The following is a 57671-nucleotide window of genomic DNA, read 5'->3' as shown; positions in this document are numbered from 1 at the left end:
TACATCATCTTGTTATTGATGGAATGTCTTGGAGAATTTTATTCGAAGATTTCTATAATGGCTATAGTGCATTACAAAATGGACAAGAAATTAAACTACCTCCAAAAACAACTTCATTTAAGGAATGGGCTAAAAAGCAAGTTGAATATGCACAAAGTCCAAAAATTCTAGCCGAGTTAGAATACTGGAATAATATTGTCCCACAAGAGCCTTTAGGAAAAATGCCAAAGTATAATGTGGTTAAGAATTTGTTGTTTAAAGATATGCAATCAAAAACTTTTACTTTCAATAAAGAAATAACAAATAAACTACTAAAGGATACTAATAGGGCATATAACACAGAAATAAACGACATCTTATTGTCAATATTAGGAATTGTCACTAAAAAGTGGAGCGGAAATGATAAAGTAGCGGTAATGTTAGAAGGTCATGGAAGAGAAAATATAATTGAAAATGTGGATATAAACAGAACAATTGGATGGTTTACAAGCTGCTACCCAGTAGTTTTGGATACTAGTGACAGTGATATAGGTTTAAATATAAAAAGAAATAAAGAGATTTTAAGAAAAATTCCTAATAAAGGTATAGGCTATGGAATACTAAGATATCTAACACAAAATGATGCTGTAGATATTGAAAAACTTGATATAAAAACTGAAATAAGTTTTAACTATTTAGGTCAATTTAATGAAGATAAAAATAATTCAATATTTAAACTTACTAACTTAAGAGGAGGCCGTGATGAAAGTACTGAATTTGAAGCTATTAGTAGTATTCAAATAAATTCACTTATACAAGATGATCAATTAACTATAAGTATAGATTTTAATAAATTAGAATATTCCGAAGAAGTAGTTGATAAGTTTATTAGAATATTTAAAGAAAATTTAGTAAAGGTAGTAGATCATTGTTCTCAAAAAGAAGAGGTAGAATATACACCAACAGATTATGGAATAAATGACTATACATTAGAAGAAGTTGATGAGTTAAAATCCTTTGTTAAATCAAATATAGACAATAAAGCAATTGTAAGTAAGATTAATAAATTATCTCCAATGCAAGAAGGTATGCTATACACCTATTTAAAGAACGAGTCTAGCAATGCATATGTACTACAATTAGAATTTAATATACATGGAGAATTAGATTTGGAGATTTTAAAAACTTCATATGAGCATTTATTACACAGGCATGATATTCTAAGAAGCATAATATACAGCAATTCCAGACATTCGGCGCAAGTTGTTTTGGACAATAGAGATAATGAAATTTATTATGAAGATCTTACTCATGAAATTAATACTGAAGAAGCTTGCAAGAAGTATGTAAAAGCGTTGCTTGAAAAAGGATTTGCTTTGGACAAAGATATATTGTTTAAACTTAATGTCGCTAAATTAGGTGAAAAATATTATAGGTTAATAATATCTATCCACCATATAATAGTTGATGGCTGGTCAAATGCAATGTTAATAAATGATTTGTTTGACACTTATGAAAGGTTAGAAAATGGTGAAAAATTAAATTATGAAATTAGCACTAGCTATAGCGAATATATTAAATGGTTATATAAGCAAGATAAACAAGATGGCATTAAGTATTGGGCAAAATATCTTAATGACTATAACCAAATTGCTTCGTTACCAAAAAAAGATAATGCAGTAAATAAAGAATATAACCATAGAGAACTTATAGAACAACTAGATATTAATACAACAAGAAAATTACAAGAAATATCTAATAAGTATGGAGTAACTCTAAATACAATTTGCCAAACAGCTTGGGGGCTATTGTTACAGAAATATACTAATAGCGACGATGTTGTATTTGGTATGGTTATGTCTGGAAGACCTCCTGAGATTAAGGGAATAGAAGAATCAATAGGTATATTTTTAAATACTATCCCTATCAGAATAAATGCTAAAGACAATGAAATAATTTCTGATTTGTTAAAGCAAGTACAAAATGAAGTTAATATGAGTAATAAATATCAATATATAGCTTTATCAGATATTCAAGACCAAAGCGAACTAAGACAAAATCTTATTCAACATATTACAGTATTTGAAAATTATCCTGAAAGTAACAAGTCAAATAAGAAATCTACTATAAAAGTCGAGGAATATCATACAAGAGAACAAACAAGCTATGATTTGGATATTTCATTTATACTAGAAGGAAATTTAAAATATAGAGTTATGTATAATGAAAGTGTATATGAAAATGAAGTTATATCAAATATAACTAAGCAGCTAAAGATTATATTTGAATTTATTTCTGAAAATGTTACTCAATTAATATCTACTATAGAAATATTAGATGAAGATCAAAAGAAAATGATATTAACTGATTTCAACGATACTAAGAGAGAATATGAAAGCAATAAAACAATAAAAGAATTGTTTGAAGAACAGGTAATAAAATCATCAGACAAAATAGCTATTATATCAAGAGGTCAAAAAATAAGTTATAAAGAGCTTAATGAAAAGTCAAATCAAGTTGCACATGCATTAAAAGAAAAGGGAGTAGGGAAAAATAGCATTGTCCCAGTAATATGCGATAAAAGTATGGAAACTATTGTTTCAATGCTAGCTATAATAAAAGCTGGAGGTGCATATTTACCTATTGATGAAGAATATCCAGAACTAAGAATAAGGTACATGATTGAAGATAGCGGAAGCAAAATAATGCTAGCAAAAAGACATCAAATTGATAAGCTTAACTTAGAAAATTTAAATATAAGGATTATGGAGATAGGTTCAAAGGAATTTGACAATAAAGGAAAAGAAAATCTAGAGGATACAAATGGACCTGATGATTTAGCATATATCATTTATACTTCAGGTTCTACTGGAAATCCTAAGGGCGTATGTGTAGGCAATAAAAATATAATTAGATTAGTTAGAAATCAAGATTATATGGAACTAGATTACAATGATAAAATACTTCAAACAGGTTCAATTGCTTTTGATGCCTCAACTTTTGAGATATGGGGATCCCTTATAAATGGATTAACACTATATGTTGCAGAAAAAGATTTAATTTTAAATCAAAAAAGATTGAAAGAATATTTGAAAGAAAATAGTATTTCAATAATGTTTATGACAACAGCATTATTTCATCAATTATGCAATATTGACGTAAGTACTTTTGATAATCTTAAGTATTTGTTAGTAGGTGGAGAAGCTTTAGATACTAACCAATTCAATAAATTTAGAGAACATAATAACTCTACATTATTTATCAACTTGTACGGACCAACAGAAAATACAACATATTCAACATCTTTCTTATTAAACCAACATGACATATGGGTTGAAAATACTACAATCCCAATAGGTAAACCTATATCAAATTCAACAGCATATGTAATGGATAAAAACTTAAGATTATTGCCACCAGGGGTTCCAGGAGAACTATGTGTTGGAGGAGATGGATTAGCAAGGGGATATCTTAATAGAGAAGATCTTACAAGGGAAAAGTTTGTTGAAAATCCATATGTAAAAAGTGAAAAGATTTATAGAACAGGAGACTTAGTAAGATGGTTACCAGATGGTAACATAGAGTTTTTAGGAAGAATTGATTATCAGGTAAAAATACGTGGTTTTAGAATAGAACTAGGAGAAATAGAGAGAGAAATTTTAAAACATGAAAAAGTTAAAGAAGCTGTTGTAATAGATAGGCTAGATAAAAATGAAGACAAGTATCTATGTGGATATATAGTCGGAAGTGTAACTCAGGCTGAAATAAAAGAATTCCTAAAAAATACTTTACCAAGTTATATGATACCAACATATATTATTGAACTTGACAGTATGCCGATTACTGGAAACGGAAAAATAGATAGAAAACTATTGCCTGTTCCTAATCATTCTCAAGTAACCTCTAAATATATTCCACCTAGAGATGAGATAGAAGAAAAACTAGTAGATATTTGGAGTGAAGTATTAGGAGTAGAGAAACCTGGAATAACTGATAACTTCTTCGAATTGGGAGGACATTCATTAAAGGCAACAAATGTATTATTGAAGATATTAAATACATTCAACGTGAAAATAAAGATAGAAGATATATTTGAAAAAGCAACTGTAGAAGAGATGGCAGCGTATGTGAAGAGTTTAATGATTTCTGTAAAAGAGATAGATACATTAGGATTAGATGAGAAAAGTTATTATGATAAAAAGATTGAAGTTGCACCACAGAAAGATTATTATGAATTATCCTCAGCACAAAAGAGGATGTATGCAATAAATCAATTAAATGTAGATAGTACAAATTATAATGTCCCAGGAGCATATTTGTTTAATGGAAAGCTAGATATAAATAAACTTCAAAATGTATTTAATGAAATAATAGCTAGACATGAAAGTCTAAGAACGAAATTTAGCGTTTTAAATGGATTATTTATCCAAGAAATTGAAGAAACTATTAATTTCAAAATCCAACATTTCAAATATGATGATATTGATGAAGAAAATCAAGAGGAAATAGCAGAATTAATACAAAAACATATTATTCCATTTTATTTAGATAAAGCACCTTTAATTAGAGTTGATTTAATAGAATTAAAAAATAATAGTATCTTGTTTATTGATATGCATCACATTATAACAGATGGTGTTTCTATGAAAATTATAATTGAAGAATTTATTAATCTATATGAAGGTAAAAAATTAGAACCAGTAAAATTACAATATAAAGATTTTTCGGAATGGCAAAATAATTTAATTAAAACAGGACAAATGAAGAAACAAAAAGAATTTTGGCTTAAATATTTAAGTGATGATCTTGAAAAACTAGATTTGCCAAAAGATTATATAAATGAAGATAAATATTCTTTCGAAGGAAGAAGTCTTGACATTAAAATTCATAAAGATACATTACTAAAAATAGATGAATATTCAAAGGAAAAGCAACTAAGTAAGTATATATTTATGCTTGCTACTCTAAATATATTACTAAATAAATATACCTTACAGAAAAATATAGTAATTGGAACACCTGTATCTGGAAGAAATAATTTAGATTTGAACAATATAGTTGGAATGTTTGTAAATACATTACCAATTAAATGTACAGTAGAGGATGAAGTATCTTTTGAAAAATTATTAAATGAAGTGAAATTGAATTCGTTGCAAGTATTTGAAAACCAAGATTATCAAATAGAATTTATGTTACAAGAACTTATGAAACAAGGTTTAATGAAGGATAATAATATATTTGATGTGATTTTCTCTTATCAATATGATGATTTTTCATCTATTTGTCTTGATGGTACTAAGTTACAAACACTTGAATTAAAAGCAACTGCCTCTAAAAATGAGTTAACAATAATTGTAGCTGAGAATTGTGATGGACTAACAATAGAATGTGTTTATGATTCCTCTTCATTTAAGGCAGATACAATAGAAGAGTTATTAAATAATTACAAAAATATTATTGAAAGGGTACTTGAAGAACCGAAAGTTTTATTAAAAGATATTAAATTAATTGAAGAAAACATATCAGACAATAATGATAAAAATATAGAAGACTTTTCGTTTAATTTTTAGTTAAAGCTTTGCTCAGATTATAAAAAGGCGAGTAATTCATTTGCTCTCCTTTTTGTAACCTAGCAATATATCAAAACTTTTTGTTATTCAATAAAAAAACTATGGGGGATTTTTATGCGAGAATTAATAAATAAAAAAGAAATGAAATATTGGACTAACCTTTTAAAAGATTATGATGAGATTACTAGCTTTAATATAAAAAAGAATAATCATATAAATAATGAATACCAAACAGAATCTTTTATAATTCCTGAAGATCTATCTGTTAGATTAAATAAAATATCTAATAATTCTGAATTGCCATTATATGTTTTTCTAGTAACGATCTTAGGAATACTTATCAGTAAATATAATACTAACAAAGTATGTATCGTATCTCCAACATATAAAAAGGAAGAAAATAAAAATGCTGTAATCTTTCCTATGGAAATAGATGACAATATAAGTTTTAAGCAACTGGTGGTAAATACAAAAAACATAGTAATTGAATCTTATAAAAGAGAAAATTGTCCTATTGACAATATTATACATAGTTTAGAAAAAGAAAATATAATCGATATAACTGACGTAGGCTGTGCTCTTAGCAATATTCATAAAGTTGATGATTTGAAAGAATTAGGCTTAACATTAATATTCTGTTTTTCAAAAGAAAATAATTTAACAAAATGTAATATTCATTACAATATTAATGATAAGACTTTGGTTAGAAATCTATTCAATCAATTTTTATCATGTTTAAGAAACATATTAATTAACATGGATGTTAAATTAAGAGATGTAGAGATTATTAATGAAGATGAGAAAAATATAATAATAAATAAATTTAATGATACAAAGGTAGATTACCCAAAAGATATGTCAGTAAAAGAGTTGTTTGAAAACACAGTCAAGGAATTTTCTAAGAATATAGCTATAATATCTAATGGAAAGAATTTAACATATGAGGAGTTAAATAATAAATCTAATCAGTTAGCGCATTTACTAGCAGATAATGGAGTAACTAAGGGAAGTTTGATACCAGTATTATGTGATAAGAGTATGGAAACAATTATAGCTATAATTGCTATTATTAAAAATGGTGCTGCCTATGTACCAATTAATGAAGATTATCCTCAATCAAGAGTTCAATATATGATTGAAGATTGTGGTAGCAATCTTATTATAGGAAGAAGAGAAACACTAAACAAATTTGATTTTAAAGAAATAACTCCTATAATATTAGATTTTGAAAGTTATGATTTATTAAATCAACCTACAGAAAATATTTCTACAGGTAATATTAATTCTGATGATTTAATATATATTATCTATACATCAGGTTCTACCGGAAATCCTAAAGGAGTATGTGTAGAAAATAAAAGCGTAGTAAGACTAGTTAAAAATCAAAATTATATAGATTTAAAACTTGATGATAAAATACTTCAAACAGGATCTATTGCATTTGATGCTTCAACTTTTGAAATATGGGGTGCACTTTTAAATGGATTAACAGTGCATATTGAAAGTAAAGAATTAATTTTAAATCCTAAAATGCTTAAGCAATATATACAAAAGAACAATATAACAACTATGTTTATGTCTACAGCATTATTTCATCAAATATGCAATGTTGATGCTAGTACTTTCGATGACATTAAGTCCTTGATGATTGGTGGAGATGCTTTAGATAGTAATCAGGTTAATAAATTAAGAATAAATAATAAGTCTACGATAATCATAAATGGTTATGGGCCAACTGAAAACACTACATTTTCTACTTATTTTTCTATAGACCCTTTAAACATGTGGGATAAAAAAATTCCAATACCAATAGGGAAACCTATATCAAATTCAACAACTTATGTAATGGATAAGAACTTGAGACTTTTACCAGTAGGTGTTCCAGGTGAATTATGTGTAGGGGGAGATGGAGTAGCAAGAGGATATTTAAATAAAGAAGAGCTTACAAAAGAAAAATTTGTACAAAATCCTTATATAAAAGATGAAATTATTTATAGAACTGGAGACCTAGTAAAGTGGCTACCAGATGGAAATATAGAATTTTTAGGAAGAATTGATAATCAAATTAAGATACGTGGTTTCAGGTTAGAACTAGGAGAAATAGAGAGAGAAATTTTAAAACATGAACAAGTTAAAGAAGCTGCTGTCATAGTTAGATTTGATAAAAATAAAGAAAAATATTTATGTGGATATATAGTTGGAAAAGTAAGTCAAGATGAAATAAAAAAGTTTCTAAAAAAGACTTTACCAGAATATATGATTCCTCCATACATATTAACACTTGAAACCTTACCACTTACTAATAATGGAAAGGTTGATAAAAAACTTTTACCTGAACCTAATTTAAATGAAAAAACTAATAAGTACGTTGCACCAAGTAATGATGTAGAGAAAAAAATGGCTCTTGTATGGAGTGAAGTATTAGGAGCAGAAAAGATAGGTATTAAAGATAACTTTTATGATTTTGGAGGAGATTCTATAAAGTCTATACAAATCGTATCAAGGCTTAAAAATTTAGGACTAAAAGTGGATATAAAAGATATTCTTGACCATCAGACTATTGAAAAAATATCTAAGTATGCAAAAACAGAAGAAATACAAATATCTCAAGATGAAGTTGTTGGAATATCTATGCTTACTCCGGTAATGAAAAAATTCTTACAAGAAGATAAAGAAGTAATGAAACACTTTAATCAATCTACACTAATTTACTGCAAAGAAAAACTTGAAATAGATAAGGTAAAATTGCTTTTAAAGGAAATAGTAATTCATCATGATGCACTAAGAATAAATCTAAATTATGGAGAAGAAATAAGTTTATATAATAAAAAAATAGATGAAAACTTATTTAACTTTAAATTTTTTGATTTATCTCATGAAGATAACTTTAAAGAGCAGATAGCCAAAGAAGGACAATTATTAAAAGAATCAATAGATCTAGAACATGGTCCATTAATGAATGTTGGATTATTTTCAACTAACAAAGGGGATTATTTACTTTTTGTAATTCATCATATAGTTGTAGATGGAGTATCTTGGAGAATAATTCTTGAAGATTTTTATAACGGTTATAAATCATTATTACAAGGGAAAGAAATAAAATTTCCTAAAAAGACTACCTCATTTAAAGAGTGGACAGAAAAACAAATTGAGTATGCAAATGGTAACGCTTTGTTAAATGAATTAGATTATTGGAGCAATTTAGCTGATACACACTTGGATGAACTTCCTAAGTTTAATAAAGCAGATAAAATATTAATTAAGGACATGATTTCTAAAAATATTATAATAGATAAAGAAGCTACACAAAAACTAGTTATGGAAACAAATAGGGCTTATAATACTGAGATTAACGATATTTTATTATCTGCCCTTGGAATTACTATTAAAGATTGGTGTGGTGCAAAAAATGCAGCTATAACCTTAGAAGGCCATGGTCGAGAAGACATAATAAATGATGTTGATATAACTAGAACAGTAGGTTGGTTTACTAGTTGTTACCCAGTTATACTTGATATGAGTGATAATGATATTAGTACAATCATTAAACGAAATAAAGAAGTTTTAAGGAAAATACCAAATAAGGGTATTGGTTATGGAATATTAAAATATTTAACTAGTAGTAAAAATAGAAAAAATAGAGATATGACAATAGAAACAGATATTAGCTTTAATTATTTAGGGCAGATAGATTCAAATTCTAATAACGAGTTATTTACTTATTCAAATCTATCTACGGGCAGTGATATTAGTAATAATTTCGAGTTAAAAGATAGCATTCAAATAAACTCGCTAATTCAAGAAGGAAATTTAAAATTTAATATTGACTTCTGTAAATTAGAATATAAAGAAGATGAAATTGAAAAATTTGTTGAAATATTTAATAAAAATATTTATGGAATAATAGAACACTGCTCCACTAGAAAAGAAGCAGAACTTACACCTACAGACTATGGAATAAATGAATATTCTCTAGAAGATGTAGAAGAATTAAAGCAATTTATAAAAAATAATATAGATAAAGATATTAATATAAGCAAGATAAACAAATTAACACCTATGCAGCAAGGAATGCTATTTACGTATATGCAAAATAAAGAAACTACAGCTTATGTTATACAATTAGAACTTAATATTAAAGGAAATCTAAAAATTGAATCCTTAAATAAAGCATATAATATGTTAGCTAAAAAATATGATATCTTAAAGACTATCATTTATAGTAATTCTAAACATCCTTCTCAAGTAGTTTTAGAGAATAGAAATTTCAAAATATATTATGAAGACTTTACTAAAAGCTGTAATAAAGAAAAAGATTATTCAGTATTTAGCACTGAATTAGTAAAGAAAGGTTTCGATTTAAGCAAAGACATATTATTTAAATTAAGCATAATTAAGATGGATGATAACTCTAGTAGACTTATATTCACTATCCATCACATAATAATTGATGGATGGTCAACTAATATTCTTATAGGAGATTTGTTTAAGTTTTATGAAGATATAGAACGAGGAGAAAAACTTAATATAGAAAATAATATTAATTTTCATGAATATATCAAATGGCTGTATAAACAAAGAAAAGAGGATGGACTTGCATACTGGAAAAACTATTTAGATGGATATAATCAAATTGTTGAGTTGCCTAAAACAAAGTCAAAAAGCACTAAATATAAACAAAAAAACTTAATGTGGGATTTTGGTAAAGAGGTTACAAGAAAATTAGAGGGAATATCTAGTCAATGTGGAGTAACTCTAAATTCAATATGCCAGTTAGCATGGGGAATTCTTCTACAAAGATATAATAGAACTGATGATGTTGTTTTTGGTTCTGTAGTTTCAGGTAGACCACCAGAAATAAATGGGATAGAAGAAATGGTAGGTATATTCATAAATGCAGTCCCTGTAAGGATAACTGACAATGGAAAAATAACAGTAAAAGAAATGCTTAAAGAAGTTTATGAAAAAGCAAATCAGAGCAGAAACTTTGAATATTTATCTTTAGCTGAAATTCAAGACCAAAGTGAATTAAAACAAAATTTAATTCAAAATTTAACTGTTTTTGAAAATTTCCCATTTAATGAATTAGATAATTGCAATAATGGTATAAAGATTGATTTTATCCAAGGAAGAGAAGAAACAAATTATGACTTTAATTTATCCTTTGTTTTGGAAGATAGTTTAAAGTTGAAAGTAATGTACAATGAGAATGTTTATACAACTTACTTAATAGAAAAAATTACAAATCAATTAGCTAAAATATTTAAAGAAATTACAAATAACATTGATCAATTAGTTTCAAATGTTGACATAGTAACACCTGAAGACAAAAATATAATTCTTAATGAATTTAATAATACCAAAGTAGATTATCCAAGCAATAAAACAATACAAGAATTATTTCAAGAACAAGTAGAAAGAACTCCTAATAATATTGCTTTAGTATTCGATGATAAGGAATTAAGTTATAAGGAATTAAATGAGAAAAGTAATGCTCTAGCTATAACATTAAGAGAAAAGGGAGTTATTCCTGAAACTATAGTAGGAATAATGATAGATAGATCTATGGAGATGATAATAGGTATAATAGCTATACTTAAAGCTGGTGGGGCATATTTACCAATAGATACTGAACTACCATCCGATAGAATAAATAACATGTTAATAGATAGTAACGCAAATATTTTACTAACTCAAAGTAGCTTGATGAATAAGGTTGATTTTGAAGGTGAGATTATAGATATTACCAAAGAAAGTGCATACTCTAACGATTGTAGGAATATAAAAAATATTACAAAGTCAAATAATTTGGCATATGTAATATATACTTCTGGAACTACAGGGAAACCAAAAGGAACTTTAATAGAACATAGAAGTATTTTAAATACTTTATTATGGAGATGTAGTTATCACAACTTTAATAAAAATGATGCAGTACTGCAAATAATGGCATATTGTTTCGATGGTTCAGTAGGAGATATATTTACTGCACTTATTTCAGGGGCTAAATTAATTTTAATAAGTAAAAATAATCTTTTAAATGTTAAATATTTAAAAGAAATTATGTTAAAAGAAAAGGTCACAAGTCTTCTAATCTCACCAGCATTTTACGGAACACTTTTAGGAACTGGTTTAGAAGGAATAACTGCTTTAAAGAAAGTAACTGTAGCTGGAGAAAGTTTACAAAAAAAAGTGTTAAAAGAGCATTTTAACAGATTCCCTGATATAAAACTTGTTAATGAATATGGACCTACTGAGAATAGTATTTGTGCAACAGTATATAAAATAAATAGTGCCTCAGAAAATGTATCAATAGGAAAACCTATTAATAACACAAGAATATATATATTAGGAAAAAATGGACAAGTTCAACCAATTGGAGCCCCAGGCGAATTATGCATAAGTGGTAGTGGACTAGCTAGAGGATACTTAAATAATGAAAAAATAACAAATGAAAGATTTGTAGATAATCTCTATGAACCTGGTGAAAGAATGTATAGAACAGGAGATTTAGCAAGATGGTTGCCAGATGGAAATATAGAATTTTTAGGTAGAATAGATCATCAAGTTAAAATACGCGGTTTCAGAATAGAGCTAGAAGAGATAGAAAGTAATTTATTAAAAATGGATGGCATTACTCAGTCTGTTGCTACGGTAATAGAGGAAGAAAATAATAAATATATTTGTGCATATTTTGTGTCAAATAAAGATTATAATCCAAAGAAATTAAGAGAATATTTAAAGAATAGAATTCCAAGTTATATGATGCCTACCTATTTTGTACGGATTGATAAAATATCATTAACTGTAAATGGTAAAGTTGATAAAAAGAATTTACCAATGCCTCAAGAAGAAAATGGAATTAGAGCAAAATACCAACCTCCTACAACTAATACAGAAAAAGAAATTGTAGAAGTTTGGGAAAAAGCTCTTGAAATTAACAAAATAGGACTACATGATAATTTCTTTGATATTGGCGGACAATCACTTAAGGCAATAAATATAGTATCGCAACTAAAAAATCTTGATTATGATATTAATATAAATGATCTATTTACAAATCAAACAGTTTTTGAATTAGCATGTACGTTAGAGCAAAGAGATAAAGACAAAGCAATTAATATCAATAATAATATAGAAGTTGAAAAGTTATTAATGGAGACTTTTGGTATAGAAAGTAAATTAGAAACTAAAATTCTTAATAATAAACAACTCTCTATATTATATGTAAATAATTTAGAATCAAATTCTTGCAAAGAAATATTAAAATTATTATCTAGTTCTGTAACGAATGACATTTTTCCAAATTACATTTTAGATGGATCTAAAGAAAATGAATTTCTTATTTCAAAAAATCAGGATTATAAACTTCTTCTATGTAATCTTGTAGATAAATTCAAATCATCTTTTAGTAATGTTGAAACCGAAAAGTGTGAATTAACTGCTATTCAAAGATTGAATATAACTACAACAATATCTACCCCTTCTTTGTGTGCAATAGGCTTTGATAACTATATAGATATTGATGTACTTAAGAAAGCAATAATATATACAATAAGAACCTTTGATAACTTAAGAAGTATTTTATCAAAAGAAGGAGATCATATTTTCTGGAGAAAGATAGTTAATGATGAGTGTATCAATAACTTATTTATCCCATATATAGATTTATCTGAAGAAGATGTAAATAAACAAGATGCAATAGTTAAGGATCTTTTTTATGAATCCTTCACTCAAGAATATGACTATAATAATGTATTATACAGAATTTTAATAATTAAGAAGAACTTAAAGGATTATATAGTTTATATACCTATAAATCATTGCATATTTGATGGAACAAGTAATTTAATTCTTCAAAGTACTATCAAAGAATATTACAATAAATTGATAAATTGTCAAGAGATCAATTTGAAGAAGGTTAAACCATATAGTGAATATTCAAAACAGATTACTAAGGGACCAGTAAACTCAACTGAAGAAGAGATAATTAATACTTATAAATTAGAAAGTTATTGTAGCTATTCTAAAGAAATAGAAGAAAAATTGAGTGAAGTTTCCAAGAGATGCGGATTTGTCAAGGCAAAATTACCTATACCAAAGGATTATCAAGACATTTTTAAAAATAACTCTTGGGAAATTGCTTGCAAAATTATACAAGAATTTTTTATGCATTATATAAATGCAACTAAGATACCACTACAAGTAATAAGTTATGGAAGATTGTATGAAGATAAAAAATTTAACGATGTTTTTGGTGAATGTATAGATCGAATACCTATAATAATTGATAAAGAACAAATTAATACTATCACTTATAAATATTGTGAAAATCTTTTAGAATATGCATCTAAACATAATATAAACTTTTTAACATTACTTAATGATTACAAATTAAGTAATGAGTATAAAAAGATCGGAGAGCTGCTAAACACTTTCTCTGACGATAGAGAAAATTATAATATAATTCTAAACTTTTTAGGTAATATGGATATTGATCATGTAGAAACAAAAAATTATATAAGTGATTTAATGCAAAATTTTAATACTAATAAGATAAACAGGAATACTATTGGCTTTACTATTAATTACTCAAGTGATTATTTATATTTAACATGTTTCACTTTCTTATTTGAAGAAAGTGAAAGAATCCAAGAGTTTTTGCAAAATTCCTTAGACCATATTCTAAAAAATGAATACTAAGGTTGTTTAGAAGAATATTTCGAGAAACAATATTGATACTTTAACTAGCAATATTGTTTCTCTATAAATTAGTGGAGGAAATGAAATGAATTTAAAACTTCTTAAAGATAGAAATCTCGTGTTGCTAATAACAGCAAAATTTATATCCCTTATAGGAAGTCAACTACAAACATTTGCCTTGTCTCTATATGTTTTAGCATTAACCGGATCAGCTACAAATTTTGCTATAGTAACAGCAATTTCAATAATACCACGAATAGTCATTGGACCTTTAGCAGGAGTAATTGCAGATTGGTTTAACAGGAAAAAAATAATAGTTTATACTGATTTGTTATCTGGTATTATAGTAGGAATATATTGGGTAATGTTTAGACTTAATGGTGAAATATCATTAATAGGTATTTACTTTTTAGCAGTCATTTTATCTGTAATTTCATCCATATTCTTACCTGCAATAAGCACAATTCTGCCATCTATTGTGAAAAAAGATGATTTAGTAGATGCAAATGGATTAGATTCTTTGACAACAAATATAGGAAATCTAATAGCTCCTCTTATTGGCGGAATTTTATTCACCACTTTGGGTTTAGAGGGGATATTACTTATTAACTCTATAAGTTTTATTTTTTCTGCAATAGGTGAAATGTTTATAAATATTCCTAAGTTAGACATAAAATCTGAAAAATTAAATACAAGAGTTTTTATTACAGAATTTTTTGAGGGTATTAAATTTGTAAAACAAAAATCATTTGTTTTTAATATAATAATTTTGGCGTTAGTTTTAAATTTTGCATTAAGTCCAATATTTTCTTTAGGTTTAACCTATATAGGAAAACAGGTGCTAAAAATAACTGACTCTCAATATGGAATAATGGAATCAATTTTAATGGCATCTATGATTATTTCACCATTTATAGTTAGTAAATTAAATCGAAATATTAATCCAGGTAAAATTATGTTTTTAAGTATCTTTAGCTCATCATTGTTAACTGTGTTAATTGCATTAATCTCATCAGATGTATACACTAGTTTGTTTAGTAGCAACTTTGTGCCATACATAAGTATAATTGTAGTAGGATTTATAATAGGTATGATAACTTCTATTGCAAACATAAGTGTAACTATTATAATTCAAAAAGAAATACCATTAACAATGATGGGAAGAGTAAGTGCAGTAATAAGTACCGGTTGTGTTTCGGCTGTTCCTATCGGGCAGCTGATATTTGGAATATTATTTGATAATTTTGAAGCATGGGTATGTATTATTTTTGCTTCACTAATATTACTTATAACTATATTAAAATTTAGAATTAGTTTGCTAAAGGGTCCTGAAAAGGAGTTAGAGCTAAACAAATCATAGAACCAATTGGAAACAAAAATATTAGAACTGCCTAAAATAAAATTATTAGATTTATTTTAGACAGTTCTTTTTAATTCTCAAATATTTGCTTGTCCAGTATTAAAGAATAAAAAATGATGCAGCAATAATCAAATAAACAGCAAGAAGTTGTACACCTTCAAGCCAATTAGATTCACCATCACTAGAAACTCTATTAGCTATTAAAACAGCAACTATTAAAGCTATAAGTTCGAATTCGTTAAATACTATACTCATAGGGGTAAATAATAAACTTAAAAATATTAATACAGGTGCTACAAATAAAATAATTTGTAAGCTAGAGCCAATAGCTATTTCTATGGCAACATCCATCTTATTTTTCATAGCCATAATAATAGCAGTACTATGTTCTGCTGCATTACCTATTATAGGAATTAATATTATACCAACAAAGAATTCGCTAAGACCTAAGCTTTCAGTTAATGATTCAATACCACCTACTAAAAATTCACTTTCAATTGCTATAAATACAGTAGAAATTATTAGTACTCCTATAGCTTTACTTAATGACCACTTTGCAGTTCCGTGATTCTCTTCTTCATTAGCACTAGCATAAATATGTTTATGAGTAAAGAAAGAAAATACTAAACTTAAGATATATATTAGTATCATAACTACAGCAACAAATATGCTTAATCCTTCATATCTAGTATTTAAAAGCTCTGGATCTACAGTATGTGTAAATAATGCAGGTATACATAAACCTACTACTGCAAAAAGAAGCATACTAGAAGATACTTCAACTACCTTTTTATTAAAACTTTGACTCTTATGCTTTAACCCACCAAACAGCATACTAGCTCCAAGAACTAATAGTACATTTCCAATAACGGAACCAGCTATAGATGATTTAACAACTTCAAAAAGACCTTCTTTTAAAGCAAAGAATGATATTATAAGTTCTGTTGCATTTCCAAATGTAGCATTTAAAAAACCACCTATTTTAGGACCAGAATAAAAAGAGATCTCCTCTGTTCCTTCCCCCATAAGTCCTGCTAGGGGAACTATAGATAATGCTGCTAAAACAAACATTATAGACGGGGATACATTTAAGAATTTACAAATAAAGCTTATAGGTATAAAAATAAGCATATACCTTAATACTTTCATGAAATTACCTCCTCGTTAAATTATATTTTATAACCTTACTTAAGCTACCTTAAAAGTTATTCAAATAAGATTATAAAATAATATGGTATATTATGCTACAACTTATTAAAATTTAATCTATAAAACTGTGAAATGTTTGATAACATAATGTTTTTCGGGTATTATTAATATAAGCATGAATTTAATAAAGGAAGTATAAAATTATGAAATTGCTAAAGATACAAAAAAAATTTATAGAAAGTAAACCAGTTGAAATAAATATACTAAAAGGGAAATCAAATACAGGAAAAAGTGAAGCTATACTTCATAGAATATTAAACCTATCAAACAACTTTGCTTATGAAAATGATGATAAAATTCTCGTTATTCAAAAGGAAGAAAAGTTAAAAGATAAATTTTTAAATAGATTTGTATTCTTTAAGAAAGAAAATGAGTATACTTATATGTCTCTTTTATCTACTGATAAGGCTCCTGAATTTCTTTCCATAAAAGAAGTAGTAGAGAAATATTCAACTAATAAAAAACTTGCTAAATTAAAAGATAAAGAAGAGATAATAAATTCAATTTTAAAATTAGATATTTTTAAGAAATGTAAGAAACTAAAACTTCAAAACTTACATCTTATATTAAGCGAAATAAAATTTATTAAAAACCATAGAGTTTCTTCTTCTGAAGACTTTATGACCCTTATGGGAGGCCCCTTAAGACTTAGAAAAAATTCCTTAGCAAGAGAAGATATGTTTAAGTTTTTTGCTTTATATAATGATGCATTGTGGGATAAAGATCTTGAAGATGATGAGGACAGGCTTATCAATGCATTAAATAATATAAATGAAAGTGCTGATAAGGGATATGTCCATATATTTGTAGATAATGCAGAAGGGCTTTCTAAATTAGAACTTGACTTATTACTTGCACTTTATAATAAGAAGACATATGGAACCATAACCTTAGCTGTTGATATAGATAAGGGGGAAAATGTCTATTCTTCTTTTGTGAAAAAAGGTAGGGTATATGCTAAAAAGATTTTTGGAGATAAAAAGAAGATATTTAACTTCAAAACAGATGTACAAGCTAATAGTTTTGAAAGCTTATCACTACTAAAAGAAGAAAAAATAGAAGATAAATATTTATTTGTAGATTTAAAACATAGAAGAGACTTCGAATTTACCCTTGAAGATAACGGTCATGAAGTTAGCTTTGTTGGTGAAGCAAAAGAAAAATATGATAAAAGTGATTTGCAAGATGTTCCAGTATTTAATAACATAGCTGCCGGTGAACCTATACTTATTAATCCTACTCAAGAAGATATATTTACACTACCTAAGTTTTGGGTAAAGGGGCAAAATCAAAAATTCATCTTAAAGATTAAAGGTGATTCCATGATAAATGCAAATATCTATGATGAAGATTTAGTTGTTATAGAACAAAATCCATCTCCAGTTAATGGAGACATAGTTGCGGTAAACATAGACGGAAGTGCTACCTTAAAAAGGATTAAACTTGAAAAGGATGAAGTTTTACTAATGCCTGAAAATAATAAATACGATCCTATTAAAGTTACAAAAGATCAAGAATTTTATGTTTTAGGTAAGGCAATAGGTGTTATTAAAAAGAAATAAAGAGGGATTTAGATGAGGAATAAAATATCGATACTTTTTTTAATAGTAGGCATTTTTGCCATAATTTTAAATGTTATAAAAACAAATATGGATGTAAGTTCTATTATTAATATAGGTATTATTATTTCTATTTGTATTCTTCAAATTCTAAATGAAATAATTAAAATAAACAAAAAGCTTATATTAGGAGGATTAACCATTGTTATAATTGTGTCCCTCTTCTTTAAAATAACAGGGGTAGAACTCTTTATTCCTTTAGTAGTATTTCAATTAGCAAGCCCTAAATTTAGTTTACCTATAGTTTGCTTATTTGATATAAGTGTTAATAGTATATTTGTAAAAGAAGATTTTTTTTACTATATGTTTTTTATTATACTAATAAATCTATATCTTTTTGAAATAAAGAACCAATCAGAATCTGAGCTAGAATTAAAGGAATTTAGTAGAGGACAAAGATATGAAAGTCACTTAATGGAACAAAGATTACTAAATCTTGAAAGATATATAGAACAAAACAACATAGTGGCAAGCCTTAAAGAAAGAAACTATATGGCACAAAAGGTTCATGATCACTTAGGACATAGAATAACTAGTTCTCTTATGCAGCTTGAAGTCACAAAAGAAACTCTTGGAAAAGATAACGAACTTAGCAGAAAATATTTAATAAGTTCCATGGAAAACCTAAGAGAAGGCATGGACGAAATACGTAAGGTTCTAAAAAACATTAAGCCTAAGGAAAAAGTGATGGGAATAGAGGATATTAAAGAAAAACTATTAAAGTTTCAGTATAGTACTGGCATAAAAACAACCTTGAATATCACTGGTGATGTAGAGAGAATCAGGTATAATGCTTGGATTATTATAGAAGAAAACATTAAAGAAGCTTTAACTAATACAGCAAAATATTCCGCTGCCTCCAATGTACAAGTATCTATTTTAGTGTTTAATAAATTTGCTAGGATTGAGTTTAAAGATGATGGTAAAGGATGTCCATCAATTAATAAGAGTCTAGGGATAAGAGGAATGGAGCAAAGAATTCAAAGTATTGGTGGAAGAATTCAATTTGATAATAATAATGGTTTTATTATAAATATGATCATAACCTTGGGGGAATAATATGAGTATAAAAGTTGTAATATGTGATGATGATAGTCTAATTAGGGAAAGTTTAAAAATACTTATACCATTAAAGGGTGATATAGAAATAGTAGGGGAAGCATCTAACGGACAGGAATGTATTGATATATGTAAATCTAAAGAAGTTGATGTGGCCTTAGTTGATATTAGAATGCCTGAAGTTAATGGTGTAGAGGCTGTAAAAGAAATAACTAAAAGAACAAATACTAAATGCTTGGTTCTTACAACCTTTGATGAAGAAGATTATATCAATGAAGCTATTAGTTATGGAGCTAAAGGGTATATATTAAAAAACAACTCTCCAGAACAAATAGCAAATTCTATAGTTTCTGTTTATAACAATACAATAGTAATGAATGAAAATATACTAGGAAAGATACAAGGTAAAACTTCAGAGCCTAAGATATCAAAATATGATTTTACAGATAGGGAAATAGATATAATTAAAGCAATAAGTGAGGGCTTAAGTAATAAAGAAATAAGTAAAAAATTATATATATCAGAAGGAACCATAAGAAACTATATTACTGGTATTTTAGATAAAACAGGTCTTGAGCATAGAACAGCTATTGCAGTTAACTATTTAAAAGGGAATTTATAATATGACAAATGTAATATATAAAAGGTGATATTTCTAACTATTGGAATATCATCTTTTTTTATATACTAATATCATAGAAAATATCAGGAGGAATAAAAAAATGAAAATGTTAGAAATAAAAAAGATTTATAAAGACTATGACAATCAAGTAGCTGTTGACGGAATAAACTTAACTATAAATAAAGGACAAATATATGGAATATTAGGACCTAATGGAGCTGGTAAGAGTACACTTATAAAAATGATTTGTGGACTTATTAGAAAGACTTCTGGTGAAGTTATATATGAAGAAAGTACAAACAAAATAAGAAAATGGAAAGAAAATATAGGTATTGTACCTCAAGATTTTGCTCTTTATTGGGATTTAACAGCAGAGGAAAATATAAGTTTTTTCTGTTCTCTATATGGTTTTAGGGGGAAAGAATTAAAAGAAAGAACTAAAAAAACACTAGAATTTGTGGGCCTTCTAGATGTAAAAGATAAAAAAGCCTCAGAGTTTTCTGGTGGTATGAAAAGAAGACTTAATATAGGTTGTGCTATAGCACACTCTCCCAAACTTATAATTATGGATGAACCTACAGTAGGGATAGATCCACAATCAAGAAATCATATATTACAATCAGTTCTTAAGCTTCGAGAAGAAGGTGCAACAGTGATTTACACATCACACTATATGCAAGAAGTTGATGATATTTGTGATAAGATTGCAATTATAGATAAAGGTCATGTTATTGCTGAAGGAACAAGTGATGAACTTAAAAATTTAGTAGGAGAGATGAATATTTTTAATCTAAGTGTTACAAAAAAGGTCAATGGACTAGAAGAAAAACTAAAAGAAATAACAGGGGTAGAAAAGGTTACTTTCTTAGAAAATGAATACAAGATTTCTACATTAAAGAGTAATAATCTAATTTCTAACATTGTAACAACAGTAGCTGAAAGCGGTGGAGATATAAAAAATATAGCAAGTGAAGAACCAAGCCTTGAAGCAGTATTTTTAGCTTTAACTGGAAAAAATCTAAGAGAGTAGGTGAAGAATTATGTTTTTATCTATGCTAAAAAAAGAAGCTATACAATTTTTAAGATCAAGAGGAAACTTATTAATGCTTTTTTTATTTCCTATAATATTGATAACTACATTAAGCGTTGGCTTAAAAGATATGATGGCAAATAACACAATATTTAAAGAAGGCGATGAAACTTCAAAAGTATATTATACAATAGAAGATAATACTCCATATAAAGAAGGTTTTTTGCAATTTAAAAAAGGAGTAGAAGATAGTATTAATGTTAAATTTGAAGAGGTTTCTTATCTAGATAATATTAAAGAAAATATTGATAATCACAATGCACTTTTTCATGTAGAAGTTGGGACTGATGGATTTAATTTATATTCGTCAAGTAAAGGGGAAAAGACAAGAGAAAAAGTACTAAGAAATGTTTTTGAATCATCCTTAAGTGAATATGCTGCATATGGCACAATAGAAAAATTTAATCCAAAAGCTTTTCAAAATCTAGTAAAAAATAAATATGATGAATATGTTGTTAAGGAAAATCCAAATGGTGCTAGAGAAATAAGTTCCACAGAATATTACACTTTTGCGGAGTTAGCTTTAATAATACTATATGTAGCAACAACTGTTGGAGAATCTGTTTATAGTGAAAATAGACTTACTACAATAAATAGAATTAGGTTATCAAAAGCTTATGATAATCTATTAATAGGTTCTAAGGTTGCTATGGGAGTTATAATTTCTATATTACAAACCGCATTAATATATGTATATTCAACTTATGTTCTAGGTGTAAATTGGAGTGGAAACTTATTTAAATTCTTTTCTCTTTATTTAGTATTTGGATTTTTTGTTTCAGTAGTTGGAGCTTTAGTTGGTCTTATTTCAAAAAATGATTCTACAACAACAGGAATATTACAAGGAATTATAATATTTATGTGTTTTCTTGGAGGTTGTTACGTACCATTAACTATTATTATAGCTTCGCCTATTATGCAAAAGTTGGTTTATTTAAGCCCTATATATTGGATAAATACATCAATTAGTAGTTTGCTATGTGGTATGCAATCAGAAGCATATATAATTGCCCTCTGGCTTCCGCTTATATTATCTGCTATATGCTTAATTATTTATTTTGCTTTTATAAATACTAAAGGAGGTCTTGCAAATGATTAGAATAATGAAAAATGCTGCTAAAATTCTTTTAAAGAGAAAAAGTTTTATCTTAACAACTTTTATATTTCCAATAATATTAATATTTGCAATTACCGGTTTAAATAGTAGTATTACAAAATTAAATATAGGAGTAATTAATAAAGATAAAGGTGAGTTTGGAAAAGTTGTTGAAGACAAGTTATCAAGTATGGATTTAATTAAAACTACAGATTTAAATGAAGGAGATTATACTCAAAGTTTAATTTATCATAAATATGAAATGCTTATAACCATAGATGAAAATTTTACTGATAAATTATTAAATGGAGAATTGTCGCAAATTAAATATCAAGCTCTATCTGAAAGCGATACAACTCAAGTTGTTAAGAATATGCTCAAAAGTGAAACATCATCCTTAGCTAGTATATGTAATAACGTTAATGTAAAAGAAAATGGCATGGATAATGTTATTAAAAGCTATAATGAATATAAGCCAGATTATGAAATTACAAATAACAAAGATGCTAAAATTAAAATAAGTGAAGATTCTCTAGGATTAATATTTTATATAATTTTTATTTCCGCGAGCATTGGCTGTGGATTCCTATTAGAGGATGAAAGGCAAGGTACAAAAGAAAGAGTTCTTATGGGAAATATAAAAGAAAAACAATATTTTGCAGGATTAGGAATATTATTTTTGCTATTTACAATGGTACCAGCTCTAGAATATTATATTATATCTAATTTCCTTGACTTGGATTTTGGATTTGAAAATAAAATATTATTATTGCCAATTATTTTCTTGATATCCTTATTAGCAGTATCATTTAGTATTATGCTTTCATCTATAATAAAAAATAAACCTGTTTTCACAATGGTTATTAGCGCCCTAACAATACCTATGTTTATGCTTAGCGGTTCATTTTGGCCATATGATCTTATGAGTAGTACCTTGCAAAAAATAGGAAATGCTTTACCTCCAAGATGGATTTTCTTAGCTATAGAGAATTTACAAAAAGGAAAGGATATAGTAAGTATTTTGCCAATGGTAGGGGGAGTATTGTTATTATCTATCTTACTATTCTTGCTAAGTATCTTTTTCACAAAAAATAAGGTTGTATTAGTTAAAGATAACAATTAATATAAGATTAAGAGAAACTTAACTTAATATCATGCAATCAAAGGAGAAAAGATGAAGATAGTAAAGGCTTTAAAAGGAAATGAACTTTTTAAAAATATGAAGGAAGAAAAAATTGAAGAAATAATTTCTAAAATAACTTATCATGAGAGGGAATATCATAGAGGCGAAGTTATTGCTCATGAAGATGAAAAGTGTAATTCTCTGGGACTTATAATAAGTGGTTGTATTGAAATAATCAGATTATATTCAAGTGGTAAAAGTATAACTATACAAAAACTTGGAGTGGGAGATGTATTTGGAGAAGCTTTAGTTTTTTCTTCTCACGGTAATTATCCAGCTACTATAGAGGCTGTAGAAAAGACAAATATAATCTTTATTAATAAAGAAGAGGTTTTAAAACTTTGCCTAGAGGAAAAGCTTATTTTAGAAAATTTTATGACACTTTTAAGTGATAAGGTGTTTATGCTAAATGGTAAGATAAAGAGTATTTCTTTTAAAAGTCTTAAACAAAGGGTTATAAACTATCTAATTCAAAAAAGTAGAACTCAAAAATCACTAGTAATAAAGCTTAAAGATAGTAAAGAATCTATTGCAGCTTATTTAGGTATGCCAAGACCGTCTCTTTCAAGGGAACTTATAAAACTTAGAGATGAAGAACTTATAACCTTCGATAGAAATACCATAACAATTTTAAATATAGATGATTTAGAAGAAGAATTATTTGAATAAAAAAATAGTTTGTAACAACAGTTACAGACTATTTTTTTATATTCTAATACAATAAACTCATGGAAAATAATAAATGACCAAGGGAGAGATATTATGGAAAATAAGATGTTTTGTTATCAATGTCAAGAAACAGCTGGTTGTTCAGGATGTACTGTTAAAGGTGTATGTGGAAAAACACCTGAACTTGCTAAGCTACAAGATTTATTAGTATATGTTACAAGAGGTTTATCTGAAGTAGCTACAAGAGTTAGAGAAGAAGGAAAGGAAGTTCCTTTTTATGCAAACAGAACTGTAACTTTAAATCTTTTCTCAACTATTACTAATGCAAACTTTGATAATGCAGTTTTTTATACTAAAATAAGAGAAACTTTAAAATTAAAGAAAGAATTATTAGATCTTTTAACTAACAAGGATGAACTAAGTTCAGCTGCTTTATGGACAGCAGAAACTGATGCTGAATTTGATGCTAAGTCTGGTTCAGTTGGAATATTAGAAACTAAAAATGAAGATATAAGAAGTTTAAGAGAACTTATCACATACGGATTAAAAGGTATGTCAGCTTACCTTAAGCATGCTAATGCCTTAGGATATGATGATGAAGAAATAAGCAAGTTCATGGAAATGGCTTTAGCTAAAACAGCTGATGACAGTGTAACATTAAATGAATATATAGCTTTAGCTTTAGAAACTGGTAAGGTTGGAGTAGACGGAATGGCTTTACTTGATAAGGCAAATACAGAAAGCTATGGACATCCAGAAGCTACAAAAGTTAATATCGGAGTTGGAAGTAAGCCAGGAATCTTAGTTTCAGGTCACGACTTAAAAGACTTAGAACAATTATTAATTCAAACTGAAGGAACTGGTATAGACGTATATACTCATTCAGAAATGTTGCCAGCACACTACTATCCAGCATTTAAGAAATATTCTCATTTTGTAGGTAACTACGGAAATGCATGGTGGAAGCAAACTTCAGAATTTGAAAGCTTTAATGGACCAATTTTAATGACTACAAACTGTATAGTTCCTCCAAAGGATACTTATAAACACAGATTATTTACTACAGGTGCAGCAGGTTATGAAGGTTGTACACATATTGTTGAAGATGAAAATGGCAAGAAAGATTTCTCAGAAATAATAGCTTTAGCTAAGAAGTGTGATTCACCAGTAGAAATTGAAAACGGAGAAATCATAGGTGGATTTGCTCATAATCAAGTTCTTGCTTTAGCAGATAAAGTTGTAGAAGCAGTTAAAACTGGAGCTATTAAGAAGTTCTTTGTAATGGCAGGTTGTGATGGTAGATCTAAGAAGAGAGAATACTACACTGAATTTGCAAAGGCAATTCCTGAAGATACAGTTATATTAACAGCTGGTTGTGCTAAATATAAATACAATAAGTTAGACCTTGGTGATATAGGTGGAATTCCAAGAGTGTTAGATGCAGGACAATGTAATGACTCTTACTCACTAGCACTTATAGCTCTAAAGCTAAAAGAAGTATTCGAACTTGAAGATATAAATGATCTACCAATAGCATTCAATATTGCTTGGTATGAACAAAAAGCTGTAATAGTATTATTATCTTTACTTCACTTAGGTGTTAAAAATATTCACTTAGGACCAACATTACCAGCATTCCTTTCTCCAAACGTAGCTAACGTTTTAGTTGAAAACTTTGGTATTGGTGGAATAACAAATGTTGAAGATGATATAAAAATGTTCCTTAACTAATTAATTATATACAAGACATTTACTAAATATACTTAGTAAATGTCTTTTTTTTATAATTTTGAAATAGCAGATAGCACTTCTTAGAGCAATTGAATACTATAATAATATATTTTTTTGTTTTTATAATATAAGATAAAACAAATTCTTTTATTTTTCCATATTATGGTATATAATTTATATGACATAAGTATATTATTGAGTAGTGTACTTGTTACCTTTCAGAAAACAATAAATAGAGGGGGATTAATTAGGTGGAAGAAGAGAAAAGTAAATGTAAGAAAAAAATGAAAGGTATAATTATTTCTCTTTGCATTTTGCTAGTTATATATTTAGGATTTTCTATTTATTTTAGGAATCATTTTTATTTTGGTTCAACAATTAACGGCATTAATGTCTCAGGGAAAACCGTAGAAGATGCTAATGAAAAAATTTCGTCTGAAATTGAATCTTACACTTTAAAATTAGAAGAGAGAAATGACGCTAATGAAGAAATTAAAGCCTCAGATGTAGGGTTAAAATACAATGAGACTGAGGATACTCAAAAGATGAAAGATAAGCAAAATCCTTTTGCTTGGATTCCAGGTATATTTATTACCAAAAATTTTGATTCTAAAGATATTATTTCATACGATGAAGACAAGCTAAAAAAGCATTTAACCACTTTATCTTGTTTTGATAGTAAAAATGTCACTAACCCAAAAAGTCCAGTTTTTAATTATGGCGATGAAGGTTACTCCATAGTTGATGAAGTTTATGGTAATAAAGTCAATAGTGCTTCTTTATCTGACAATGTAAAAAATGCTCTAAAGAATATGGATAAATCATTAAATCTAGATGATAAAGATTGTTATGAAAAACCTAAATATACTAAGGATTCTAAAGAAGTTTTAGCTGCCAAAGATACTTTAGGAAAATATGCGAGTACAAAAGTTACTTATAATTTTGGAGATAGCAGTGAAGTACTAGATGGGAAAACCATACACAATTGGCTTAATGTTAATGATAATATGGAAGTTACTTTTGATAAAAATCAAGTGAATAAATACATTGAATCATTAGCTGATAAGCACGATACAGTAGGAATATCTAGAGATTTCACTACAACAGCTGGAACCAAAATCAAAGTAAGTGGTGGAGACTATGGATGGAGTATAAATAAAGAAGAAGAAATGGCAGATTTAGTGGCAGTTATAAAAAATGGCCAAACCGTAACTAAAGAGCCTAAATATGCACAAACTGCATTAAATCATAATGCTAATGATATAGGAAATACCTATGTTGAAATTAACTTAGCTCAGCAACATTTATGGTTTTATAGAAATGGATCTCTTATTACTGATGGAGATGTAGTAACTGGAAATGTTAGCAATTCAATGGGCACTCCAAGCGGAACCTACAGATTAGAATACAAAGAAAAAGATGCAGTTTTAAGAGGTGACAATTATGCTCAACCTGTTAGTTTCTGGATGCCATTTAATGGAGGAATAGGAATTCATGATGCAACATGGAGAGGTGAATTTGGTGGAAGCATATATTTATCTGGTGGGTCACACGGTTGCGTCAATGCTCCATATAGCTTAGCAAGTACAATCTACGATAACATTGAAGCAGGAACTCCTGTAATTTGTTATGACTAATAACACATTAAATAGACAACTAAAAAGTGGATTTAAAAAACTCTCGAAAATATTTATCGAGAGTTTTTTCATATATAAATTGATATTTTAAAAACAAAATTAACTTCCACATATAAGAACAGCGACATGAAGTTTATGGATAGTTATCCAAACTAAAGTATCCCATCCAAGTCTAATTTGCTCATGTAAAAAAAATAAAAAAAAAGATATTAAATATATCTTAAAAGTGGGACAAATTGCTATAGTTTTAGTATAATAACTTATGGAAGGGAGTAATTGTTAATGAGAAGACAAAGAAGTGAACGCAGTAAATTTGTAAGCAATAAATTTATTAAAGGTATTATAATTTCGTTTAGCACTTTGCTTGTTTTATATCTAGGAATATCAATATATTTTACAAGCCATTTTTATTTTGGCACTGCACTTAATGGTATTAATATTACAGGTAAGACTGCAGAGGAAGCAGATAAATTATTAGCATCTAGGATCGAATCATATTCACTACAGTTAGAGGAAAGAGGCGACACTCAAGAGCAGATAAACGCTTCTGATCTTGGGCTTAAATATACTTCAGATGGGAAGGTTCAAGAATTAAAAGACAATCAAAATGCTTTTTTATGGATATTTGCACCTTTCATTAATAATAATAATGAGATATCTGGAATTATTTCTTATGATGATGCAATGTTAAACAAAAAAATAGACCAATTAGATTGTGTTAAGGGGAAAAACATTGTTGAACCTAAAAATGCTAGCTTAAAGTATACTGAAAGTGGTTACGAAATAGTCGACGAAGTGTATGGAAATAAAATTAATAAAACTGCTTTACACGATGCATTAGTAGACGCTATACAAAATAATAAGACAGAATTAAATTTGGATTCATCTAACGTTTATGAAAATCCAAAATATACTGCTAACTCTAAAGAAGTTTTAGATGCAAAAGATTTAGCAGATAAGTATGTATCATCAAAAATAGACTACACATTTGGTGATAATAAATCTGTAGAATTAAATGGATCTACAATACATAACTGGCTTGAAGTAAACGGAAACTTTGAATTAATCTTTAATGAAAGTAAAGTTAAAAACTACGTATATTCCCTTGGTGATAAATATAATACTACTGGGATCACAAGGGATTTCAAAAATTCATCTGGTGCTACAATAAAAGTTAGTGGCGGAGATTATGGATGGCACATTGATGGTTCAGCAGAAACTCAAGATTTAATTGAAACAATTAAAAACGGACAAACTGTAACTAAAGAACCAAAATATTCTCAAAAAGCTGCTTCTCATAGCTCAAATGATATAGGAAATACATATGTAGAAGTTGATTTAGCTAAACAACATTTGTGGTTTTATAAAAATGGCTCTCTTGTAGTTGAAGGAAATGTTGTTACAGGTAATGCGGCAAGTGCCGATACAATAACTCCACCTGGTGTTTATCTCCTTAAATATAAGGAAAAAGATACACACTTAAAAGGAACAGATTACAATACACCAGTTAGTTATTGGATGCCTTTTAATAACAACATAGGAATTCATGATGCTTGGTGGAGGCCACCAACAGATTTTGTTGCAACTACTTATCTAGGTAATGGATCACATGGTTGTGTAAATGCACCAGTTGAGTTAGCAAAAACAATATTTGAAAATATTGAAGCAGGAACTCCTGTTGTATGTTATTAGCAGATTAATGCGAATATTAAAGCCCTTGATTTTAAATCAAGGGCTTTAATATTTATTTAGTTTATAGTTATATTTAAGTCTTCTTCTAGAAAGTCAGAAGCATCCATAAATACTTTTTTTGTTTGTTCTGCGTATTCTCCAAGTAACTCTTTACTATTACTAAAGTTAATCCATTCTATAGTCATAGGTAGTTCTACATCTGTTGTAAGACAATCCCAAAGAGCATCTAGATTGTTTCCATAGTAATCTGGAAGTTTAAGTTTTGACTTTAATATTTCATGAAGTTCCTTCTTGCTAGTAAATTCTCTTCCGTCTAAAATAATTTCATTCATTATGTTCTCCTTAGTATTAATTTTTCCCACTATAATAACAAGTAAATGTTTGATAATGATCTATAGTTCCATAAATCAATCCATCATTTGAGTAGAGTAGTCTGTCGGCCCCTCTATGTCCTCCATTATAGTTAATATCGCATTCGTGCCAAACTCTGCCTTTAGCATCTGGTAATGATTTTTCTACATTAGTAAATATATCTCCACCTATACTCTTACCAGGAGCATATTGCCATAAATCTCTGCCAGGTCTCCAGCCAAGCCTTTTAGCCTTAGCTTTTGTAATATAATTACTTGGCAAAACCCCATATTCATGGATATAGTCAGCCACCCCTTTAAAGTCATTTATCACATTATACCTTGCTAAGTTTGCTTCATCTATACTATAAGCACTAGCAGTATTTAGTGAAGTTACAGTAAAGATAGTTGTGAATAAAAATGCGAAAATTAAAAAGAAATTTAGTTTTTTTATAAATTTTTTCATATTGAACACTTCCTTTCATTTTTGTGTATATAAAAACTATAACCGGATTTTATAAATTTATCAAGAAATATTAACCATTTATAACTTTTTATTACACGTTTTTAATAAATAAAAACTTAATTATATTAACCCATCCTTCATGTTGCATTATGAAAAAGTTGGATATTATGGTATTGTAATAATGTATATAAAAATAAATTAGAATTAAGGGGAATATTATATGACGTATTATTTTTTACTTTTTATTATATATAGTTTTATTGGTTGGATTTACGAATCGACACTTTGTTCTGTTAGAGATAAAAAACTGATAAATAGAGGTTTTTTAAATGGACCAATATGTCCTATATATGGAACTGGTGCATTGGTTGTTATCATTCTCTTAGGTGATGTTAAAGATATTTTAGCTTTATTTCTATCTAGTATTTTGCTAACTGGAATATTAGAATATCTTACTTCTTACCTTATGGAAAAGTTATTTCACGCTAAGTGGTGGGATTATTCCTATAGATCATTTAATATAAATGGGAGGGTATGCTTAGAAGGGGCTTTGGTATTTGGAACCTTATCAGTTATTACTGTATTTTACATAAACCTATTTACTAATAAGGTACTTTCTGTAGTTAATGATAATATACTTAACCTTATCAGCCTTATTCTATTAATAATATTAGTTGTAGACACCATATTTACTGTAAATAGCTTATTATCCTTAAATAGCAGGCTTAAACAGGTACAAGAAGCCTTTAATAAATATATAGAAGCATCTAAGGTTAAAACTGATAAAATTAAATTTAATATACTTGATAAATTTGAAGAAAGTGAATTTTATTCAGAAAAAATAAAACACATCTTAAGTGTCAAAAGATTTCAAGATAAGAGAATTATGAAGGCTTTCCCGAATTTCAAATCTACAAAATATTACGAAGCTTTTGAAAGAATCAAAGATAATATAATTAAAAGTAGAGATAACCATAAAAGAAAGTAGTGAGAACCATTGAAAAGCACAAAATCATATTTTACTAAAAACATAAATATATTATATTTAGCTATTATTTGTACATTACTTTGGGGAAGTGCATACCCTGCAGTTAAGATAGGCTATAAGTTTTTTTCCATAACTTCTGATAATATATATGGACAAATGCTTTTTGCTGGAGTTAGATTTTTCTTTGCAGGTATATTAACTATATTAGCAGGCATTTTATTAAACAAGAAATTAATTATTCCAAATAGAAAGAATATTTTGGGGATAAGTCTACTTGGCTTAATTCAAACTACTCTTCAGTACATATTTTTTTACATAGGCCTTTCAAATACCACCGGAGTAAAAGGATCTATATTAAACTCGATATCTCCATTTTTAGTTATAATTATTTGTCACTTTATAACTAAGGATGATAAAATAAACTTAAAAAAAGCTCTTGGTAGCTTAATTGGCTTTGTTGGCGTTATAATAATTAGTCTTGGCTCTACAACTGGTAGTAGTAATAATTTTTCGTTATTTGGAGAAGGCTTTATAATCTTAGCAGCAGTATCTTCTTCAGTAGGATCAGTAATTAGCAAGGAAATTGCTAATGATAGTGATGCTATGACCATAACAGGATATCAATTATTAATTGGCGGCTTTGTATTGACACTTATTTCATTTATAGAAGGACAACCTAACGTTGTTATCCTTAAAGAAGGTATAGCTCTACTTATCTACTTATCAGCTTTATCTGCTATAGCATTCACTATATGGACTATATTATTAAAGTATAATAGTGCAGGTAAGATATCAATTTATAACTTTTTAATACCGATCTTCGGATCATTGCTATCTGCTTTATTCTTATATGAATCTGTATTTAATATTAAAAATATTATTTCATTAATTTGTGTCTGCATTGGCATATATATAGTAAATAAAAAATAATCTAATAGTACTATAAAATAGACATCTTATTAATTAGATAGGATGTTTATTTTTATTCAAGGACATAAACTTCTTAAGAATATATTGACAATACATAGATAATTATCTATATTAAATATAGATACACATCTATGTAAGGAGCAAAAAATGAAGAAAATTGATTTAACAGAAGGAAAAGTAATGTCAGTTCTGACTGCACTAGCTTTACCTATAATGGGAAGTTCTTTGGTGCAATTCACATACAACTTAGTTGATATGTTTTGGGTTGGAGGCATTGGAAGCGATGCTGTTGCAAGCGTTGGATCTTCAAGCTTTTATATAGGACTTGGTTATTCCATTAATTCCTTAGTTATTATAGGTGCTGGAATAAAGATAGCACATGCAGTAGGAAGAAAGAACGAAGAAGAAGCAAAAGGCTATATAAATGCAGGATTAGTTATTAATTTAATCATAGGATTATTATATGCCTTAGTACTTATTTTCTTAGGGAAAAACTTTATTGAATTTTTAAATATGAACAATCCCACAGTAGAAAGAGATTCCTATTTATATTTAGCAGTAAACGGACCTATATTATTATTCTCATTTTTCAATATGTTATATGCGAGAATTATGGGAAGCTACGGCAATAATCATTATGCCTTTAATATTAATCTGGTAGGTCTTATAGCAAACATTATACTAGATCCTTTCTTTATATATACTTTGAAGTTTGGAGTGGTTGGAGCTGCCGTAGCAACCCTTGCTGCAAATATTATAATGTTTATAATATACAAAGTTAAATTTAAAGAAACACTAAAATATAATTTTGAATTAAGGTTAGATTATAAGAAGATAGTAGAAATAATTAAACTTGGATTTCCTATGTCTTGTCAAAGAGTTTTATTTACACTCATTAATATAGGACTTGCAAGAATAACAGCTACCTTTGGATCTAATGCTATAGCTGCTCAAAAATTAGGATTAGAAATAGAGTCTGTTACATACATGGTAATAGGTGGTCTCAATGGAGCTATTTCAAGTTTTACTGGTCAAAACTTTGGTGCAAAAAAGTATAACCGAATAATTGCTGGTTACAATACAGCTCTAAAAATAGGAATGACCTATTCTTTTATTATGGCTTTATTATTTATATTTTGGGGAGAAGACTTGGTTAAATTATTTATTAGAGATACCGAAACCATAGCAATAGCAAAAAGATACTTATTTGTTATAGCTTTCTCTGAAATATTTAGTACAATGGAGATGGTGTCTAATGGTATTTTTACCGGACTTGGATTACCTAAAATACCATCTATTATAAGCATTGTTTTTACAGCTTTAAGACTTCCTATGGCACTTATATTTACAAATTTCATAGGACTTGATGGTATTTGGCTTAGCATTACTTTATCAAGCGTATTAAAAGGAAGCGTTTCATATTTAGTCTATAGAATAAAGATAAGGAAGGATTATAAATATGTTAAAGAGAATTAAAAAGATTTTTAGCCCGAGTGAATTACTAAAAGGGAATTATGGTATAGAAAGAGAAACATTAAGAATTGAGGATAATGGAAATTTATCCTTAAAGCCTCATCCAAAAGTTTTTGGAGATAAGGTAAAAAATCCATATATAACTACTGACTTTTCAGAAAGTCAAATTGAAATGATAACACCACCTTTAAATACAATAGAAGAAACCTATAATTATTTAAACTCTCTATATGATATTGTCGCTATGGAAATAGGGGATGAATGTCTTTGGCCTCAATCAATGCCCTCAATAGTTCCAGAGGATAAGGATATACCTATAGCTATTTACGATAATTCACCTGAAGGTATAACTGCTAGAACTTATAGAGAAAAATTAATGAACAAATATGGTGGAAGGAAACAACTTATTTCTGGAATACATTTTAATTTTTCCTTTAATGAAGATATTATAGCAGGATTGTATAATGAAAGCGAAAAAAAAGAAACCTATAAGGACTTTAGAGATAGAATTTATCTAAAAGTAGCAAGAAACTTCTTAAGATATAGATGGCTTATTATATATTTACTAGGTTCAACTTCTACAGTACATGAAAGTTATTTTAACGAATGTAAAAAATGCTTACAAAAGATTTCAGATTGTAGTTTTTCTAGTGATGGAGCTCTTTCTTATAGAAATGGAGAATGTGGTTATAAAAACGAAATTGACTTATTTCCAAGTTATAAATCAGTAGATAGTTATGTTAACAGTTTAAATAAGTTCATTGACGATAAGGTTATTACATCATCAAAGGAACTTTATAGTCAAGTTAGATTAAAGCCTAAGAACAAGAGTGATTTATTAAATTCATTACTTCAAGATGGAATAGATTATTTAGAATATAGAAGTATTGATGTGAACCCTTATGAAAAGGGTGGTATAAGTTTAAATGATTTATATTTTCTTCAAATCTTTAACTTATTTATGTTAATAAAAGACGAAACTAATTATGAAACTTGGCAAGAAGAAGCTCTCGAAAATCAGCATATTATAGCTAAAGAAGGGCGCAATGACGTAACATTGATTAAAGATGGAAAGCCTATTTCTAAAAAAGATTGGGCATTAGAAATTCTAAATGAAGTAATGCATATTAACGATGAACTAAATCTCGGTAAAGCAAAGGTCATTACTGAAATGATAGATAAAATCATGGATGAAAAGCTTACTTACGCATATAAAATTTACAATGATGTAAGAGAAAATGGGTATATTAAAACTCATTTAGATCTTGCAAAAGTTTATAAAGAAGAAGCTTACAATAATAGATTTAAGTTTCAAGGTTATGAAGATTTAGAACTTTCTACTCAAATCTTAATAAAAGAATCTATAAAAAGAGGTATTAAGGTTGATTTCATAGATAGAAGCGATAACTTTATTTCTTTAAAATTTAAGGATAAAATAGAATATGTCAAGCAAGCTACAAAGACATCTAAGGATAATTATGTTACGGTACTTATGATGGAAAACAAAACAGTTACTAAAAAAATTCTTCAAAGAAAAGGTATTAGAGTTCCAGAAGGAGAAGAATTTAATTCCATGGAAGAAGCAGGGGAGAGAATAAAAAAATACGTAAATAAACCTATAGTCATAAAACCCAAATCAACTAACTTTGGTACAGGGATAAGCATTTTTAAAAAAGGCGCAAAAGAGGAAGATATTCTAGAAGCTTTTAAAATTGCATTTAAGTATGACAAAACTGTACTTTTAGAAGAGTTTATAAAAGGAAAAGAATATCGGTTCTTAGTAATAGGAGATAAAGTAGTAGGAATACTTCATAGAGTACCAGCTAATGTACTAGGAGATGGCACTAAATCCATTAGAGAATTAGTCCATATTAAAAATCAAGATCCATTAAGAGGCCATGGTTACGTGACACCTTTAGAAAAAATTCAATTAGATGAAAATGCTCAGTTGTTCTTACGTAATCAAAATAAAGATTTTGATTATATACCTAAAAAAGATGAAGTAGTTTATTTAAGAGAAAATTCTAATATTAGTACTGGTGGAGATAGTATAGATTACACTGATTTAATCCCAGATAAATTTAAGGATATAGCAATTAAATGCGCCAATGCAGTTAATGCAAAAATTTGCGGAGTTGACATTATGTTAGAAGATTTTAGCCATGAAAATTCAAATTACGGAATCATAGAACTTAACTTTAATCCAGCTATTCACATTCATTGTTTCCCATATAGAGGGAAGGAGAGAAGTATAGCTGTCGAAGTGCTTAAGATGCTTGAAATGATATAAATAGTGTAAAGAAAGGTGAAAGAATGGATAATAAATTCGAAGTAACTGCTAAGATATTTAAAACTTTAGGTGATCCTAACAGACTAAAAATAATCGAAATGCTATCTTGTAAAGAGAAGTGTGCTTGTGAAATATTAAACCAATTTAATTTTACACAGCCAACTTTATCTCACCATATGAAAGTATTAATGGAATGCGGTTTAGTTATTAGCAGAAAAGAGGGTACTTGGAACTATTATAAACTTAATTGTGACAACACAAAAAATCTTCTTAATTTTTTAAATGATATAGTAATGAAAAGTTCAAAAGTAAAATAATGTAATACATTTAAGGGAATCAAAAATGATTCTCTTAAATTTTATTTACTTTATTATTTGCTCCCTCTGTTTTCATAGATTTTCATAAACATTTCATTTCTTATATTTTAGCAATTTAATCAAAAATTACTTATATGTTTCAAAATTGATTATAAGTAATTTTTTATATAATATATAATTTTATTTAAGTAATTACATATATATTAATAATTTAAATAAAATTACACTGCATCAATTTATACGCTTTTTTAATTCCAACTTTAATACAAATGTAGAATTGTGAGGGATAAAGAAAAGTTAGAATATAATTTTTGACACAATCGAAATCAGCGTTTTTTACCCATATTTTGTAATAAAATTAGATTTTTTTCATAATATTTATTTTTTCATAATGTTCTAGAGTTTCATTCCTCCCTCCGTTTAAAAAATCCATAACTAAGAATATTCTTACATAATTTACAAACCAAATAAAATGTAATAGTATTAAATTAAATAAAAACACGCACAAACAAGCGGGTGGTAGGATTGAGAAATAAAAAGGCGCAAAGGAATAGAAAGCAAAAACAAATCCTAAATAGCAAGATTGCTTTTGCTACAATTTTATTATTAATAGCTTCATCCTTTCTTTATAAATTTATTAGCTAAAGATATAGATATTAACGAACTTGCAATAAATAGTCCTGGAGAAATGCTTGAAGAAATATGTAAAACTGAAGATTCTTATAAAAAATCAACAGGTACAGATATATGTAATTTTTTTAGATTTCAAAATGAAACATTTAGCAAAAGATCTTTAAATTATATAAACCAATTAGGTTATAAAACAGTTTTTTGAAGTTACACAAGTTATGATAAAGATAATATCAGCAATAAAGATTTGATATAATCGCAAGAATTTATAAGAAAATCTTTAAAAATCAGCTAAAAGTTATTTCGCTAAATATACATTTATTACATTTCGTGTTATTGTTTATAAAAAAATGCTGTGATATAATGATATCAAGGCTTTAAGTGGCATTTATGGAGGTAAAAAAATGAATAAAGCACGAAATAAAACTTTTAAATATAAAAATTACGAATATCCTGAAGAAATACTTTCACTATTTGAAGTTGACTTGAACAACGCTGATCGAAAAAGACTTCATAAAGTTTATTCAAATTTTTATGATTTAGAAGCTGAACGCGGATATGAATATATTATTGAAGATTTATATATACTTTCATATAAACATAAACTATCCACCAGTGAATTAGCTAATATTTATGGTGTCGGAGTTAGAACTATACAAATTTGGCTTAAAGAATTAGGCCTTAATAGAGATTTAAAGACAGCATCTAAAATTAAGGATAAAAACTCAAATCTTAACCTTTCTCCTAACGGAAATGGACAAGCTATCACAGGTTCAGATATATCTGAAACCTTTGGTATTGAGCTAGCTGATACTAGCACTTATCCTGAAACCTTAAAAGATTTTTTAAATTATTTAGAGACCATCAAAGGTAAATCCAGCAACACAATCAAAGGTTACGCTATTGATTTAACTTTGTTTTTTAGATTTTTAAAGGTATATAAAGGTTTAATTAAAGATACCTCTTTAGAGTTTGGTGAAATTCCTACAAACGATATAACCAAAGATTTTATTAGAGGAATAAAACTTACAGATATTTATGCTTACCTTTCTTTTGTAGAAAAACAAAGAGAAAACGGCACTCACGCTAGAGCTAGAAAAGTTGCTGCATTAAAATCCTTCTTTAAATTTTTACAAAACAAAGCAAAAGTAATCGATGAAAATCCAACTTTAGAGTTAGAATCTCCAAAATTAGATAAAAGACAGCCAGTTTATTTAACTTTAGATCAAAGCTTAGAACTTTTAAATTCGTTAGATACTACCGATAAAAACTATTATAGAGATTATTGCATATTGACTTTATTCCTAAACTGCGGAATGAGACTTTCAGAATTATGCTCTATCAACATAGAAAAAATTAAAGGAGATACATTAACTATTATAGGTAAAGGTAATAAAGAAAGAACTGTATACCTAAACGAAGCTTGCCTTAAAGCCTTAGATAATTATTTAAAAGTCAGAGATGTTTCAAAAGTTTCTGAAGAAGATAAAAAATATCTATTTATTTCAGGTAGAAATAAAGCTATAAATAAAAGAACTGTTGAACTTTTAGTAAAAAAACATATTGGAAATGCAGGAATCGTAGACGGCAAATATACCCCTCATAAATTGAGACACACTGCTGCTACCCTTATGTATAAATACGGCAATGTAGATATTAGAAGTTTACAAAACATCTTAGGTCATGAAAGTATTTCAACTACTCAGATTTATACTCACGTAGATGATGATTCCTTAAGGGAAGCTGTAAAATCAAATCCTTTATCAAAACTTTAAAAGAAGAGATTCTACTCTCTTCTTTTTTATCCTAACAAAGGCTCTCCTAGTATCTCTTTTAAATTAGTCTTGATAGCTTCGTCATCTCCATCGTAAATCACTACTACTCTCCCCTTTTTATATATATGAGGTGCTTTTAACCAATTAATTTTAGTACCATTTATAACAGACCCATTCTCTGTTACTGTTTTTAGATCACTAATAATCTTTTCTTTATCTTCTAAGTTATACTCATATATAATTAGGCTACCACCAACTATTTTGTAATCTTCACTCTTTACAGAAAAATAAGGGCTAGTAGTATCTTGCTTTTCTAATGTTATTCCTTTCTTAGCCAATTCTTTTTTTAATTCATCTTTACTATATCCCATAGATTCATCTTTAATTTTACTTACTATATCTTTAGCATCTTCACTTACCTTTTCAGTCCCTTGCTTAATGTTTTTTCCAGCATCCTCTATTGTATTTTTGGCATTACATCCACTAAACAATAGAGAAATTAGCAAAACAACTATTGTAAACAAAGCAAATTTTCTTTCTTTAAACACAAAATCACCTTCTAACACAAAAATATCTCTAATGTATTTTTTGTATTAGAAGGTGATTTTATTCTTATTATCTATATGTCTTTCTTTAATTTCCTAACACCCGGAAAAACTTCTTCAGTCATTTCTTCTAAATTTCCATCTTCAAATAATTCTTCTTCAGTTGAATAATCTATATGGTCAAATGCATCTTCATATTCTTCGCCTAAATCATTTTCTTTAGCAAAATCTTTATATGCATCCTTTAATTTATCATAATCATCATAGAAAGAATCATCTGTTGTATCTACTTCCTCGTCTAAAGCATCCTTTTGAGCTTCTAATTCATTTATGTACTCTTCCTCTAAAACCTTATTTTCTTCCACTGTCTTAGCTATATCTTCAATATTAATCGCTCTAATATCTACTCCATCCATCTCTAAACACTTTCCGCAATTATCACAAATTTTCTTTTTGTATATATCGCAGTAATCATCTTCAGTATATTTAGCCATATTAATACACCACCTATTAAAATAATCAAATTTTATTATAACAAAGTATTGCCCATTAATCAAATTTATATACAGAACATAGGTTTTGAGAACATAGGTTTGATATACAATTAATGTTATGCTATAATATTTTAAAGAGGTGTTAACATGGTAGAAGGTAAAGATAAACAATCTGATATATATAATTTTCTAAAAACTTATACAGAAACTAAAGGATATCCACCATCTGTTAGAGAAATTTGTGAAGCTGTTTCACTAAGATCTACTTCAACAGTTCATGGACATTTAAAAAGACTAGAAAAAAAAGGGTTAATTAAAAGAGATCCTACAAAACCTAGAGCTTTAGAAATAGTGGAATTAAATTCAGCAAAAAGAGAAATGGCAACAATACCTATTGTAGGAAAAGTTACTGCAGGGCAACCTATTTTAGCAACTGAAAATATTGAAGATACTTTTTCAGTTCCCTTAGATTATATTAAACATGATAGAGAGTTGTTTATGCTTAAGGTTACTGGTGAAAGCATGATAAATGCAGGTATTTGTGATGGTGATTTAGCTATAATCGAAAAGGCTGACAACGCAGTCAATGGTGAAATTGTAGTAGCCCTTATAGAAGATGAAGCAACTATAAAGAGATTTTTCAAAGAAAAAGACCATATTAGATTGCAGCCAGAAAACGATACTATGTCTCCTATCATTGTGGATACTTGTAGTATACTAGGAAAACTTGTTGGATTGTTTAGACAATATTAAGTAATAATATTATGTAAAGAGCTATATATTTAAATATAGTTCTTTTTTTATTTCTTTTAAGGAGGATTAAATTATGTTTGTTAATGGTCCTTTTCCTGATTTCAAAAGTGAGATTTCAAGCGAGTACACAATTACCTCAGCAGATCGTAATTCTCCTAAGAAACAGAGAAAATATGCATCAAGAATAATGATTCTCATTCATTATCCTTTTTGCTTCGGAATTGGTTACAGTACTTTTAATTTTCATAGTAATTTTATTAAATCTTTAATTTGGTTTTTAGGATATTTTTTATTGTTTTTTCTAGTAGTAACTATAATTCATCTGCTGCTTCACTGCTTATTTTTTCCTACTAGCACCTGGAATAAAAAATGTTATTTAGGTTTTTATAGAAAATACTTAACACCTTTTTGCTATTGTAAAAAGGAACTTAAAAAATTCAGGCTTATTATAGCAGCTATCTCCCCTTTATTTATACTAACTATATTTCCACTTCTCATAATAATTTATAATCATATAAGTATGTTATTATTATCAATTGCTTATGCTAATGCTCTTTTATCAGCATTTGATCTATATGATATATATATTTTACTTAAAAAGATTCCAGGCTCAGGAAATATTATATTAAAATCGGCTAATAGATATTTTATTGTAAAAAAAAGAATGCCTAATAATATGAATTTATAATAAAAGCCACCTCAAATATATTTTGAGATGGCTTTCTTGTCCTTATTTATTCAATACATTATTTAGTGCTATAAGTATACCTATTTTAGCGTGGTCAAATGTCAATCCACCTTGAAGATATGCTATATAAGGTTCTCTAATAGGTGCATCAGCTGATAATTCAATAGAAGCACCTTGTATAAATGCACCTGCTGCCATTATAACTTCATCTTTATATCCTGGCATAGCCCATGGTTCACATTCTACATAAGAGTCTATTGGCGAACCATGTTGTATTCCCTTACAGAAATCAATTACCTTTTTAGGATCACCAAATTTTATAGATTGAATTATATCACTTCTCTTTTCATCATACTTAGGTAACACTTCAAATCCAGCAAGTTCCATTATTCTAGCACAGAACACTGCTCCTTTAACAGCTTCCATAGCTACATGAGGAGCTAAGAATAATCCTTGATATAAGCTTCTCATAAGGCCAAATGTTGCTCCACACTCCCCTCCTATTCCAGGGATAGTTAGTCTGTAAGCTGCTTGAGTAACTAACTCCTTCTTACCTACTATATATCCTCCTGAAGGAGCTAAGCCACCTCCTATGTTCTTTATAAGAGATCCTGCTATTAAATCTGCACCTACATCAGTAGGTTCAATAACATCTATAAATTCTCCATAACAATTATCAACAAATACATTTACATCTTCTCTTATATCTTTTATATAAGATATTATTTCTCCAATTTCAGATACTAGGAATGAATTTCTCCATCCATAACCTGTACTTCTTTGAATATGTATTACTTTAACAGAGCTATCTTTTAAAGCTTCCTTAATGGCTTCAAAATCAAATTTACCTTCTTTAAGGTCTACTTGTTCATAATTCACTCCATATTCCTTAAGAGAGCCTATTTTCTCCTCTCCGCTTATCCCTATAATATTATGAAGAGTATCATAAGGTTTCCCTGATACTGCAAGTAATTTATCTCCAGGTCTAAGATTTCCAAATAGTGCAGCTCCTATTGCATGAGTTCCGTTAACAAAGTGTGGCCTAACTAATGCAGCTTCTGCGTTAAATATTCTCGCATATACTTTATCTAAAGAATCTCTCCCTATATCATCATAACCATATCCTGAAGAATTAGTAAAATGAGTATCACTTATTCTCTCCTCTTGAAAAGCCTTTAATACTTTGATTTGGTTATACTCCCTTATTTCATCATAGATCTTAAATTGTTCTTCTACATCTTTTATCGCTATATCATATAACTTTAAAGTTTCATCTCCAAAGTTATAGGTATTTTTTAATAAGTCCTTAGTAATTTGTAACATTGTATTCCTCCAAAATTTTATTCCTCTTGTATTATAACAAATAAAAAAGATGAAAGCCAAGCTTTCATCTTTTATTATATATTATTATCAGTATTTGTTTCAGTAAATAATATTGGTTTTGATGGAGTTACTGTGGTTATTGCATGTTTATATATAAGAACTTGCTTACCATCCTGATCTAACACAACTGTAAATGCATCAAATCCAGTTACAAAGCCCTTAAGTTGAAAACCATTAGTTAAATAGATAACTACTTGATTTTTATTTTTTCTAGCACTGTTTAAAAATATATCTTGCAAATTATTTTGTTGTTTAGTCATTAAGGCACCTCCCGTTTTCTTTTAAAATAATTATACAGTTATTTAGAATTTATGTCATCTAAAATTTCAGCTACAATCTCACTATCACTTAAAACATCCTTATCTAAGAAAATTGCCCTCGGATCCCTTCTAAACCAAGTTAATTGCCTTTTAGCATAATTTCTAGAGCCTTGTTTAACCATATCAACTGCCTCTTCAAAGGATATCTTGCCTTCCAAGTGATAAAGCATCTCTTTATAGCCAATTCCCTGCATTGATTGCATAGATGAAGTATACCCTCTTTCCTTAAGACTTATACATTCATCAAGTAGACCTTTATCTATCATAATGTCTACCCTTTTATTAATTCTTTCATATAATGTATCTCTATTCATAGTTAAAACAAAGAAATGTATATCATACGGTGATTTATAGAATTCTTCACCTGAATTATAAGAACTAAAAGGCTTACCAGTAAGTTTATATACCTCTAATGCTCTAATAACCCTTTTTAAGTTATTGTAGTGAATTTCTTTATAACTTATTGGGTCAATATCTTTAAGCTTTTCATGTACAAACTCATTGCCTTTTTCATTAGCTAAATCTTCTAAATACTTCCTATAATCTTCATCTTTATCCGTTTCAGAAAAGTTCATATTACAAGTTAAGGAGTTTATATATAACCCCGTGCCCCCAACTATCATAGGAAGCTTATTATTAGCTATTATTTCTTCTAAAGCATCACTTCCCCTATCCTTGTATTCAGACACCGAAAAACTTTCTGAAGGATCTACGATATCTATCATATGATGAGGTACTCCATCCATCTCTTCTCTTGTTATTTTAGCCGAACCTATGTCCATATATTTATATATTTGCATAGAATCTGCTGAAATTATTTCTCCATTTAGCCTTTTAGCTAATTCAATAGAAAGTTCAGTTTTTCCAACCCCTGTTGGACCTGCCAAAATTAAAAGTTTCTTTTTCATCTAATCACCATTCTCTATACTATTCTTCTAAATTTCTTTTCTAAATCATAATTACTAAACTTAATTATGGTTGGTCTTCCATGAGGACAGTGGAAAGGATCATCTATATATCTAAGTTCTTCAACTAGTTTTATCATTTCTATATCTGATAATGTATCATTTCCTTTAACAGCTGCCTTACATGCCATTGTTGCTATTTTATTATATTTAACTTCTGTAGTCTTTCCAGATCCTAATGACTTAATATTATCTAATATACTTAAGAATAAAGATTTAGGATCAAGTTTACCTAAGAAATAAGGTACTTCCTTTAGCGTTATAGAATTTCCTCCAAATTCCTCTAGGGTAAAACCAGCATTTTTAAATACTTCTGCATTTTCTTCATAATTAGCATAATCATCTATAGTTAGGTCTATTATAGCTGGTATAAGTAAAGGTTGAACCACTAAAGATCCACTCTCTATATTCTTCAAATACTTTTCAAATAGGATTTTTTCGTGAGCAGCATGTTGATCTATCATATAAAGTATTTCTTCATATTCAGCTAAAATATAAGTTTTATTAAACTGTCCAATTATTTTTAATGGAGGAAACTTTGCTTGAACCTCATTAACAGTTACATTACCTTCCTTAATAATTATATTATTTACTTCCTTCTCAATTCCTATTTTTTCATCTGATATTTTCTCATTTATTATAGGTAAAGTATTCTCTTTAACCATATTATTTTCTTCTTCTACTATAGTTATTGGCTTAAGATCAATTGGAACTTCTAAATGTATTTTCTCGCGAGTTTCAAAAGAATTAAAAGATACCTTCTCTTCATGATTAGGCTTAATATCTAATTTAATCTCTTCAAATTGTGGAGTATAGGAAATCCTATCTTTTTCCTCTTCTTCAGGCATCTTAAAAGTATCAAATACATCCTTCTTTAAAGTTTCATGTACTGTATCAAATACCTTTTTAAATATCACTCTATCATCAGTAAATTTTATTTCTGCCTTTGTAGGATGTATATTTACATCTACAAACTCAGGATACACTTCTATAAATAAAGTAAAAAAAGGGAACTTGTTTACTGTACTAAAAGATTTAAAAGCATTTTCCACAGCAGCTACTATAGTTTTATGTTTTATATATCTTCCATTAACAAAAATACTTTGATTATTTCTTGATCCTCTTGCTATTTCTTCTTTACCTATATATCCATATATAGTTATAGTATCATCACTACTTTCAAAATATAAAAGATTATCAGTTATAGACTTTCCGTATACAGTTCTTATAACATCTTTTAAATTTCCACTTCCATATGTATGAAGTACTTTTTTACTGTTATTATAAAGTTTAAAACTTATAGAAGGATTAGCTAAGGAAGTTCTATTTACTATATCAGTTATTAATGCTCCTTCTCTTGAAGAGCTTTTTAAAAATTTCTTTCTAGCTGGCACATTATAAAATAAATCCCTAACTTCTAAAGTAGTTCCTTTGTTAATACCGCATTCCTGAAACACTTGAATTTCTCCACCTTCTATAACAAGCTCACGGCCAAAGTCTTCATCTTCTATTCTAGACTTTATATTAACCTTACCAACAGCAGCTATAGATGGAAGGGCCTCTCCTCTAAAACCTAAAGTATTAATTGAATATATATCTTCTGACTTTTTTATCTTACTTGTTGCATGAGGTAAAAATGCCTTTTTTATATCCTCTGGATGAATTCCATCTCCATCATCTATTATCCTAATTAAAGCAGCTCCACCATCTTCAATTTCTATAGTTATATTTTTTGATCTTGCATCAATACTATTCTCAATAAGTTCCTTAACAACTGAAGAAGGCCTTTCAACTACTTCTCCAGCTGCAATCTTATTAGAGGTATTTTCATCAAGTAAATTAATTCTTTTCATGATTTAAACCTCCTTATTGTAATTTCTTAGCTTCTCCTATAAGTTTAAATAAAGTATTCATTGCATCCATAGGAGTCATATTTAAAACATCACACTGCGCAAGTTCTTTAATTAGTGCTTCCTTTTCTAAGGATTCAAAATCCATCTGCATAACTTGGCTTTTTTCAGATTTTACATGTTTCTCTGTTTTAGTAACACAAACTTCTTTTTCTATAGGTTCACTAGGCACTATATTAACCTTTGATTTACCTTCTAGAGATTCTAGTATCTCTTTAGCTCTATTAATTACCTCTTCTGGAAGCCCTGCAAGCTTAGCAACCTCTATACCATAAGATTGGTCAGCTCCCCCTTCTACTATCTTTCTTAAGAAAATTACATTATCCTCTATTTCCTTAACAGCTACAGAATAGTTTTTAACTCCTGGTAAAGAACCTTCAAGTTTTGTAAGTTCATGATAATGTGTTGCAAATAACGTCTTACATTTTAAATTACTCATTTTTGTTATATGCTCTATAACAGCCCAAGCTATACTAAGACCATCGTAAGTAGAAGTACCACGACCTACTTCATCTAATAAAACTAAGCTTTTGCTAGTAGCATTTTTTAATATATTAGATACTTCCCACATTTCAACCATAAATGTAGATTTACCACCAGCTAAATCATCAGAAGCACCTATTCTTGTAAATATCTTATCACAAACTGAAATATTAGCTTTCTTAGCTGGTACAAAAGACCCCATTTGTGCCATTAAAGTGATTAAGGCAACTTGTCTCATATATGTAGATTTACCTGCCATATTAGGCCCTGTAATTAATAATAGTTCATTATCTTCATTATTTAACAGAGAATTATTAGAAACGAATTCTCCTCTTCCTATTACCTTTTCTACAACAGGATGTCTTCCTTCTATAATTTCTATAATTCCATCTTCATTAATAGATGGTTTAACATAATCATTCTCTAAAGCTATTAAAGCTAATGTAGATAAAGAATCTAGGCTTCCAATAATTCTAGCACTTTTCTTAAGACGTCCTATTTCCTTTTCCACAGTATTCCTTATAGAAATAAATAGCTCATATTCTAAATTAACAAGCTTTTCTTCTGCTCCTAAGATTTTATCTTCCATTTCCTTAAGTTCAGAAGTTATATATCTTTCAGCATTAGCTAAAGTTTGCTTTCTAATATATCTACCTTCAGGTATAGATGAATAATTTGCCCTAGATATTTCTATATAGTAGCCAAATACTTTATTGTATCCAACCTTTAAAGACTTAATACCAGTAAATTCTCTCTCACTGTTTTCAAGAGAAGCTATCCACTCTTTTCCGTGTAACTTTGCCTTTCTAAGTTCATCTACCTCAGAATTAAAACCATCATTTATTATATTTCCCTCTTTAAGGTTAATAGATGGATCATTTAATATACCTCTATTTAATAAATCTTTTATATCAGTAAGTTCGTCTAAATCATTAAAATATTCTCTTAATATAGGAGATTCTGAACTACTTAATGATTTTTTTAGATTTGGTATTTTTTCTAGAGATGACTTTAAAGACACCATATCTTTACCATTAACATTTCCACTTGATATTTTTCCTACGATTCTCTCTATATCATAAATTTCCTTAAGTGCTGTTCTTAAATCTTCATTAAGGGATATATTATTAAATAGCTCCTCTACGCCTCCAAGCCTTTTTTCTATTTCCTTCTTTATTATTAAAGGCTCATCTATCCATCTCCTTAGAGCTCTTCCCCCCATAGAAGTGGCTGTTTTATCCATTACCCATAAAAGAGATCCCTTCTTACCTTTTTCTCTGATACTTTCAGTAAGTTCAAGATTCCTACGAGAATTACCATCTATGGTCATAAAATTTAATATTTCATATTTCTCTAAAAAGTTTATGTTTGTTAAACTCATTTTTTGAGTTTCAAATATGTATTTTAATAAAACCTTACAAGCTAATTTAGAAGCTTCATCTAAACCATCAACTTCCACTTCAGAAAATTGATTAGCTAATTCCTTATCACTTACTATAAACTCATTAAAAGGTTTTTCTGTTATTAATGCATTAGTTGATGCATGGATTTCATCAATTAATTCCTTAGAAGTTCCTTCTGCCATAAGCACTTCTTTAGGGCTAATTTTAGATAATTCATCTAATAATGTACTTTTCAAATTAGTAAAGGATGTAGTTTTAAATTCACCTGTACTTATATCAGTAGAAGCTATTCCAATTTTATTACCATCTTCATATATTGCTACTAGATAAGTATTTAAATTTTCTAAAGCTGCATTATTATCTACATATGTACCAGGTGTAATTACCTTTATTATATCTCTCTTAACTATTCCTTTCGCTAAAGCTGGATCTTCTACTTGCTCAGCTATTGCTATTTTATACCCTTTAGCTACAAGCCTAGATATATATGTAGCAGCTGCATGGTATGGTATTCCACACATAGGGGCTCTTTCTTCAAGACCACAATCTCTTCCTGTAAGAACTAATTCTAATTCTCTTGAAGCAGTTTTTGCATCATCGAAGAACATCTCATAAAAGTCCCCTAATCTATAAAATAAAATACAATCTTCATATTTATTTTTTATCTCAAAATATTGTCTCATCATGGGAGTTAATGCCATGTATAATCACCTCAAATATTAATTTATCTAATCTCTTTGTTAATTTAACTATCTTCATTGAAATTATACTATAAGCTTCAATTAATATCAAAGAAAGGAGAATTCTATAGCTTTAATGAAAAACATTTTTAACACAAATTGTAATAAAATTAACTATTTCTAATATTATAGTAAATAAAAGCAAAATATATAAATGAGAGGAGACTATATTTATGCCTTACATTGATTCAAAAGTTACGATACCTCTTTCCGAAAATGAAAAAGAGTATCTAAAAAAAGAACTAGGGAAAATAGTAAACGACATACCAGGAAAATCAGAAAAATTTTTAATGCTTGGTTTTCAAGATAATTACTCTCTATATTTCAAGGGACAAAAAATGGATTATGGAGCTTTCGTAGAAGTGAAACTTTTTGGCAGAGTTTCTGAAGACTCTTTAAAAAGGGTTACAAAAGAAATTTGTGATTTATATAATGATAAGCTTAATATCCCTCCTAGGTCAATTTATGTAAAGTTTGAAGAGGTAGATACTTGGGGTTGGAATGGAAGTAACTTGTAGAAAGGGGAAAAGACATAAAGCCGGGGGGGCAATATGTCTTTACGATTAATACCTTTTACAAATGCAATTATTTATTCCAACTTCATTATTATAAAGTGAAGCAAGCTAGATTTAAGATATATAAAAATAAAAAGGAGCTTGGCTAGTGATCTTCTCACTACCAAACTCCTTTGTTTGATATTATTGTATAACTTAAATCTATATTTGTAAATAGCTTTTTAATAATTTTTAGAAAATAAAGATAAAATTTCTTCTTCCTGCAAACTATTAAAGTTATCTCCTAAATCTACCTCTTCTCCTACTACCTTATTGATTAACTTTTTCTTTTCTTCTTGTAAATCTAATATTTTTTCTTCTATTGTCCCCTCAGAAATCATCTTAATAACTTCCACGATCTTTTTTTGCCCTATCCTATGAGCTCTATCAGTAGCTTGATCTTCTACCGCTGGATTCCACCAAGGGTCAAAATGAATTACCACATCTGCACTTGTTAAATTAAGCCCTGTTCCTCCTGCTTTTAGAGAAATTAAAAATACAGAAGTATCTTTGTCATTATTAAAATCTTCTACTAGTTTACCTCTCACCTTTGAAGGAGTAGAACCATCCAAATAACTAAAACTTATATTATTTAATTTAAATGAAGCTGCAATATTTTTTAAAACTGAAGTAAATTGTGAAAAAACAAGTATTTTATGCCCTTCACCTATGCTTTGAGATACAGTTTCTAATAGAGCATCTATCTTACCACTTCCCCCTTTATAATTATCCATAACAACAGAAGGGTCTAAACATATCTGCCTTAGCTTTGTAATATAAGATAAAATTTCAATTTTACTATTCTTAAACTCATCATCCTTTACCTTTTGCTCAATTAACTCTTCAGCATACTTTGAAAAAGTTCCATATACTACTTTCTGTTCTTCATCCATAGGAACTATAAGCCTTTTTTCTATTTTATCAGGGAGTTCCTTTATAACATCCTTTTTATATCTTCTAAGTATAAATGGATTAATTAATTTTGTTAGCTCTTTTATTATAACTTCATCCTCTTCAAGCCTTCTATGATATCTTGTAGTGAATTTCTTTTCATCATACAGATATCCTGGCATAATAAAATCAAAAATAGACCAAAGCTCCATAAGAGAATTTTCAAGAGGAGTCCCCGTAAGAGCAAATCTAGTTTTAGCTTTTATAGCCTTACATGTCTTAGCTGCTTGTGAATGAGAATTTTTTATATTTTGTGCTTCATCCAAAATACAATAATCAAATTCTATATCTTCATATAAATCTAAATCTCTTTTTACTATATTATAAGTTGTAATTAATACATCATATCTATTTCTATCATTAATTAAATCTTCTCTATCACTTCTACTACCACCAAGTATAGCTACCTTAATATGAGGTGCAAACTTTTTAAATTCACTATACCAGTTATAAATTAGAGATGTAGGTGCAATTATTAAAGACTTACTATTTGGATTTGAGCATATAAATGTTATAGTCTGTAGTGTTTTACCAAGACCCATTTCATCACCTAAAATTCCTCCAAATCCAAGATAATCTAAAGTTCTTAACCAAGTATACCCATCCTTTTGGTAATTCCTAAGATTTGCCTTAATATTATCTGGCAAAGGAAAATCTTTAGCCTTTAGGTTTTTAAGAGAATTCTTTAAAGATTTTAGACCTCTCCTACCTTTAATATATTTTATATCCTCTTCTTCTAAATAATCTTCTAAGTACATTCCCTTACTCTTATGAATGGTAATAGTATTATCATCTATATTTGACTCATTCTCTAAAGAATCTAAAAGTCGTAGGAACTTTTTCATTTCAATTTCTTCAAGATCTAAAAATTCACCTGATTTTAACCTATAATATTTTTTATTATCCCTAAAGGCTCTGAGAATAAGTGCACTTTCCTCAGGAGGAATATCAGAAAGTTTAAATTTGAATTCAAAATAATCATACTTACCTTTTTTTACTTCTCCACTGAAACTACCTTGATTTAAAGACTTTATTCCTGTAAATCTATCTGAATAATATACATCTCCTATATCCTGAAGTTCAAGTATATCTTCTTTAAAGAAATTAAATATATATTCTTCATCTTTAAAGAAAACAAATCTATTATTAACCTCTTCAAAACCTAATTCTCTAAGTTTTTCAATAACTTTCCCTTCTTTAATACTGTCTCTATATATTACTTTTTCAGTAAAGGTATCAAAATAATTAAATTCATATTCATTATAGGATACCTTAAGATCTAAATAAATTTCATCATCTTTATCAAAATAAAACTTAAAACTTACTGGAGCAATAACCACCTTATTGCTTATAGAACTAGAAAGTTCAATATCCTTTGTGACCTTTTGCATAGAAGGAATAAGTTCTCTAAGAACCCTATCTTCCTCAGCCTTTGTAAAGAAAATAGCATTTCCATGATTAAATGCTTCTATATAAGGTGTTAATTTTTCTACCTGCTCATCAGGAGGAATATATATTATTGCATCATATAAATATACATCATCACTATCAGTCAATGGCTCAGGAACACCACGTGGAGCTTCTAATTTAAGCATATTTCCAATTTCCTTAAGGTTTAAAGGCACAGGAATATTGTCTTCAATAATTTCTGTTTCAAGTTGTCTTGAATAAAAGCCAGATCCCAAATAAACTCTATGATTTTTAATTATACTCATAAATTGCTTAACTAAAGCCTTAGGTATAGTAATTTGCTTACCTACCACTAGCTTCTGCTCTACCTTTTTGAAAGAAGTTCCTGATAAATCAATATCTTTAAGGAGTTCTATAAATTTTATAAGTTTCTTATCTTTAATACTTAACTTTTGTTTATTTATGTCAAAAACAAATTCCTTACCATAATTTATTTGTATTCTATTATATAGTGCAACTAAAAAACCATCTATATCTTTTAGTGAATAGAGTTTATTGGACTTCATTCCTTGTAATCCAATTTTAAATTCAGCTGCTATCTTTCCCGTCCAAGATATTTTATTTATAATAACTTCAAATTTCAATTCTTGCCTTCTTTTATTTTCCCCAAGTAAAAAGTCAAGTATAGAACTTTCAGTGGCCTTTACTATCTCTTCTTCTTTGTTATAATAAAGACCCAACCTTTCCTTAAGTTCAGGGTCCTCATCTAAATTACGTAATAACTTATAAAAGGTTGCCACTAAGTGCTTACATACATAATTATTCTTTTTATATCCGTTTTTTTCAAATGCACTACAAGTACAATTAGTATATGCAACTTCCTTATTCTTTTTATCTATATTTAATTTACATAAGTATTCACTAAAAAGGTCTTCAGATATAACTGAAGCTTCAATATCTAAAGAATCACTATCTCCACCTAAATTAATCTCTGATATCAAATCATTTTTAAATACTCTTTCGCCATCTTTTTCATTTTTTCCATATGTACTTTTTTTAAAACCTTCAATTAAGGCTTGCTTTATCATTAATTCTTCACCTGCTCTATAAAAGTTATATATATTATATCATCAAAATTAAATTTTATCATTTTATGAAAAATCAATTTTTCAATATGTTATTAGAATAGGGACAAAATATGCTAAATTTCATATATTAATTATAAATTTAAGAAAGGTTAAGGATTTGGCCTTAACCATAAATAAGTTAAGATTATAACCTTAACTCTTTAACAGTTAAGGTTATAATCTTAACTACGAGGTGAACAGAGATGTATAAAGCTATAATTTGTGATATAAAATCTTCAAGAACCATAAAAAATAGAGAGGAAGTTCAAATTTCCTTAATAAAAGCCATAAGAAAATGTAATAAGGATTTCAAGTTATACATCATATGCCCCTTTACAATCACAGCTGGAGATGAATGGGAAGGTTTAGTATCTATAGATGCTCCAATATATAAAATTTTATATTGTTTTAAAGATAATTTACCTAAAAATATTACTTTTTATGTTGGTATTGGTAAAGGTAATTTGTCTATAAAAAATCTAAACTTACCTGTAAATCACCTTGATGGAGAAGTTTTTATACAAGCTCGTAAGTCATTGATATATGCTAAAGATAATAATATAACCATTGACTCAAAGGATTTTAGCTATAACTACACCACCTAAAATAGCAATAACAAAACTAAAAAAGGTTCCAATAATGTAATATTCAACAAAACTATCATTATCGAATTTCTTATATCTAGCTATAGATTTAACTGTAAGCACAATAGCAATGACACTTGGGTGAGACATTACTATACCTAAAATAATGAAAAGTCTTTCTAATATGCCTATTAAAAATCCACCTTTTTTAGCTTCCTCGCTGCACAATTTTTTACTTGATAGAATGAGAAGCATATCATTTTTTATATTATCAGAATCACTTTTTATACTATCTAATAATGATTTAGAAAAATACGCTGCTCCAAAGGTTGAAAAAAATAAAATCAGCACTATTACTAATATTTTATCGTGAATATTAGTAGTTGAAGGCAAGGACACAATAAAATCGTACAATGAATCTGGTGCAATACCTAAAGTTAGTTTAAAAATAATAAAAATAGCAATAAGATGTAAAAGTTGATCAGTTAAAAATATAATAAAATTTATTTTATTTTTACTAATATTAAAGTTACAAGAACCAAGTTTCAAATCTTTAAATACCAGATTAGCTAGTGATGAAATCTTTAAGGGGAAACCTCTTATAATTGGTTTTAATAAATCTATCATTACATGTATAAATGTAATAAGAGCTATTAAACTTATAGGAAAATAGAAATAAGTTTCTGTAAAATAGCTAACAAAAACAATTAATATTAAAAGTATGAGACCATGAATTATCCCGTGGATCAAGTTATAGAAAATAGATCTCTTTATTCTAGTGATTCCAACGTAATTACATGAATCTCTTCCCTTTGCCATAGTATCTGTTTGAAGTACAAAATCCCCTATAAGATGTGAAATTAAGGTTATTAAAAGAGCAGTAATCATATTAAATACTCCTTATTAGTTACTTATAATATATTGTTTTAATAATTCCTTAATAAGTTCCTTATTGTTCTTTAAAGTAAAGTATTCAGCAGAATTAAGCTTTTGAGATATATCAGCCTTGGATTTAGCAACATTATTTTCTAGCATCTTGTTATATGATCCGAACTTTTCATACATAGTTGCTACTTTAAGTTGCTTTGTTGTTATTTTACTAAACAAAATTTCTGTATTTTCTATAAGAACATTAATTACCTCATTTAATGTTTTTATATTTAATATATTATCATCTAAGCTAGTAAGCGCTACTTCATCAAAATTGTCAAATTCATTGTATAAATAAAAAGGCTTCCCCTTAAAGTAAACTTTATTTAACTTAGACTTAATTGCATGATCTCGGCTCTTAACAGCATTAATGGCTTCTCTTGCAAAAATAAAAGCTTCTCCATCCATTAATGAACTGTTTTTATATACATCCGTGCTTATACATCCAATTCCTATACCAGAGTAAACACTAATATTAAGTTCAAGGAGAAAAGTCTTTATTTTACTTATAATATTATAGCTTTCCTCTGGCCTTTTTAAAACAATCTGCCACTCATCACCTAAAGTAAAAGAGATGTCCGAAGCTAATATTTCAATATATTCCTTACTTAAACAATCAAAATACTCCTTCAACTTATCCTGTAAAAGCTTACGTTCTTTGATTTTTCTAGATCCAACTATATCCATGTTAATTACACTATAAATCACTTTAATTTCCTCACTTCAAGTATATTAAAATTAATTTTCATTCCTTACATATCTATTATTATACAACAAATTGGAAAAATTATACATACAAAAAAAACAGATGTGCTTATGTTTTCTATTAAGAAACATAAGCACATCTGCATAGATAGAAATTAGCATATATTAAATTATAGCTATTTAATTTCTATTCTGTTTGAATTGTTTATAACATTTTCTACTTTAGGCATATTTACATGTAATACACCATTCTCAAAAGTAGCTGATATATTATCTTTATCAACATTATTAATGTAAAAGCTTCTAACAAATTGACCATAATGTCTTTCTTTTCTAATATAGTTATCTTTACTTTCTTCAAGGATCTCATCCCGCTTACCAGATACAACTAAATTGTTATCTTTGTATTCAAGGTTAATGTCCTCTTTTTTTACTCCAGGAAGTTCAGCCTCCATAATATATTCATTTGCTGTTTCTTTAATATCTGCTTTGAAATTTCCCCCCATGTTTACTGGAGAGAAGAAATCATCATTAAAAAAGCTTGAAAAGAAATCATCAAACGAATTTCCAGTTGATTTAACTCCGTTACTTCTAAAAGGTACTAATCCAAACATATTAAAAAACCTCCTTAAAATTTAAATTTATTTTTTATTACATTTATATTATAATTCCAAGGTCAAAGAAAGTCAAAGTTTATAATCAAGAGATTTCTAAAATGTAATTGAGAAAACAAAAGAAAATTCAAAATATTTATTAAATAGCAAAAAAAACAGCCTAAAAGGCTGTTTTTTTGTTAAATTACTTCCCCAATTAATGAGAAAGGTTGTGCTCTGTTTATCTTTACATTTACAAGCTTTCCAACTAAGCTTATATCTCCTTGGAAATTTACAAGTTTTCCGTTTCTTGTTCTTCCCATAAGTTTGGTTTCATCATTTTTACTAGGTCCTTCAACAAGTACTTCAACTGTCTTTCCTTCATATACCTTATTGCCACGTATAACACTATCATTAACAGCTGCTACAAGCCTGTTAAATCTTTCATGTTTAACATCATCTGCCACTTGATCTTCCATCTCATCAGCTGGAGTATTATTTCTTCTTGAATAAATAAATGTAAATGCAGAATCATATCCAACTTCTTTTACTAAGCTTAAAGTATCTTCAAAGTCTTCATCTGTTTCCCCAGGGAATCCAACTATTATATCTGTTGTAATAGTGCAATCAGGAATTTCCTTTTTGATTTTATTGATTAGACTCATGTATCTTGCTCTATCATAATGTCTATTCATCACTTTTAATACTCTATCAGAACCACTTTGTACTGGTAAATGAATTTGTTCACAAAGCTTGTCACACTCTTTAACTGCCATAATTACTTCTTCAGTTAGATCCTTTGGATGTGAAGTCATGAATCTTACTCTTTCTATACCTTCAATTTTATTAATTCTTCTAAGTAAACCTGCAAAGTTTATATCTTCTTCTAATCCCTTACCATATGAATTAACATTTTGACCAAGTAAAGTAACTTCTTTATATCCTTTAGAAACTAAATCTTTAATTTCATTTTCTATTTCTTCTGGTTTTCTGCTTCTTTCCCTACCTCTTACATAAGGTACTACACAATATGTACAAAAATTGTTACATCCATACATTATAGTAACAAAACCTTTTACAGAGCTTTCTCTATCTACAGGAATACCTTCAACAATTTGAGTTTCCTTATCAAATATTTCTTTAACTTGAACACCTTCTGTTTTAACTCTATTAAGGTATTCAGGGAACTTATATGAATTATGAGTTCCAAATATTATGTCAACATATGGGAAACGTTTTAATATATTGTCTGCCATTCCTTTTTGTTGCATCATACATCCACATATCCCTATAATAAGATCCGGATTTTTTTCCTTTACCTTTTTTAGCATTCCTAAATTTCCATAAACCTTATTTTCAGCATTTTCTCTTACACAACATGTATTAAATAAAATAATGCTTGCTTCATTTATATCATCAGTTCTTGTATATCCAATATTTTTAAGCATACCTGAAAGCTTTTCAGAATCCTCTTCATTCATCTGACATCCCCATGTCTCAATGAAATATTTTAATTTAATATTATCTGTCATAACTATCCTCCTGTTTTAAAAGTTCATTTAGTATTATATCATAAGGAACAAATTAAAATAAAGAGGAAATCAAAGAAGATGATAATCTTTCATAGTATGAACTAAGATTAAGGAAAAATTTTATAAATTTAATATAAACTTCATCTAAACCGCATTTTACCAGCATATTCTGAAGAATATTACCATATAAGAATATATATTCTTCAGAATATTTCTAAATCTATATCCAAATATATAAGATACCACAAAATCCTTATGGTATCTTATATATTCATCAACATAGAACTTTCATTCCTTATCAGAAAACCTTTACTGAGAGGATAAACTTTATTTTTGAATATTAGCATATTGAATTGTATATTTATTTAAAGCTATCTCGGAACCATCTTTGCAAGTTACAACTATGGAACTTCCTTGGTCTTGAAGCCAATATTTCAAGTTATTCATCTGAAAAACATCAACTTTGAAGGTAGCTGAATCTTCAACACCAAATGTTACCTCCTTTGAATCTCCAATAAATCTTAATTTAATTGATTTTTCATGCATAAATCTCACCTCACTATTAATCTTCTACAAAAATACTCTTTTTCCTTCTTTTTCTATATAATATATTTCATTCCTTATAGAGATTTATTTAAAGTATTATGTTACTATATTCAGTAAGGAGGTGTTTATATGTCAAAAATTTCATCAAAATACTTAAATTTAGAAGGTTTATCAACATTAATAGAATCCTCAAAAAAAACCTCTGAATTTAATGGTGCTTTAATTATGACTAGTTTTGGTATGGTAATTGGAAAACTTGCTCCTGTTTATTCTGGAACAGATATTCCTCATGCAGCTGAATTGGTATATGATTATAAAGAAGAATATGTTAAGTCTTTTCAAGAAGAATATAAAGAGGATATTGAAATAATAGGTGATGGTAGCTTAATAGTTATTGAAGATGCTACTATAATCTATGGAAATAATTTGAAAGTAGACATTGAAGAAATAACAATTCATTGTTCTGACGTAATTGGTTTCTCACCTATAAATATTGAAAAATTCAAAGGCAATTTAAGTTAAATCAATACACCTAGTAGGAATCGAGTAGGAGGTAGATAATTATTTTATCTACCGACCTCTCACACCACCGTACGTACCGTTCGGTATACGGCGGT

40 protein-coding genes (1 of these 40 running past the window's edge) are annotated in these 57671 nt (G+C 28.1%); 24 read left to right on the top strand and 16 right to left on the bottom strand.

Features of this window, described 5'->3' with window-relative positions; all coding sequences use genetic code 11:
- The 3 genes from H9661_RS09365 to H9661_RS09355 all read left to right on the top strand — a co-directional run.
- On the top strand, positions 1-5549 hold the 3' portion of the coding sequence (locus H9661_RS09365) for a non-ribosomal peptide synthetase (RefSeq protein ID WP_191768435.1). The gene continues 10630 nt to the left of window position 1, outside the view; only the last 5549 of its 16179 coding nucleotides appear in the window; its start codon lies beyond the left edge, outside the window; the stop codon is at positions 5547-5549.
- Positions 5550-5663: 114 nt separating this feature from the next.
- The gene (locus H9661_RS09360) at positions 5664-14252 is read left to right on the top strand and encodes a non-ribosomal peptide synthetase (RefSeq protein ID WP_191768433.1); all 8589 of its coding nucleotides are present in this window, start codon (positions 5664-5666) and stop codon (positions 14250-14252) included.
- An 85-nt stretch (positions 14253-14337) separates the two neighbouring features.
- Positions 14338-15612, top strand: a complete 1275-nt coding sequence (locus H9661_RS09355) for an MFS transporter (RefSeq protein ID WP_143315170.1) — start codon at positions 14338-14340, stop codon at positions 15610-15612.
- A 99-nt stretch (positions 15613-15711) separates the two neighbouring features.
- Here the strand turns inward: H9661_RS09355 and cax are convergent, their stop codons facing one another.
- Entirely contained in the window at positions 15712-16761 is a 1050-nt protein-coding gene (gene cax / locus H9661_RS09350) for a calcium/proton exchanger (RefSeq protein WP_143315171.1), read from the bottom strand.
- A gap of 203 nt (positions 16762-16964) precedes the next feature.
- Between cax and lexA (H9661_RS09345) the strand changes: the two genes are divergently transcribed.
- The 10 genes from lexA (H9661_RS09345) (at position 16965) to H9661_RS09300 (ending at position 29219) form a co-directional block, all read left to right on the top strand.
- A complete protein-coding gene (gene lexA, locus H9661_RS09345) occupies positions 16965-18383 on the top strand; it encodes a transcriptional repressor LexA (RefSeq protein ID WP_143315172.1) in 1419 nt (472 codons plus the stop codon).
- Positions 18384-18395: 12 nt separating this feature from the next.
- Positions 18396-19499 carry a sensor histidine kinase gene (locus H9661_RS09340; protein WP_143315173.1) on the top strand — a complete coding sequence of 368 codons (1104 nt, stop codon included), beginning with the start codon at positions 18396-18398 and terminating at the stop codon, positions 19497-19499.
- A gap of 1 nt (position 19500) precedes the next feature.
- Positions 19501-20121 (top strand): response regulator transcription factor, encoded by a 621-nt coding sequence (locus H9661_RS09335; RefSeq protein WP_143315174.1) that lies wholly within the window; start codon positions 19501-19503, stop codon positions 20119-20121.
- A 100-nt stretch (positions 20122-20221) separates the two neighbouring features.
- Entirely contained in the window at positions 20222-21151 is a 930-nt protein-coding gene (locus H9661_RS09330) for an ABC transporter ATP-binding protein (RefSeq protein ID WP_143315175.1), read from the top strand.
- 10 nt (positions 21152-21161) lie between these two features.
- Positions 21162-22310 (top strand): ABC transporter permease, encoded by a 1149-nt coding sequence (locus H9661_RS09325; RefSeq protein WP_191768431.1) that lies wholly within the window; start codon positions 21162-21164, stop codon positions 22308-22310.
- Positions 22303-23430, top strand: a complete 1128-nt coding sequence (locus H9661_RS09320) for an ABC transporter permease (RefSeq protein ID WP_191768429.1) — start codon at positions 22303-22305, stop codon at positions 23428-23430. Before H9661_RS09325 ends, H9661_RS09320 begins: the two co-directional genes overlap by 8 nt.
- Before the next feature lie 51 nt (positions 23431-23481).
- Positions 23482-24159, top strand: a complete 678-nt coding sequence (locus tag H9661_RS09315; protein ID WP_143315178.1) for a Crp/Fnr family transcriptional regulator — start codon at positions 23482-23484, stop codon at positions 24157-24159.
- A 93-nt stretch (positions 24160-24252) separates the two neighbouring features.
- Positions 24253-25890, top strand: a complete 1638-nt coding sequence (gene hcp / locus H9661_RS09310) for a hydroxylamine reductase (protein WP_191768427.1) — start codon at positions 24253-24255, stop codon at positions 25888-25890.
- Positions 25891-26141: 251 nt separating this feature from the next.
- Complete coding sequence (locus tag H9661_RS09305) at positions 26142-27527, top strand: L,D-transpeptidase family protein (protein ID WP_243129545.1); 1386 nt, start codon at positions 26142-26144, stop codon at positions 27525-27527.
- A gap of 282 nt (positions 27528-27809) precedes the next feature.
- Complete coding sequence (locus H9661_RS09300) at positions 27810-29219, top strand: L,D-transpeptidase family protein (protein ID WP_191768425.1); 1410 nt, start codon at positions 27810-27812, stop codon at positions 29217-29219.
- Positions 29220-29275: 56 nt separating this feature from the next.
- Here H9661_RS09300 and H9661_RS09295 read toward each other — a convergent pair whose 3' ends face one another.
- A complete protein-coding gene (locus H9661_RS09295; protein ID WP_143315181.1) occupies positions 29276-29551 on the bottom strand; it encodes a barstar family protein in 276 nt (91 codons plus the stop codon).
- Positions 29552-29567: 16 nt separating this feature from the next.
- Positions 29568-30035: a ribonuclease gene (locus H9661_RS09290; protein WP_191768423.1), complete on the bottom strand. Its 468-nt coding sequence runs from the start codon at positions 30033-30035 to the stop codon at positions 29568-29570.
- Positions 30036-30255: 220 nt separating this feature from the next.
- Here H9661_RS09290 and H9661_RS09285 point away from each other — a divergent pair, with 220 nt between their 5' ends.
- The 6 genes from H9661_RS09285 (at position 30256) to H9661_RS09260 (ending at position 38438) form a co-directional block, all read left to right on the top strand.
- Complete coding sequence (locus H9661_RS09285; protein ID WP_143315183.1) at positions 30256-31023, top strand: putative ABC transporter permease; 768 nt, start codon at positions 30256-30258, stop codon at positions 31021-31023.
- A gap of 9 nt (positions 31024-31032) precedes the next feature.
- Positions 31033-31953 carry a DMT family transporter gene (locus tag H9661_RS09280; protein ID WP_143315184.1) on the top strand — a complete coding sequence of 307 codons (921 nt, stop codon included), beginning with the start codon at positions 31033-31035 and terminating at the stop codon, positions 31951-31953.
- A gap of 147 nt (positions 31954-32100) precedes the next feature.
- Positions 32101-33429: an MATE family efflux transporter gene (locus H9661_RS09275; RefSeq protein WP_191768421.1), complete on the top strand. Its 1329-nt coding sequence runs from the start codon at positions 32101-32103 to the stop codon at positions 33427-33429.
- On the top strand, positions 33413-35716 hold the full coding sequence (gene gshAB, locus H9661_RS09270) for a bifunctional glutamate--cysteine ligase GshA/glutathione synthetase GshB (protein ID WP_191768419.1): 2304 nt from the start codon (positions 33413-33415) through the stop codon (positions 35714-35716). Before H9661_RS09275 ends, gshAB begins: the two co-directional genes overlap by 17 nt.
- Positions 35717-35739: 23 nt before the next feature.
- The gene (locus H9661_RS09265) at positions 35740-36033 is read left to right on the top strand and encodes an ArsR/SmtB family transcription factor (RefSeq protein ID WP_143315187.1); all 294 of its coding nucleotides are present in this window, start codon (positions 35740-35742) and stop codon (positions 36031-36033) included.
- 1409 nt (positions 36034-37442) lie between these two features.
- Positions 37443-38438 (top strand): tyrosine recombinase XerC, encoded by a 996-nt coding sequence (locus H9661_RS09260; protein ID WP_423738982.1) that lies wholly within the window; start codon positions 37443-37445, stop codon positions 38436-38438.
- A gap of 26 nt (positions 38439-38464) precedes the next feature.
- Here H9661_RS09260 and H9661_RS09255 read toward each other — a convergent pair whose 3' ends face one another.
- Both H9661_RS09255 and H9661_RS09250 read right to left on the bottom strand, forming a co-directional pair.
- Positions 38465-38986 (bottom strand): hypothetical protein, encoded by a 522-nt coding sequence (locus H9661_RS09255; RefSeq protein WP_143315189.1) that lies wholly within the window; start codon positions 38984-38986, stop codon positions 38465-38467.
- Positions 38987-39057: 71 nt separating this feature from the next.
- Positions 39058-39477 carry a hypothetical protein gene (locus H9661_RS09250; RefSeq protein WP_143315190.1) on the bottom strand — a complete coding sequence of 140 codons (420 nt, stop codon included), beginning with the start codon at positions 39475-39477 and terminating at the stop codon, positions 39058-39060.
- 147 nt (positions 39478-39624) lie between these two features.
- On the opposite strand from H9661_RS09250, the gene lexA (H9661_RS09245) reads away from it, so the two are divergent.
- Positions 39625-40230, top strand: a complete 606-nt coding sequence (lexA, locus tag H9661_RS09245) for a transcriptional repressor LexA (protein WP_143315191.1) — start codon at positions 39625-39627, stop codon at positions 40228-40230.
- 73 nt (positions 40231-40303) lie between these two features.
- The gene (locus H9661_RS09240; RefSeq protein ID WP_143315192.1) at positions 40304-40918 is read left to right on the top strand and encodes a DUF3267 domain-containing protein; all 615 of its coding nucleotides are present in this window, start codon (positions 40304-40306) and stop codon (positions 40916-40918) included.
- Positions 40919-40960: 42 nt separating this feature from the next.
- On the opposite strand, the gene H9661_RS09235 is transcribed toward H9661_RS09240, so the two are convergent.
- The 5 genes from H9661_RS09235 to mutS form a co-directional block, all read right to left on the bottom strand.
- The gene (locus H9661_RS09235; protein WP_191768417.1) at positions 40961-42241 is read right to left on the bottom strand and encodes a methionine gamma-lyase family protein; all 1281 of its coding nucleotides are present in this window, start codon (positions 42239-42241) and stop codon (positions 40961-40963) included.
- 74 nt (positions 42242-42315) lie between these two features.
- Positions 42316-42561: an RNA chaperone Hfq gene (hfq, locus tag H9661_RS09230; protein ID WP_143315194.1), complete on the bottom strand. Its 246-nt coding sequence runs from the start codon at positions 42559-42561 to the stop codon at positions 42316-42318.
- 38 nt (positions 42562-42599) lie between these two features.
- A complete protein-coding gene (miaA, locus tag H9661_RS09225) occupies positions 42600-43529 on the bottom strand; it encodes a tRNA (adenosine(37)-N6)-dimethylallyltransferase MiaA (protein ID WP_143315195.1) in 930 nt (309 codons plus the stop codon).
- A gap of 14 nt (positions 43530-43543) precedes the next feature.
- On the bottom strand, positions 43544-45439 hold the full coding sequence (mutL, locus tag H9661_RS09220) for a DNA mismatch repair endonuclease MutL (protein WP_143315196.1): 1896 nt from the start codon (positions 45437-45439) through the stop codon (positions 43544-43546).
- A gap of 13 nt (positions 45440-45452) precedes the next feature.
- On the bottom strand, positions 45453-48083 hold the full coding sequence (gene mutS, locus H9661_RS09215; RefSeq protein WP_143315197.1) for a DNA mismatch repair protein MutS: 2631 nt from the start codon (positions 48081-48083) through the stop codon (positions 45453-45455).
- 212 nt (positions 48084-48295) lie between these two features.
- On the opposite strand from mutS, the gene H9661_RS09210 reads away from it, so the two are divergent.
- A complete protein-coding gene (locus H9661_RS09210) occupies positions 48296-48640 on the top strand; it encodes a phenylpyruvate tautomerase MIF-related protein (RefSeq protein ID WP_143315198.1) in 345 nt (114 codons plus the stop codon).
- 218 nt (positions 48641-48858) lie between these two features.
- On the opposite strand, the gene H9661_RS09205 is transcribed toward H9661_RS09210, so the two are convergent.
- A complete protein-coding gene (locus H9661_RS09205) occupies positions 48859-52125 on the bottom strand; it encodes a DEAD/DEAH box helicase (RefSeq protein WP_191768415.1) in 3267 nt (1088 codons plus the stop codon).
- Between the two features lie 242 nt (positions 52126-52367).
- Here H9661_RS09205 and H9661_RS09200 point away from each other — a divergent pair, with 242 nt between their 5' ends.
- A complete protein-coding gene (locus tag H9661_RS09200) occupies positions 52368-52769 on the top strand; it encodes a SatD family protein (RefSeq protein ID WP_143315200.1) in 402 nt (133 codons plus the stop codon).
- Here the strand turns inward: H9661_RS09200 and H9661_RS09195 are convergent.
- The 5 genes from H9661_RS09195 to H9661_RS09175 all read right to left on the bottom strand — a co-directional run bounded on the left by H9661_RS09195 (position 52737) and on the right by H9661_RS09175 (position 57054).
- Positions 52737-53636 carry a DUF3307 domain-containing protein gene (locus H9661_RS09195; protein WP_191768413.1) on the bottom strand — a complete coding sequence of 300 codons (900 nt, stop codon included), beginning with the start codon at positions 53634-53636 and terminating at the stop codon, positions 52737-52739. The two genes, H9661_RS09200 and H9661_RS09195, sit on opposite strands and share 33 nt — an antisense overlap.
- A gap of 15 nt (positions 53637-53651) precedes the next feature.
- Positions 53652-54386, bottom strand: coding sequence for a SatD family protein (locus tag H9661_RS09190; protein WP_143315202.1), 735 nt, complete (start codon positions 54384-54386; stop codon positions 53652-53654).
- A gap of 173 nt (positions 54387-54559) precedes the next feature.
- Positions 54560-54997 carry an Hsp20/alpha crystallin family protein gene (locus tag H9661_RS09185; RefSeq protein WP_143315203.1) on the bottom strand — a complete coding sequence of 146 codons (438 nt, stop codon included), beginning with the start codon at positions 54995-54997 and terminating at the stop codon, positions 54560-54562.
- A gap of 179 nt (positions 54998-55176) precedes the next feature.
- Positions 55177-56508, bottom strand: a complete 1332-nt coding sequence (gene miaB, locus H9661_RS09180; protein ID WP_207729663.1) for a tRNA (N6-isopentenyl adenosine(37)-C2)-methylthiotransferase MiaB — start codon at positions 56506-56508, stop codon at positions 55177-55179.
- 327 nt (positions 56509-56835) lie between these two features.
- On the bottom strand, positions 56836-57054 hold the full coding sequence (locus tag H9661_RS09175; RefSeq protein ID WP_143315205.1) for a hypothetical protein: 219 nt from the start codon (positions 57052-57054) through the stop codon (positions 56836-56838).
- A 129-nt stretch (positions 57055-57183) separates the two neighbouring features.
- Between H9661_RS09175 and H9661_RS09170 the strand changes: the two genes are divergently transcribed.
- Positions 57184-57576 carry a hypothetical protein gene (locus tag H9661_RS09170; RefSeq protein ID WP_191768411.1) on the top strand — a complete coding sequence of 131 codons (393 nt, stop codon included), beginning with the start codon at positions 57184-57186 and terminating at the stop codon, positions 57574-57576.
- Positions 57577-57671 lie beyond the last annotated feature (95 nt).

The sequence above is a fragment of the Clostridium cibarium genome (genome assembly GCF_014836335.1).
GTDB classification, from domain to species: domain Bacteria; phylum Bacillota; class Clostridia; order Clostridiales; family Clostridiaceae; genus Clostridium; species Clostridium cibarium.
The sequence above is the reverse complement of the archived record's forward strand: the minus strand, read 5'-3'. Positions and strand labels throughout refer to the sequence as shown.

Bases quoted from the DNA above. Each gene is read 5' to 3' on its own strand.
- lexA (WP_143315191.1), top strand. From the start codon at position 39,625: ATGGTAGAAGGTAAAGATAAACAATCTGATATATATAATTTTCTAAAA.
- H9661_RS09360 (WP_191768433.1), top strand. From the start codon at position 5,664: ATGCGAGAATTAATAAATAAAAAAGAAATGAAATATTGGACTAACCTT.
- miaB (WP_207729663.1), bottom strand. From the start codon at position 56,508: ATGACAGATAATATTAAATTAAAATATTTCATTGAGACATGGGGATGT.
- H9661_RS09335 (WP_143315174.1), top strand. From the start codon at position 19,501: ATGAGTATAAAAGTTGTAATATGTGATGATGATAGTCTAATTAGGGAA.
- H9661_RS09295 (WP_143315181.1), bottom strand. From the start codon at position 29,551: ATGAATGAAATTATTTTAGACGGAAGAGAATTTACTAGCAAGAAGGAA.
- H9661_RS09265 (WP_143315187.1), top strand. From the start codon at position 35,740: ATGGATAATAAATTCGAAGTAACTGCTAAGATATTTAAAACTTTAGGT.
- hcp (WP_191768427.1), top strand. From the start codon at position 24,253: ATGGAAAATAAGATGTTTTGTTATCAATGTCAAGAAACAGCTGGTTGT.
- H9661_RS09290 (WP_191768423.1), bottom strand. From the start codon at position 30,035: ATGAAAAAATTTATAAAAAAACTAAATTTCTTTTTAATTTTCGCATTT.
- H9661_RS09195 (WP_191768413.1), bottom strand. From the start codon at position 53,636: ATGATTACTGCTCTTTTAATAACCTTAATTTCACATCTTATAGGGGAT.
- H9661_RS09340 (WP_143315173.1), top strand. From the start codon at position 18,396: ATGAGGAATAAAATATCGATACTTTTTTTAATAGTAGGCATTTTTGCC.
- H9661_RS09205 (WP_191768415.1), bottom strand. From the start codon at position 52,125: ATGATAAAGCAAGCCTTAATTGAAGGTTTTAAAAAAAGTACATATGGA.
- H9661_RS09175 (WP_143315205.1), bottom strand. From the start codon at position 57,054: ATGCATGAAAAATCAATTAAATTAAGATTTATTGGAGATTCAAAGGAG.
- H9661_RS09330 (WP_143315175.1), top strand. From the start codon at position 20,222: ATGAAAATGTTAGAAATAAAAAAGATTTATAAAGACTATGACAATCAA.
- hfq (WP_143315194.1), bottom strand. From the start codon at position 42,561: ATGACTAAACAACAAAATAATTTGCAAGATATATTTTTAAACAGTGCT.
- gshAB (WP_191768419.1), top strand. From the start codon at position 33,413: ATGTTAAAGAGAATTAAAAAGATTTTTAGCCCGAGTGAATTACTAAAA.
- mutS (WP_143315197.1), bottom strand. From the start codon at position 48,083: ATGGCATTAACTCCCATGATGAGACAATATTTTGAGATAAAAAATAAA.
- H9661_RS09170 (WP_191768411.1), top strand. From the start codon at position 57,184: ATGTCAAAAATTTCATCAAAATACTTAAATTTAGAAGGTTTATCAACA.
- H9661_RS09235 (WP_191768417.1), bottom strand. From the start codon at position 42,241: ATGTTACAAATTACTAAGGACTTATTAAAAAATACCTATAACTTTGGA.
- mutL (WP_143315196.1), bottom strand. From the start codon at position 45,439: ATGAAAAGAATTAATTTACTTGATGAAAATACCTCTAATAAGATTGCA.
- H9661_RS09210 (WP_143315198.1), top strand. From the start codon at position 48,296: ATGCCTTACATTGATTCAAAAGTTACGATACCTCTTTCCGAAAATGAA.
- H9661_RS09200 (WP_143315200.1), top strand. From the start codon at position 52,368: ATGTATAAAGCTATAATTTGTGATATAAAATCTTCAAGAACCATAAAA.
- H9661_RS09320 (WP_191768429.1), top strand. From the start codon at position 22,303: ATGATTAGAATAATGAAAAATGCTGCTAAAATTCTTTTAAAGAGAAAA.
- miaA (WP_143315195.1), bottom strand. From the start codon at position 43,529: ATGAAAAAGAAACTTTTAATTTTGGCAGGTCCAACAGGGGTTGGAAAA.
- cax (WP_143315171.1), bottom strand. From the start codon at position 16,761: ATGAAAGTATTAAGGTATATGCTTATTTTTATACCTATAAGCTTTATT.
- H9661_RS09250 (WP_143315190.1), bottom strand. From the start codon at position 39,477: ATGGCTAAATATACTGAAGATGATTACTGCGATATATACAAAAAGAAA.
- H9661_RS09285 (WP_143315183.1), top strand. From the start codon at position 30,256: ATGACGTATTATTTTTTACTTTTTATTATATATAGTTTTATTGGTTGG.
- H9661_RS09300 (WP_191768425.1), top strand. From the start codon at position 27,810: ATGAGAAGACAAAGAAGTGAACGCAGTAAATTTGTAAGCAATAAATTT.
- lexA (WP_143315172.1), top strand. From the start codon at position 16,965: ATGAAATTGCTAAAGATACAAAAAAAATTTATAGAAAGTAAACCAGTT.
- H9661_RS09315 (WP_143315178.1), top strand. From the start codon at position 23,482: ATGAAGATAGTAAAGGCTTTAAAAGGAAATGAACTTTTTAAAAATATG.
- H9661_RS09240 (WP_143315192.1), top strand. From the start codon at position 40,304: ATGTTTGTTAATGGTCCTTTTCCTGATTTCAAAAGTGAGATTTCAAGC.
- H9661_RS09325 (WP_191768431.1), top strand. From the start codon at position 21,162: ATGTTTTTATCTATGCTAAAAAAAGAAGCTATACAATTTTTAAGATCA.
- H9661_RS09355 (WP_143315170.1), top strand. From the start codon at position 14,338: ATGAATTTAAAACTTCTTAAAGATAGAAATCTCGTGTTGCTAATAACA.
- H9661_RS09185 (WP_143315203.1), bottom strand. From the start codon at position 54,997: ATGTTTGGATTAGTACCTTTTAGAAGTAACGGAGTTAAATCAACTGGA.
- H9661_RS09275 (WP_191768421.1), top strand. From the start codon at position 32,101: ATGAAGAAAATTGATTTAACAGAAGGAAAAGTAATGTCAGTTCTGACT.